Below are 57,029 nucleotides of genomic sequence, written 5' to 3' on the forward strand. Positions count from 1 at the left end.
CTCCAGACAGACGTTTACGGAAGCCGCCCCTCGGGGCGGCTTCTTTTTTGCCCAGCCCAAATCACCGCAACCAGTCCCCCAATACAGCTCGGGAAAAAACCCAAACACTTGACCGAAACAGGGGGAAGCGACTAGGGATCAGGCCATGGCAGGCCATTCCAAATTCAAGAATATTCAGTTCCGAAAGGGAGCTCAGGATAAGAAGCGCTCGAAAGTGTTTTCCAAACTCGCGCGGGAAATAACAACGGCGGCAAAACTGGGGATGCCGGATCCGGCAATGAATCCGCGGCTGCGGACGGCCATCCAGGCCGCTCGGGCCCAGAATATGCCCAACGACAACATCGACCGCGCGATTAAGAAAAGCCAAGAAGCCGAGGGCGACAATTACGAGGAAGTTCGCTACGAGGGATTTGGCGTGGGAGGCGTAGGCGTGATCGTCGAGGCCCTGACAGATAACCGCAATCGCACCGCTAGCGAGGTGCGGTCTATTTTCTCCAAGCACGGCGGCAATCTTGGCGAGACTGGCTCGGTGTCATTCAATTTCGACCGACTTGGCGCCATTCAGTATGATCTGGACAAAGGTTCGGCCGATGACATGTTGGAAGCGGCCATCGAAGCTGGCGGTGACGATGTGGAGACGACAGACGAAGGCCACACGGTGTACTGTACGCCGGATGAGTTGCATCAGATCAGAAAGGTGCTGGAAGAACGATTTGGTCAGGCAAGCGCTATGCAGATTCTCTGGCGGCCCAAGCTCGAAGTGCCGATCGATGAGGATGCGGGTGGCAAGCTCCTGCGCATGATCGATGCTTTGGAGGACTCCGATGACGTGCAGCAGGTCTACGCGAATTTTGATCTGTCTGAAGATGTTCTACAGAGACTCACGGCAGCCTAGGCTGCGAAAGGCATAAACAATGGAGATGCGCGGATCGCGCGACGGCGCCGGTGAACGCCCTATAAGGGCGCAGGCAGCCTTGCCCGGCAAAGGCGGGCTCGTTCGTATTGGACGTGCGTTCTGGAATACTGTCGGCGGATTTCGCGAGGGGCTGGCGACAGAAGCGGCGATCAAGCAAGAGGCCGCGCTGGCCGTGATTGCTCTACCCGTCTCCATCTTGATCGCGGACGATCTTTGGATTTGGGCAGCGCTCATGGGCAGCATCGTCTTGCTGCTGGCCGCAGAATTTCTGAACACCGCGATTGAGCGGCTCTGCAATCACGTTCACCCCGAACGTCACGAAGCCATCAAAGTCACCAAAGACTTGGCCTCGGCGGGGGTGTTTTGCGTCATCGCAATTACCGCGATGGTTTGGATCTTGGCGGTTGTGGACCGGTTTTTTCTATGAAGCAGCAAGCCTCTAATCAGTTGAACCGGTGATCGGGAAGTGATGGCAGCGAACACGAAGACTTGGCAGGTTCGCGACACGGAAAGTGTCATTGTCGGCAACGAGGCCCTGCTGAACCAGAGCCATCATCTCGTTGCCATGACGCGGGTCCGCAATGAGGCATTGATTCTCCCGGACACATTGGACTACCTGGCCGACCATGTGGATGCGATCGTTGCTTATGACGATGCCAGCACGGACGAAACGGTCGAACTGCTGCGCGGGCACCCGAAAGTCGCGCTGATTGTCGCCAACCAAGCTTGGGAGCGGGACATAGACGCACGCAAGCGTGCCGAGGGGCGCCATCGCGGCCTGTTGCTCGATCTGGCCCGTGAGCAGCTACCTCATGACTGGATGTTTTGCTTCGATCCGGATGAGCGTGTGACCGGCGATCTGCGCGGCTATTTGCATGGCGTTGATGCGGGTTGTGATGCGCTTCGGGTGAAGCTCTTCGACGCCTATCTTACGGCTGACGACCAAGCGGCTTACACGTCCGATCAGTCGCTCTTGGGCTTTCGCCGGTTCTACGGGCCCGAGCAGCGCGACATTCTTATGCTGTGGCGCAACCATCCCGGCATTGGCTTCGCCGAAGGCGATGGCCGCACGCCGAGGGGCATGCAGTCCGTGATGACAGATCTTTACTGCCAGCATTATGGCAAGTCGCTGTCGGTGGCGCACTGGGAAGAGACCTGCGACTACTATGTGCAACACTTCCCCTACGAGACCTATGGCGTCAAATGGGAAGCCCGGAAGGGTAAGGCCATCCACACGCAGTCTGATTTTGGCAATCCGCTCCACGAGTGGGGTGACGCGCTGTTCAGCAATGCCGTGCCAATGCCCACTACCAAATAAGCCAAAACGAAAAAGGCGAGAGCCCAACTAGGCTCCCGCCTCTCTTTTTTCCTGGCCCTTGGGGGGAGCGAGCCAGGCATCTGGGGCGTGGAGTGAGCGCCCCTTAAGTGTCGTCGCCCTCGTTCCCTGCGTCTTCCAGCGTATCCGGGGCAGTTTCAAAGGGAGCCGGCGGTGCTGCATGGCCACGCTTGCCGTGCTTCCACCCGTGATGGCGCGCCATGCGGGCACGGAAGCGGTCCTCGATCTGCGAGACCTTTTCGAGCTGCTCGGCGCTGAGGGTTGTTCGCAACTTGGCGACCGCGGTCTTAAGCTTTTCAGCTTCGTTTGCGCGCTCCATGGCGCGGTTCGCGATCCCTTCAGCGAGCGAGAATGGCTGATTTCCTGTGCCCGGCGCTGTCATTGCGGGATTGCCACGACCCATGGATGGCCGCTTCATGGTCGCCTGCAAGGCGTCGGTGAAATCGCGCCAATCGTCGAGCTGCTCGGCTCGTATGCCAATCTCAGTCTCGATCGCGCTCAGTCGCGCCGCCAAGCGTTCGGGCCCCATGTGACCTCGCCTATGCTTGCCGTATTTACCACGCTGGCACGACTTCCCCTTCGCCCCGTGGCTCGAGGAGCCGGAGTGAGCCAGAGCGCTCTCGCTGCTGGCCACGACCGTGACGGCTGCGAGACCCGCGAGGCTCAAGGCGCCGGCGACGGCGACGACCGCGAGTGTCTTGGTCAACTTCATTTGAGGGGTATCCTTGTCTGTTGCTGCTGATAGGACATTTAGCGTTCCTACATTGCGGGCCTAGGTCCACGCCGTATCAGAACGTTTCCGCGCCAAGGAAATTTGTGTCGAAACATTGCTGAGCCGGAACTCGCTACACTTTCGTTACAACATGCCCCTCGTTGTGGCGGCCGCGAAGGGCTAGAAGACTGGTCCATGACACCGGCCGCTCAAATACTCGTCGTCGATGACGACCCCGAGATTCGAAAACTGCTCGCGCGCTACGTGGAGAGCCAGGGCTTTCGCGTGCTTCTAGCTGCCAGTTGCCGCGAGCTGCATGAGCAATTGGCGACCCACCAGGTAGACCTCGTCGTACTGGACGTGATGCTCCCGGATGGGTCCGGGCTGGACGCGTGCCGCGATCTCAGGGCGGCCCGATCGAATGTGCCGATCATTCTACTGACGGCCCTCAAAGAAGATGTGGATCGCATCATCGGCCTTGAGATTGGCGCGGACGATTATCTGGGCAAGCCCTTCAATCCGCGCGAGTTGATTGCGCGCGTTCGAGCGGTCCTCAGGCGTCGCGGGGATGCGCCTCCTGACGTCTCGCCGGCAAAAATCTATCACTTTAACGGCTACACTGCCGATCCGCAGACGCGGCACGTCGCGGGACCGCAGGGTGATGTCGAACTCACAGGCGCTGAGTTCGATCTCCTCAATACGTTTTTGGAACGGCCTGGACGTGTCTTGTCGCGCGACCAGTTGCTGGACCTCACGAGAGGCCGCGAGGGAGATGGATTTGACAGGTCCATCGACGTGCTCATTAGCCGGCTGCGGCGCAAACTCGGCAATCAAGGCTCCCAACTTATCAAGACAGTCCGAAACGGTGGCTACCATCTTGCCGTCAAAGTGGATGCCGAGGACGGGCCGGCATGAACACGCTCCGCGTAAAGATCGCCGTCCTCTTGGTTCTCGCGATCGTCTCCGTCATGGCGCTCATGACGTTCGTGCTGTTCCTGCTGCTTGGGCCTCCCGTGCGTCCCAGCCATGGCTATGGGGTGGCGGCCAAGCAGGTCGCGTTGGTCGCAGACTTGGCTGCACAGTCGCCCGGAGCCGTGCGCATCTTCAAAGAACCGCGCGGGCATCCCTTCCGAAGGACGACCGAAGCGCTGCGAGAGCAGTTGGAGAAAAACGGCCGCGACATCGACGTCGTTGTCACGCATACACATCGATGGAGGCCCGGCTGGTTAGCCGTGTGGGTTCCTATCCAGGACCAAGGCTGGATCCGATTGCCCATCTCGCGGCTGAAGCCCAAAGGCGTTCCTTGGTGGGGAATCTTGCGCTGGCTGTTCCTGATTACAATCGGGGCCACGGTGGTTGCCGTCTTCGCCTCGAATCGAATGGTGCGTCCGCTCGTATTCTTGGAGAATGCTATTGCGTCTGTTGGACCCGATGGCGTGATACCCGAATTGCCGGAGAAGGGCCCTGCCGAGGTGCGGGCAACCGCACGAGCACTCAACTCGCTATCTGCACGGCTGAAACGCTCGATGGAAAGCCGAATGCGCCTGGTTGCTGCCGCGGGGCACGACATGCGCACGCCGATCACCCGCATGCGGCTCCGTGCGGAGTTTGTTCCGGACGACGAGGAGCGAGAAAAATGGCTGAACGATATCGATGAGCTGGAACGGATCGCCGATAGCGCCATTTTGCTTGTGCGTGAGGAGACTGGCGCCGAGGCCCCTGAGCGGTTGCGGCTCGACAAACTCGTCGAGAGTATCTGCAAGGAACTGAGGGAACAGGACCTTGACGTGACCTTGGTGAATGCAAATCCTGTCACCGTGTTGGCAGGACGGCTCAAATTAAACCGCGCCCTGCGCAACCTTATAATCAATGCGGCCACACATGGTGTTCGCGCGCGGGTCAGCGTCGGCGGGGATGCAACAACGGCCCGCGTGACCATTGAGGACGACGGCCCTGGCATCCCAGAAGAGATATTGGGTCAGGTCTTCGAACCCTTCTTCCGGTCCGATCCCGCGCGCCGCCAGAATATTCCTGGTGCCGGGCTCGGGCTCACAATTGCGCATGAGATTGTGACTCGGGCGGGTGGCAGCATTCAGATCGCCAACCGGCCAGGCGGTGGTCTGCTCCAAACGGTCAGCTTGCCAGAAGTGCCCGCGTCTGAAGCACCCGAGTCCGAGGCGCCTCAAACAGAAAGCGCGTGAGCGGCGCGGGTCTGTTGTGGTGCCTGAGAGCACGGCTGCTTGAACAAGCGCAGAAAATCAAGTTCCGTAAAGCACGGGCAATTGGCTGCGCGCTGGCACGATGCACGTGAGTGCCGTGGTCGGACGAAGTATCAATGCGCCGCTCTTGCTCTCGGAAGCTGAGTTCGCGGGCGTGCGGTCCCTGGGCATATGGGCCAGCAAGAGTTGGCGGAACGCCGGCGCTGTTCGAATGATAAGCGTGGCTAGCCTTGTCTCAATTTGGGCTGCGGTCACACGCGTCTGCATGGCGAGTGGCGCAAATATTATCAGTACACGGATATAACTGCGGCGAAGGCTCCGTCGAATCCAAGCAAGTTCGTTAGAGCCAGTGACAGGTTCTAAGAGTCTTGGTTCCAATAACGCACATGTAGACCGTGTTTGCGTTCGGATCCTTGACCACTCAGAAGCGCCCCGTTCGCGGATCGGGGCGGTGCGCCGCCGCAATTCACTCGTGACTTCGGCAGTGGCCGCGGATGCATGCCGGCGAAAAACGTAGCCGGCCTCCTCCGAAGCTCGGACTGACCAGCAGAAACTATCTCTCGCGGTCCGAGTGGCGCTATGCGCAAGGCGGGGAATGTGGTCTTGGGACCAACGCCAGGCGTCGACAGTTGATATCGCAGCGTGTTGCGTATGTGTACGCAGTCTTGGGGCCGCCCATGCCACCATGGCGAGAGTGAGCCGCTTCGCGGATCGGGAGGCTCGACGGCTTGTGACGTAGGACGTCCGGGCGGCGAGTTGCGCCTTGTTCCGAGTCCGCCGATAGGCAAGCTCGAGACGTTGCAGTATTTCCCGCCGGCGCAGGCGTTCCGCCCTCAGCCGCTCGTCGCGATGATAGGTCTCCAGCCAGCTATGGTGCGCGCTGAGGTCATCCAGCGAGGCGGCGATGAGGCGCCTGGAGCTGCCAATGTCCTGTTTGGCGATTTCGACAGGGTCGAACGCCTCACTCGTCGCGCCGGCCATGGCTTTGCTTCCCCTTTGGCGCTCTTGCAAGGCTCGGCCGCCGGCCACGCGCACGGCAAGCCGCCTATGCCAGGAGTCTCAACGCCAGCAGGCGCCGTCTGTTCCCTGCTCAAGGCGATTCGAACGCTTGGACGGCCTACCATTCTTGCTCGCTGTGCTACGATTCGTGCATGAGGGGTGCGATTCGCATTATTGGCATCGACCCGGGCTTGCGGCGCACCGGGTGGGGCGTGATCGAGACGGACGGGGTGAAGCTTGGCTTCATCGCCTGCGGCTCGGTGTCGTCCGGTAATGCTGAAAGCCTCGGCGTCAGGCTTCGACAGATTTTCGATGGTCTGATGGGCGTTTTGGCAGAGCTGGAACCTGCGGAGGCTGCGATCGAACAGACCTTCGTAAACCGGGACGCCGCCGCGACCCTAAAGCTTGGTCAGGCTAGGGGCATCGCGATGCTGGTCCCGGCCATGGCAGGGCTCAGCATCGCTGAATATGCGCCGAATGCCGTCAAGAAAACTGTTATTGGCGTGGGGCACGGTGACAAGGATCAGATCCGCGCCATGGTGAGATGTCTGCTTCCCAAAGCCACCCCCGATAGCTCCGACGCGGCTGATGCGCTCGCCATCGCCATCACTCATGCGCATTCGCGCAAGAGCTCAAAACTCGACCAGGCGGTGGCACGGGCGGACCGTCGGGCTCAGAGGACGGCATCATGATCGGCAAGTTGACTGGCCTCGTCGACACGGTTGCGGAGTCGACAGTAATCATCGACGTAAGTGGCGTCGGCTATGAGGTGACCATGGGGTCCCGTCAACTTGGGGCGCTGCCCCCGGTCGGCGAGCCGGTGTCACTCGCTATCGACACGCATATGCGCGAGGACAGCATTAGGCTTTACGGGTTCGCTTCAGAGCATGAGCGCGCCTGGTTTCGTGCTTTGCAGACCGTGCAGGGTGTGGGCGCCAAAGTCGCGCTTGCCGTTTTGGGGTCTCTCTCCGTGGCGGACCTCGCCAACGCCGTAGCGCTGCAGGACAAAGCACATGTGGCGCGGGCCCAAGGTGTTGGCCCGAAGGTCGCCGGGCGGATCGTCGCCGAGCTTAAGGACAAGATGCCAGCGCTTGCACCTGCATTGTCCGTGTCTGGCGCCGCGCCATCTGCTGTCGCAGAGCTTCCTGAGGGACTAGCCGCGCGCGACGCTGTCTCCGCGCTCACTAACCTTGGCTACGCCCATGGCGAAGCTGCTGCGGCTGTAAGTGCGGCAATGCGAGCAGCGGGAGACGAAGCTGGCGCAGCCGACTTGATCCGGCTGGGCTTGAAGGAGCTGTCGCAATGACAGAGCGCGTTCTAGCCTCGGCCAAGCGGGACGACGATCAGCCGGAAGCTGCGCTCCGGCCGCAAGTTTTGTCTGAGTTCATCGGTCAGGCCAAGATTCGCGCGAATCTGAAGGTCTTTATCGATGCAGCGCGCACGCGCGGAGAAGCGCTGGATCATGTGCTTTTTGCCGGACCGCCCGGGCTAGGTAAGACCACGCTTGCGCAAATCGTTGCGCGCGAACTTGGCGTCAATTTCCGGGCAACGTCAGGTCCCGTGATTGCCAAGGCTGGCGACCTTGCAGCACTGCTCACCAATCTGGAAGAGCGGGACGTGCTCTTTATTGACGAAATTCACCGGCTGAGTCCGGCCGTTGAGGAGATCCTCTACCCGGCCATGGAGGACTTTCAGCTCGATCTTATTATCGGCGAAGGGCCTGCCGCGCGGTCCGTGCGGATCGACCTTGCCAAGTTCACGCTGGTTGCCGCGACCACGCGCACAGGTCTACTGACGACACCGTTGCGTGAGCGGTTCGGCATACCCATTCGGCTCCTGTTCTACCATGTGAGCGAGTTGCAAGAGATCGTCGGCCGGGGCGCGCGCCTCTTGGGCCTTCCTTTGACGGACGATGGGGCCCTTGAGGTTGCAAAGCGATCGCGGGGGACGCCCCGCGTGGCGGCGCGGCTGTTGCGCCGTGTGCGAGACTTTGCGGCCGTGCAGGGCGATGGCGCCGTGGATGCTGCGCTTGCCGACAGTGCATTGTCTCAGCTGGAAGTGGACGGGCGTGGGTTGGATGCGCTTGACCATCGCTATTTGCGGCTGATTGCCGTGAACTATGGGGGCGGGCCCGTGGGGATCGAGACGATTGCTGCTGGCCTGTCAGAGCCGCGCGACGCCATTGAAGAGATCATCGAGCCCTATCTCTTGCAGCAGGGTTTCATCGCGCGTACGCCACGCGGCCGCGTGTTGACCGGACAGGCGTTCGAGCATCTTGGCATTACAGCGCCACCCGAGGCCGCCCAAGGCACGCTCTTCGTCGGCGGAACCGGGAGCGAAGACAATTGAGCGGGGAAGTGTCGCGAGACTGGCCGGACCTTGCCGGTCGGATCGAGGGCGATACGCATGTATTGCCCGTTCGCGTCTACTTCGAAGACACCGATTTCACAGGACTTGTGTATCACGCGAACTTCCTGAAATTCTGCGAGCGCGGCAGGTCCGATTTCATCCGCGGTCTTGGCATCGATCACCGCAGTCTTGAGAATCCTGGGCAGGGCGAGCCGGCAGTTTTTGTCGTCCGCCGCATCGAGGTGGATTATCTGCGGCCTGCCCGTATAGATGAGGTGCTGGAGGTCGTGACGCGTTGTGAGGACATCGGTCGCGCGACCCTGGTTCTTGCTCAGGATGTGTGCCGAGACGGCGTGGTGCTGGCGCGCCTCAAGGCCTCCATCGTGCTTGTGTCCAAGGCCGGCAAACCGCAGCGGCTGGGACCGCTCGTTAGCGAGGCGCTTGAACGTTTCCTTAAGACGCGCGGTTGAACTTATGGGCCTAGGGATTCGCACATCCTCCGGGCTTGGTGCGTTCGACCGGCCGTTGTTGCACCCGTTTTCCGTCCGTTGAGATGGGCTCATCAGCGCGCCGCATGAGAGGTTTGCTATGAATCCGGACGACAGCCAGCTTGGCGTTGGCGATACAGCCAATGTTGCCCCGTCAGTGCCAGAGCTGATCCTCAATGCGCCTCTTGGCGTTCAGCTGGCCATTATCGTGCTCTTGGTCGCCCTCATGTGGAGCGTGGTGGTCATCGCTCGGAAACTGATCCAGCTCTACAAGGCGCGCAAGGAGGCGGACAAATTCGAGAAGGTGTTTTGGTCTGGCCAGGCGCTCGACGAACTCTATCAACCGCTCGCCCAGCGCCGAAACAATGGCATGGCGGCCCTGTTTGTGTCGGCAATGCGCGAGTGGAAACGCTCCTCTCAGGGGGATAATGGGCAGCCCTCGTCACGGCCCATGACAGGTGCGCAAGGCCGTATCGAGTTGGTGACGAAGGTCGCCCTCACCCGGGATCTCGACGCTTTGGCCAGCGGGCTAAGTTTCTTACGTGTTGTTGCGGCTACGGCGCCTCTCGTTGGCCTTTTCGGCCTCTCTTGGGGGCTCATGTCCGCTTTTCAAGTGGTGGCGGGTACCAGCGTTGCCAATTTGGCTGCCGTGGCTCCTGGGGTTGCCCAGGGCCTTTTGTCAGCCGCCTTGGGCTGGCTCGTCGCGATCCCTGCCAAGGCCTTTACCGTGAAGTTCGAGGCGGAGCGCGCGCGCTATGCAGCGCGCCTCAGAGGTTTCTCGGACGAATTCTCCGCCATACTCTCACGGCAGATCGATAGGGCGGCGTAGTCGCGATCATCAGGGTTCCCGCCGGCATGCTAGCCCGCTCGGTCTTGCTTCCTGATTGGCCTGAAGGTGCGTTCGGTTCCGACGTATTCTAGCGGTTCGAAGGCCTTGTGTTGCGCTTCTGCAACACTCGGTCACCTTTAATTAACCCGATCACTTCAACGTGGTTAACCATGCCTTGATCGCTGTTTCATCGAGGGATAGCGTTTTGAGGAAGGATAACGAGAGTCGGCGTGGCATTTTCGCATCATGGACTGGCAAAACGGCGTTAGGGCCCCAGTCCGAACTTGATCTGATAGCGCTGCACCGGTACACGCAAAGACGGCACTTGCCGTATTAACTAAAGGAGAGAAGACCATGCAGGGTTTGAAGGGCGTTGTCGCCGCAGTCATGCTGGTAGCCGCTGCCGTTTCGCTCGGCGGTTGCTTCGGCCACCACCAAGAAACCGTCGTTGTTGAGCCGCTCAAGCTCGGCTAACGACCGCTTTTTCAGATCCTGAGCGCTTGAAGCGTTTGGATTTGCGGAAGCTCTAAGGTTTCCATCACGGAATTTGGGATGTCTGTGGCGCTAGAGATTTCGGCGCTTCGGCATCCTTTTCCTTTTTTGGACCCTGCTTTGGACCGTGTTCCACAGGCTATGGCGGTCCCGTATCCCGGCTTTGCGCCCGGTCGTCGGCGCTCGTCGGACCATGCTCTCTGATGCGATGAGAGAACGGCTTACACCGCGTTAACGGGTTGGTCTCTAGGCTGTTCCCAAAAGCCAAGCGACTTTTGGGAGTTCCCATCATGCATGTGTGCGGTGGCTTCGGCCGCGCAGGCGCCCTTGTCGGCGCGATTTGCCTCTCCGTTGGTCTCACGGCCTGCTTCGGCCCGTCGACTCAGCCGCAGGAGTATTCGCTTGGCGCCGCCGATTCTGACGGCTCACCTGAGAAGGTTGCCGATGCGCCGGAGAGTGTCGCGGGCGAAGCGGCACCAACCAGTTCGGCCCAGTTTGCTGCAGCCGCAGGCGACGTTGTTTATTTTGATCACGATAGCGCTGAATTATCGCCGGTCGCGAAGGCAACCCTGCGCCGGCAGGTGCGTTGGCTTCGCGAGCACCCCGACTACGGCATTCTGATCGAGGGTCATGCGGACGAGTGGGGAGGCTCTCAGCACAATCTCATGCTTGGCGCCCAGCGCGCCGTCGCCGTGAAGACCTATCTTGAAGGAAACGGGATTCGCACCGCGTCGATCCCGACCATCTCCTACGGACGAGAGCGCCTAGTCGCCAGTTGCCAAGCGTACTCTTGCCGTAAACAAAACCGCCGCGCCCGAACGGTCGTATCGCCGCCGCGCTAAGCTCCTCTCGTTTCGAGGCACACTTGCTCTACAGCGACCCTTGCGGCATTGCTTGCTCGCATGACCGCGAACCCAATCACCAAGGTCGAGACAAACCGTTTGATGGCGCCGGTCGCCCGTTTTGGCCGCATGGCGCTTGCGGTATCTGGTGGACCAGACAGTCTCGCGCTGCTTCACCTCGGTGGAGACTTTGCCCGCCGGCATGGATTGGCCGCGCCCGTGGTCCTAACGGTGGATCACGATCTCCGACCAGGGTCGAGAGCCGAAGCCGAAACCGTGGCGCGCCTCGCCGAGGAATTGGAGCTGACCCATGCCATCCTAACTTGGCGGCATGGACCCATTCGCAACGGGCTCCAGGCCATCGCGCGTGAGGCCAGATACGACCTCATGGCGGCCTATTGTAGCTCCCACAACATTCCTGCGCTTGCGACGGCCCATCATCTGGACGATCAGGCAGAGACGTTCCTCATGCGGCTCAAGCGCGGCAGTGGGCTTGATGGCCTGGCAGCCATCCCGGAAGAGGGAAACTGGTCAGGGCTGACGCTCCTGAGGCCGTTGCTCGATGTTCCGAAGGCACGGCTCATTGCGACCACAACGGCTGCGGGGCTGTCGCCAGTGTCCGACCCCAGCAATATCGATCCGCGCTTCGAGCGGGTCCGCTTGCGCGGCGCGATGGCCATGCTCGCTGAATTGGGCCTAACCCCAGAGGCTATCGCTCTTTCGGCGCGCCGTTTACGGCGAGCCCGGTCAGCTCTGGAGGCTACAGTCGATGCGTTTCTGAACGCGCATAGCGAGCGCAGCCCGGCTGGTTATGCATCCGTTTCAATGCCGGCGCTCCTCAGCGTGCCGGAGGATGTTGGCCTCAGAGCGCTTGCGCGTTTGGTGGCGGCGGTTGGCGGCTCCAACCGGCCGGTGCGACTTGCCAAGCTCGAAGCGCTATTCGAGGGGCTTCGAGCGCGTGACGTCAGGGCGCAGACATTAGGGCGCTGCCAAATCGTCCCAGTTGATGATCGGCTTGCGGTCTTTCGCGAGCATCGCACGTCCAGCCTGCCAAAGGTGAAGCTGCAGCCTGGCCATCGTCTGCTCTGGGACAATCGGTTTTGCATCGACTTGGGTGACCGCGAGCCCGAGACCGTAACGGTCGAGGCACTGGGTAAGGCGAGAGCCGGAACGCTGGCGCATGGCGAAGGCGGGCTGCAACGCGTGCCGCGGCTCGCGGCCTGCACCATGCCTGCCTGCCGCTTTGGGGATGGGCGCGTTCTCCTCCCTGATCTAGGTCTCGGTGGCGTTGCGCCAGAACCGCGCCGGGATGGCGGTTTCGACTGCCGGGCGACGTTCCTGTGGGGGGTCCGATCGGTATGATCGGCAATATAAAGAGGAGGCGGCGCCTCAACTTGGCTATTTTTTTCGCTTTTCTGCAAAAAACGCATCAGAAAATGCCGCAGGGCTGACGTTAGCTTTACTTGGCAAAAGTGTTGCCCCTTCTTATGTTAATGGGGCTCTACTATGCTCATTGCGCCGTTTGGGTAATTACCCAGCCCGCGTGCCGCGAGATTTAATCTATCAGGTCAGTGTATGAATTCGAACTTTCGTAACTTCATCGTCTGGGTTTTCATCGGCCTTTTGCTGGTCGCCCTGTTTAACCTCTTCCAAAGCGACAACGTCCAAGTTCGCGGCAACGAGATCAGCTTTTCACAGCTTCTTTCCGAAGTCGAAAACGGTCGCGTTCAAGATGTGACCATCGCCGGAAATAAGATCACCGGTCACTTCTCCGATGGTCGAAATTTCCAAACCTATGCGCCCAACGACCCAGGGCTCGTTCAGAACCTGCACGAGAAGGGTGTGAAGATTTCGGCTAAACCATCCGACGAAGATGTGCCGTCATTGTTCGGCGTACTGATTTCTTGGTTCCCGATGTTGCTGCTCATCGCGGTGTGGATCTTCTTTATGCGGCAGATGCAGTCCGGTGGCGGACGCGCAATGGGCTTCGGCAAGTCGAAGGCGAAACTGCTCACCGAGCGCCACGGGCGCGTGACGTTCGACGACGTGGCCGGCGTTAACGAGGCGAAAGAAGACCTGCAGGAGATTGTGGAATTCCTGCGCGATCCGCAGAAGTTCCAAAAACTCGGCGGCCGTATCCCACACGGTGCTCTTCTGGTGGGTCCTCCCGGTACCGGCAAAACGCTTCTTGCGCGCGCTATCGCAGGCGAAGCGAACGTTCCCTTCTTCACGATCTCTGGCTCGGACTTTGTCGAAATGTTCGTCGGCGTGGGCGCAAGCCGTGTCCGTGACATGTTCGATCAGGCGAAGAAGAATGCGCCGTGCATCATTTTCATCGATGAAATCGACGCCGTGGGCCGTCATCGTGGCGCGGGCCTCGGGGGTGGCAATGACGAGCGCGAGCAGACCTTGAACCAATTGCTGGTCGAGATGGATGGTTTTGAGGCGAACGAGGGCATCATCCTGGTCGCTGCGACTAACCGACCGGATGTGCTCGATCCAGCGTTGCTGCGTCCGGGCCGTTTCGACCGCCAGGTCGTCGTGCCCCGGCCCGATATGATTGGCCGCGAGAAGATCCTCAAGGTCCATGTGCGCAAGGTGCCGTTGGCACCAGACGTAGATTTGCGCGTCATCGCGCGTGGAACGCCGGGCTTCTCGGGCGCCGACCTTGCCAACCTCGTGAATGAGGCGGCCCTTTTGGCCGCGCGCCGCTCGAAGCGCCTCGTAACACAGCATGAATTCGAGGACGCGAAGGATAAGGTCATGATGGGCGCAGAGCGCCGGTCCATGGCCATGACCGAAGAAGAAAAGACGCTCACGGCGTATCACGAGGGCGGTCACGCGCTCGTGGCACTTCATCAGCCTGCGTCGGATCCGGTGCACAAGGCGACGATCATCCCGCGCGGGCGCGCGCTGGGCATGGTGATGCGCCTGCCGGAGCGCGACATGCTCTCGCATACACGTGCTAAGTTGAAAGCCGATGTCGCGGTGGCCATGGGTGGCCGCGTTGCGGAAGAGGTTGTCTTCGGCTACGACAAAGTCACATCCGGGGCGTCTTCGGATATCAAGATGGCGACGCAGCTTGCGCGCGCCATGGTCACTCAGTTCGGTATGTCCGATAAGCTGGGACCGCTGGCCTACGGCGACAATGAAGAAGAGGTGTTCCTCGGTCATTCGATCGCGCGGCAACAGCACTTGTCCGACGAAACCCAGTCCATGGTCGATGAGGAAATCCATCGCATTGTGGATGAGGGCTTTGAGACGGCGCGGAAGGTCATCTCGGAAAATCTCGACGACCTGCATACGATTGCCCGCGGGCTCTTGGAGTATGAGACGCTGTCGGGTCAGGAGATCAAGGACCTGCTGAATGGTAAGCCGCCGGTTCGGGACTTCCCAGCGGAAGATACCGATCAGGGTGGACCGCAGTCTGCTGTGCCGGTCTCGGGGCGGAGCAAGAAGCCTCCTGCACCGGACACGGGCGGCATGGAGCCCCAACCGACCTAGGGGTCTTAGTCGACTTCGAATACTTTAGCCATGCCCGGTCATCGCGCCGGGCATGTTGCTTTTGCGCCGCGGCTGGTTGTGCCGAGGCCCGACCAATGTGATAGGCCTCAACCATGTCAGATGGAAAAATCTATCTCAGGCCGCTCGGCTTTCTTTATGGGCCTCAAGCTGATGCTGCCATCGAAGATGGGCTCGCGATGCCACTTGCAGGGGGGCCAATCGCCTTTACCGCTGTCGAGCTGATCGAAGGAACACCTGGTAATTCCAAGGCCTATATCTTTTCGGCTTCGGCGTTGAGCGAGGCAGGGGATCCCGACTTACGGAGCCGCCTTGATTGTGTGACGCGCCCGCGATCACCGTTCGCCGGCCTCGATCTGTCACGGCCTGTGCTGATGGGCATTGTAAACGTGACACCGGATTCGTTCTCCGATGGCGGTCTATACGATGAGACTGAGGGTGCGGTGGCGCATGCCGCATCGCTGACAAACGACGGCGCTGCAATCGTCGACATTGGTGGCGAGTCCACGCGACCAGGGTCCGATACGGTTGCGGTGCAGGACGAGCTGGGTCGTGTCCTGCCTGTATTGGGGGGGCTGAAGGGCACCAAAGCGGTTATCTCAATCGATACGCGAAAAGCCGAGATCGCCCGAGCGGCGGCGGAGGCAGGCGCTAAGATTTTCAATGACGTCTCGGCGTTTACCCACGATGAGCGGTCTCTGCAAACGGCCGTCGAAGCTGGACTAGACGTCGTGTTGATGCATGCGAAAGGCGAGCCCAAGACCATGCAGGACAATCCGTCCTATGACGACGTGGTGCTCGAGGTGTTCGATTACCTTGAGGGGCGCATTGAGACTTGTGTCGCAGCAGGCATGCAAACGGCCCGCATTGCTGCGGACCCAGGCCTCGGTTTCGGGAAGACGCTAGAGCACAATCTCGCACTCTTCGCGAATGTTGGCCTGTTTCATGGACTTGGCGTCCCCTTACTTATCGGGGCATCCCGTAAGCAGTTTATTCGCGGGTTTGGGCAGGCCACCGATCCGAAATCGCGGGAGCCGGGCAGCCACGCCGCCGCGATTGCCTCGGCCGCGCAGGGAGCGCAGCTTTTCCGAGTGCATGATGTGGCGGGGACTAACCAGGCTCTGGGGGTCTGGCGTGCTGCGACCTTCGGCTCTGAAAAATAGAGAAAATCAAGCTTTTCCTGACAAGCCAGATGTAACGTTTGCTTACATTTTTTGAACCAATTCATCTGCTACCCAGCGCATAATCTACGTCCGCCTCACCAGGGGCTGGAAAACCTGTTATGGCGGGCGAACAACGAGTTGCTTATATTGGCCAGGCGGCGGAACGCATGTCTGGCAGTATTGACGGGGGAATAACCGGGATGGCCAGAAGTTACTTTGGCACGGATGGTATCCGTGGCAGCGCCAACTCGCATCCGATGACGTCCGAGGTGGCGCTCAAGGTCGGCATGGCTGCCGGAAAGCTGTTCACAAACGGCTCCTACCGCCATCGCGTGGTGATTGGCAAAGACACGCGCCTGTCAGGTTACATGATCGAGTCCGCGCTCGTATCCGGTTTCACAGCAGCCGGAATGGATGTATTCCAGCTCGGCCCCATGCCGACGCCTGCTGTCGCCATGTTGACGCGATCGCTACGCGCCGATCTAGGCGTGATGATTTCCGCGTCCCACAATCCCTACCTCGACAACGGCATCAAGCTCTTCGGGCCTGAAGGATACAAACTGTCCGACGATCAGGAGAGTCAGATCGAGGACCTCATCCGAGGACCCTCGGAGGGCCTCTTGGCAACGGCCGATCGGATCGGCCGCGCGACCCGCATTGAAAGCGCCCGGGAGCGCTACATCGAGTTTGCCAAGCGGACACTGCCACGGAATTTGCGCTTCGATGGAATTCGCGCGGTCATCGACTGCGCAAATGGGGCTGCCTACAAAGTTGCTCCCGAAGCGCTTTGGGAGCTCGGAACCGAAGTCATCAAAATAGGTGTCGAGCCCAACGGCCTCAACATCAATAAGGACTGCGGGTCGACCTCGGCGCAAAACCTCATCCGCAAGGTCAAAGAGGTGCGAGCAGATATCGGGATCGCGTTGGACGGCGACGCGGATCGAGTTGTGATTGTCGACGAAAAAGGTCGCATCATCGATGGCGATCAACTCATGGCGGTCATCGGCGAGTTTTGGTTGCGGCGCGGCCGGCTCGCCGGCGGCGGTATCGTTGCGACAGTTATGTCCAATCTCGGACTTGAGCGGTATATCGAAGACCTCGGACTTGGCATGGCGCGAACGCCTGTCGGCGACCGCTACGTCACCGAGCATATGCGCCAGCACGGATACAATGTGGGCGGCGAGCAGTCGGGGCATATTGTTTTGTCTGATTTCTCGACGACGGGTGATGGCCTTGTCACGGCGCTGCAGATCTTGGCCGTGGTCGTCCAAAGCGGCCGTCCAGTCAGCGAGGTGTGCAATCGCTTCGAGCCGTTGCCGCAGGTCCTTGAGAATGTGCGGTACAAAGACAATCAGCCGCTGGATAATCTCGGCGTGCAGCGCGCGATCAACAACGGGAAGTCTAAACTTGGGAATGCCGGGCGCCTTGTCATTCGCCCGTCCGGTACAGAACCCGTCATTCGCGTCATGGCCGAAGGCGATGACGAGGGTCTCGTGAAGAATGTGGTTTCGGATATCGTTCACGCCCTTTCAGACGCAGCGGCTGCGTGAAGCACACAGTGCGAGAAGAATGACTTCTTGACGCCCAGTGTTTGCCGCTGTGCGGCTTGCGTGCGTGAAGGAGCTGGTTTGCTTCCTGATTGAACGTTCCTGGCAATTGGTCGGCTTGACGCGGCGACGGCACGCGCGCTAGTGCACGCTTTGCCTCAGCGCCGCAACCGCGCGAGCGCCCTGGCTGCGATGACCTTGTGGAGCCCGTCCGTGACGCCCCTCGACAAACCAACAATCCGCCCTGAGAACCCCCGTTTCTCATCCGGCCCATGTACCAAGCACAAAGGTTGGTCGCTCGACGCGCTTAACGGGGCACTGTTGGGGCGGAATCACCGACAAAAGGATACGAAGGCCAGGATCGCGGACGCACTTGCGCATACGCATTCGCTTCTCAAGTTGCCCGACGGCTATCGAGTGGCACTTGTCCCCGCGTCAGACACGGGCGCCGTGGAAATGGCTTTGTGGAATCTGCTCGGACCACGCGGCGTCGATGTGCTCGCTTGGGAGGCATTCAGCTCGGACTGGGTCACGGACATTGTCGACGAGCTGAAGCTTCGCAATGTTCGTGTCTTGAAGGCGCCATTCGGGGAGCTTCCCGATCTCGCACAAGTGGACTCTGCGCGCGACGTTGTCTTTGCCTGGAATGGCACCACGTCCGGCGTCCGCGTCCCTAATGCGGATTGGATTTCGGCTGACAGGGAAGGGCTGACGATTTGCGATGGTACATCGGCTGTGTTCGCACAAGACATGGACTGGCTGAAGCTCGATGTGATCACCTATTCCTGGCAGAAAGTGCTTGGCGGCGAAGCGCAGCACGGCATGCTGATCCTGTCCCCGCGCGCCGTTGAGCGACTGGAGACTTACACGCCGCCCTGGCCCCTGCCAAAACTGTTTCGCCTGACGAAGAACGGTGCGCTGATGTCGTCTGTCTTCGAGGGCGCTACGATCAATACGCCGTCTCTGCTGTGTACCGAGGACTATTTGGTCTCCTTGGCATTTATCGAGACCATCGGAGGTCTGGATGGCGCGATTGCGCGCGCCAACGCAAACGCAAAGACTATCGCCGATTGGGTCGGGGGGACTCCATGGGTGGACTTTTTGGCGGTCGATCCTGCAACCCGCTCCAATACATCCGTTTGTCTCAAGGTAGTGGAGCCAGACATCGTCGCACTCTCAGCCGATGCGCAATCCGCGTTCGCCAAGCGCATGGCCCAACGGTTGGAGCAGGAGGGTGTCGCCTTCGATATCGCCTCCTATCGTTCCGCGCCGCCGGGGCTGCGCATCTGGACCGGAGCCACGGTTGAGCGTTCGGACATCGAAGCGCTACTGCCCTGGCTCGACTGGGCATTTCGGTGCGAGAAGGAGGCTCTTGTCGGGTGCATATGAGTCAGTTTCCAAGGGTCGCATCGGCCCGCCAGCCAGGCTATAACGGCCCACGGCCCTGCGCTTGCGGGGCCGTTTCTTTGTACTATCCAGGATTCAGGAGATTTTGTCGTGGCCAACGTTGTGGTCGTCGGCTCCCAATGGGGTGACGAGGGCAAAGGCAAGATTGTGGACTGGCTCTCTGAGCGTGCCGACGTGGTAGTGCGCTTTCAGGGCGGACATAACGCTGGCCACACGCTCGTGGTTGATGGAAAGACCTACAAGCTGTCCCTGTTGCCCTCCGGCGTCGTGCGCCAGAGCAAGCTCTCCGTTATTGGGAATGGCGTCGTCGTCGACCCGTGGGCCCTTGCCGAGGAGATTGCACGCATCGAGGAACTTGGGGTGCAGATCTCCCGAAACAATCTTCGGATCGCCGAGAACGCCACGCTCATCCTGCCGCTACACCGCGAGCTCGACGCGCTGCGCGAGGCGGCCGCCGGTGACGGAAAAATTGGCACAACGAAACGAGGCATCGGCCCCGCCTACGAAGATAAGGTCGGGCGACGGGCTATTAGGGTCATGGATCTGGCCGATCTATCGGTCTTGAAGCCAAAGATCGAACGTATTCTCGCTCACCACAATCCGCTGAGGCGCGGCCTCGGTGAGCCGGAAATCTCGGCGGATACACTTTGCGATCAGATCACACAGGTTGCCGATAAGATCCTGCCTTACATGGATTCGGTTTGGTCACTGCTCGATAAGGCTAAGCGCGACCGCAGTCGAATTCTGTTCGAGGGTGCTCAAGGAGCGCTTCTCGATATCGATCATGGCACCTATCCTTTCGTGACGTCCTCGAACACAGTGGCCGCGCAGGCGGCGACGGGTTCGGGGATCGGGCCGAATGCCATCGATTTCGTTCTCGGCATCACCAAGGCTTACACGACCCGCGTCGGCGAGGGGCCTTTTCCGACCGAGCTCTTCGACGAGACGGGACAGCTGATCGCAGAGCGCGGCGCGGAGTTCGGTACCGTAACGGGCCGGGCTCGGCGATGCGGTTGGTTCGATGCCTGCCTCGTGCGCCAGACCTGCAAAGTCGCTGGTATTAATGGGATCGCACTCACGAAACTCGACGTCCTGGACGATATACCCGGCGGCAAACTGAAGATCTGCGTGGGCTACAAGCTCGACGGAGTCGATCTCGACTATTTGCCGGCCGCGCAAGGAGCGCAGGCGCGGGTCAATCCCGTCTACGAAGAAATGGAGGGATGGACCGAATCGACCCGGGGCGCGCGCTCTTGGGCCGAGTTACCGGCGCAATGCATCAAGTATGTGCGCCGGCTAGAGGAGCTAACCGGCGTGCCCGTAGCGCTTCTGTCCACAAGTCCGGAACGCGACGACACAATACTCGTCCGCGACCCATTCGCGGGGTAGGGGCAGTCCAGAGTTTGAGACTTGTTGTAGTTTGGTTCTAGGATAGGATGACAACCGTTACACGCGAGGGTTGTCATGGCAGAAAAGCTGAAATGCGATCTCGTGATGCGCGGCGGGATCACGAGCGGCATCGTCTATCCACGAGCCATTGCTGAGTTAGCTAAGAACTACGATTTCTGCTCTATCGGTGGCACGTCCGCTGGCGCGATCGCCGCGGCCGGGACGGCGGCAGCGGCTCTTGGGCGCCGGAACGGCGTTGAACCCGATCCGTTCGAAAGCCGCATCAAGGATCTGCCGCGCGAATTGGGCACCAAGTACCGGGGCAAGACACAGCTGGAACGGTTGTTCCAGCCTGAGCACGGAACCCGGCGTCTTTTCAGTGTGCTGATGGCGGGACTTGGGCGCGAGAGCCTTTTCCTGAAGGTTCCAAGAATTCTCGTCGCGTTATGGCGGAACTATTGGCCGCTGACGTTGCTGGGCGCTTTGATTGGGTTGGGGCCTGTGATTGCCTTCGTCGCCACATCCGGCCTAAGTGGATTTTGGTTCTACCTTCTCTTGGCCTTAGGCCTATTAGCGGCTGCGGTTGTTGTGACCGTGGCAGCTTCTGGCGGTGTCGTGTCGGATGTGTTGAAGCGCTTGCCGGAGAACGGTTACGGCATGTGCTCTGGCTCTGATGGTCCCGGTGCCTATTCCGAGAGCAATGAAAACGGCCCTCCGCTTACGGATTGGCTGCATACGCTGTTTCAAGATTTGGTAGGTGCAGGGCGTGACGCGGCGCCCGTAACGTTCGGCGACCTTTGGGGCAATGGCGGCAATCCAGAAGCAAAGCGCGACATCGAGCTCGTGCTAATGAGCACGAATATTACGCGGGGAATCTCGCAGCGATTTCCGTTCCTGGAGGGAAGTTGGGGAAGGCTATTGTTCAAGAAAGAAGAGTTTGCCGAACTGTTTCCGCCTTCTGTCGTCAAACATCTCTGCGAGAAAGGTGAACTTCGAAAACGGACTGCTAGCGATGAGGACTGGGCCGATTATGAGTCCGAGGTCGAGACGAGAGGCTTTGTGCCTCTACCTGCGCCAGCGGACCTGCCAATACTTCTTGGCGCGCGTTTGAGCTTAAGCTTTCCGTTTCTTCTAAGCGCCGTGCCTCTCTATGCGGCCAACGGGCTGGCGAAGCCTGCGCGTGGGAAAATACCTTTGGAACGCTGCTGGTTTTCGGATGGCGGGCTGACCAGCAACTTCCCCCTTCACTTCTTCGACTCCCCCCTTCCGCGACATCCCACGTTCGGTATCAATCTGATGCCAGCGTCGGTTAGGCTCGCTGATACGGGCGGTGCGTCGGATAAAATCCCTGATTCTAGCGCCGCGAGCGACGATCCCTGGTCATACATTTACATGCCGAGCACAAACGCATCGGGCATCAGCGATGCGGCGCCTTTCAACATATTTGATCGTAAGGGCCCGAGTGTTGGTGGTTTTTTCAGCGCGATGTTCGATACTGCGCGTAACTGGGCAGACACCGAACTAATGGCAATGCCGGGATACCGCGATCGCATCGTGCATGTGATGCTAAGAAGTGACGAGGGAGGCTTGAACCTGAACATGCCCGATACGCTTATCCGCGATGTCGGTGAGCGGGGCGAAAAGGCCGGTGAGCTGCTCGCTGCACGATTCGCCGAGGAGCCGGGACTTGATCCCCAAAGGGGCGGAGAAATCACACTCACATGGGATAACCACCGCTGGGTTCGGTATCGGTCGCTCATGGCCGGCCTTGAGCTTGTGCTGAAGGGTGTCCGCAGCTCTTGGAACACGGGCTATGGAACGCTCCTCGACCGGCCCATGGGTGAGACGCCAAGCTATCAGTTCCAGAATATGCGGCAGCGTGACTTTGCGCGGCAGTCCACCGCAACCGTCTTAGCTGTCGCCAACGACTGGGAGACTGTTCCGAGCTTCGACCGCTACGATGGTAAGACGGACGGACGGTCGCCGCGGCCAAAACCTACCTTGCGCATGATGCCGCTAGGCAGTGGCGATCCCCGGGCGGAGCGGCCAGACGGATCGGAAACTCCACGCGGGACAAACAAAGGGACGGTCTAGACCGTGCTCTCTGGGCGCAGACACTTGCAGCTATGCAAGGAGCCTTGGTGCTGCCAAGCTAAAGTCTCAAAGCAATTGCCGTAAGGGCAATGCGGTTGCGGGGTCCTCCACTCTTGCGCATTAGTTTTCGGGCGACACTCCTCACGCTTATGCTGGCCGTGCTGTTGACGGCGGTGACGCTGCTCGCTGTCGCGGCCTATCTGTATGCCCGTTTCGCAGTGCAGGACCTCGGTGCGCAAGTTATCACCCAGGCATCCGAACGAGTGGTGCAGCACGTTCAGCATGCGCTTGACGTTGCGGAGGACGAGGTCGACACCGTTGGGCGTCTCATCGCGGAGGGGTGGATCGATCCGGACGATGAGGAGCGTTTGAGCACCTATTTCGCTGCTGCTCTAGAGGCGCGCCCGAGCCTGTCTTACATGTCTTTCAGCATGCCGAGCGGAAAGTACTTTCACGCCTTTCGCGATCGGAACGGCACGCTCACCGTCTTATGGCTGACGCCGGAGGAGGATGGTAGCCGCCATCTACGCGAGTTCACCGTCGTGTCTGGCAAGCCTTGGCAACCGCTGCGAGACATTCCAAATTCGAAAAGAACGCCACCCTTTGAGCGCCCCTACTACAAGGAGATCGTCAAGGCTGGGAAACCGATTTGGACGGAGTCTTATGTGTTTCTCGGCTCAGGCGAGTCCCTTGACGTTCCAGGCGTAAGCCGAGGTGAGCCGGTGGTAGGGCCAGATGGCAAGTTCGTCGGAGTCCTAACGGCAGATTTCGACCTTTACGCCCTGAGCCGGTTCCTGCGCGGCGTGACATTGGGCCCCGATAGCGTCTCCTTCATGTTGGAGATCACCAGGGATGGGGACAGGCGCGTGATCGCCCATCCGTCTGCGGCCGACCCCGATGAATCTAGCCGAATCGACCTTGCGCACCCCGCCACCGACGGCGAGGGCATGGTCACCATCCGAGCTGAAGATATAGCGGATGCGCGGGTTGCCAGGTTCCTTGAGCCGCTTGGCGCGAATCTCTCAGGCACGCCCTCTACGCTGCAAGAAGTTCAATTCGAGGCGGACGGTCAGATTTATGTCGGCGGCTATCGGCATCTGGGCCGGGAGGGCGGCCCCAACTGGATCATCGGCATGCTGTTACATGAAGACGGCGTCTTCGGTGACGTTCAGCGCATGGCCCAGCTCATGGTCTATCTTGGGTTTGGCGGGGTGCTGCTGGCGGCGGTCCTATCGGCCCTTCTTTCGAAGCGCATTGCCAGCAATCTCGGCGCGATTTCGGAGGAAACGCGCAGCATCGGGCAGTTTCGCTTGGATCCGAAGCCGCCTGTGCCCAGTCGCATCCGTGAGATCAGCACACTTGCGACAGCCGTTGAGGAGATGAAGACCGGCCTTCGGTCCTTTCAGAAATATGTGCCTGCAGATTTGGTACGCCTGCTGCTGGAATCGGGCGAAGAAGCAAAGCTCGGGGCCGAGCGAACCGAGGTCACAGTGTACTTCTCTGACCTTGTGGGCTTCACCTCGATATCTGAAACGCTTCCGCCCGACACGCTGGTCAAGCTCCTCGCGAGCTATCTCGACGAAATGACGGGTGAGATCCATCGGCATGGCGGCACGGTCGACAAATTCATTGGCGACGGCATTATGGCGCTTTGGGGCGCGCCGCGCTCACTCGATCGAGATGCGCTGGGTGCGTGTCGTGCAGCCCTTGCCAACCGCGCGAGGCTCGCAGATCTGCGGGTGACCTGGGCTCAGGAAGGGCTGCCTCTCCTGCTGACTCGCACGGGGATTCACACAGGCTCTGCGATGGTCGGCAATTTCGGTAGTCCTAGCCGGCTCGACTACACGGCGATTGGCGACACGGTAAACGTTGCGAGTAGGCTGGAAGGACTCAATCAGCTTTACGGCACCGATATTCTCATCAGCGACGTGACCCAGCGCGCGGTGGACGACGCAATCCTTACACGGCCTATCGACAAGGTCGCAGTCAAAGGTCGACAAGAAGGTCTGATGATCTATGCCTTGTTAGGGGAACGCGAAGCCTCCTCTGAGGAAGACATCGCCTTGGCACGCGCGAGCGCGGAGGCAATGGAGCTTTACTTCAGCCGGAAGTGGGAGGCCGCGGGGGCTGCTTTCACTGCCATTCTGAAACAAAGCCCAGACGATAAGCCTGCTCTTGTCATGCGCGACCGATGCAAGGCGTTCCGGAACTCGCCACCGCCGGCGGACTGGGACGGCGTGTCTCATGCGCCGAAATGAGATGTTGGAGGGCTGTGCTGCCGCGTTGAGCCGGCTTGCGTAAGAGGCCGCACGTTAGTATCGATCCTCCGAGCGGAGTAATCGGGCGAGCTGGATCACGGAGTCCGTCTTCCGCCACCTGTTCCGCCAATCTCAAAGCCTCATAGGGAACGACATGGCCGACAAGACCTACCCTTGGAAGATTGCCTGGATCACGGGTGCTTCGGGCGCGATTTGCGGCGAGATCGCGCAGCGTCTTGCAAAAGCCGGCGTCAAGGTCGCCGCAACAGCGCGGCCAAGCGAGAAGCTCGATGAGTTGGCGGCCTCCAGCCCCAGCATTACGGCCTTTCCGGCCGATGTTCTCGACGTTGAGGCCCTAAAGGCATGCGCGGCAAAAGTAGAAGCCGAGCTTGGGCCGATCGATCTCGCACTACTCGGCGCCGGAATGTATGTGCCGTTCGACATTCGCAACATCGATACGGAGGGTTTTCGTCAAACGATGGCTCTCAACGTGGATGGTGTCTTGAACGGCATTGCAGCTGAGCTGCCTGCGATGCTTGAGCGAGGCGAGGGTCATCTTGCTATTATGGGATCGCTCTTCGGCTACGCAGGTTGGCCAGGCAACGGCAGTTATGGGGCCAGTAAGGCGGCCGTCATCAATCTGGCCGAGAGCTTGAAGCTGGAACTGCGTGGGACAGGAATCGACATCACCCTTATCAATCCCGGCTTTGTCGATACGCCACTCAATGCCTCGTACGATCCAAAGAAGAAGCTCTTCGTAATGTCGAAAGAGCGGTGCGCCCGGAAGATTCTCGAAAAGCTTCCGAAGCGGCCTTATGAGATCGCGTTCCCGCCACAGGTCGAGATCTTCCTCAAGACTGTTCGCAACCTGCCGCGCGCCGCGTCCTTCCCTGTCGTGCGCTGGTTCATCAAAGCGACAGGGGCATAAGGCTCAAGCCGACTTGGCGGGTGGCGGTGCCATGAATTCCGGCCCCACCGGGTCAGTGATCGTCTCGGCCAGAATTTCGTCGATCTCACGCATGGTCGCGTTATCGATGTGCCAGTCCATGATGTCGCCGACTGGCGCCAATTGTTCCGGGCGCCGTGCGCCCCAAAGTGCGATAGTGTTTCCCCGATCCAGAACCCAACGTTCGGCCAATGCCAACAGCGATTTGCCGTACTTCTCCTCGGCGAGTGTCTGCAGCTTCGCGACGGCGGCGAGATACTGCCCCCGACGATCCGGCTTGAACTTCGGATCGTCATTGCGCAGATCATCGACCTTGAAGGTCGTCTCGGCGGTGATCTTGCCGGTTAGCAGCCCGCGGCAGAGCGAGCCGTAGCAGAGTGCCACTAGCTCGTGCGTTTTCGTGTAGGGGAGAATGTCAGTCTCCGCCTCGCGTTCAAACAGATTGTAGGGTGGCTGTAAGGCCGCGATCTTTGCGCCTTTCGCGAAGCGCTCGATCTGCGGGACAGTGCAATTGCTTAGCCCGATCGCGCGGATTTTTCCCTCGTTGCGGAATGTCTCCAAAGTGGCCGCTGTCTCCTCGAAATCCACCGACTCGTCCGGCCAATGAATTTGGTAGAGGTCGATCACATCTGTGCGCAGCCGGCGCAAAGATGCTTCCAGTTGTTGCTGCAGACTTACGGGCGATGAGTCGCGCCGGAGCTTGGTGTCATTCGTGCTGTCCCAAACCATGCCGACCTTTGTGGCGATCAAGACAAGATCCCGCCGTCCCTCAAGCGCCTTGCCGACGCGCTCCTCGGAATGCCCGAAGCCGTAGGCAGGCGCCGTGTCGAGAATATTGATGCCAAGATCCAGCGCGTGGTGGATCGTACCGATGGCATCGGCCTCACTGGTGCCGCCCCACTTCCAACCGCCGATCGCCCACGTGCCGAGCGCGATGCGCGACGCGGCAAACGGCAAACCGTCGATAGGTGTGTGTTCCATTCGGCGACGCTAACACAACCGCTAGGCGTGGTGCGTGGGGAATCGTTCTACGAGAGAAGGTCGCGGAAGTACTGGTCCAGGAAGCGCTCTTTTGGGTCGCGCTCCGCCCGTGCCGCAGCGAATTTCTGCAGCCGCGCACCGAAGGCCCGACGCACCATCTCGCGGGTCAGAAACGGTGTTTGGTTGAACAGGGGCGTCCCGCCATGTTCGCTGCAGAAGTCGTTGTAAGCGTGAAGAAATTCTTCCCACTCCGGCCCTCCCGTCGAGGCCGGATCGATACTCATGCCGGGGCCCTCCCACGTATAGGAGAACAAGGCCTCACAATCCCGGCCGATGACATAACCGACCGAGGGTAGGTTGCAGCGAAACCCTGTGCCCTTGTCGTAAGCGTCACAGAAGTCGCAGTACCGCTCCAGGATGTCGAAGAAGTCCGTCTCGCGGAACGACCACATGCTGAAAAGATAGAGAACCTTCGGATTCCGCGGGTAGCTGATGATCTGGGCGTGGGGCCAGCTGTGTTTGTAGCGCATCAGCTGGACCATCAGCTGTCGCTGGAGATAAAAGAACGCGTCGTGGGCCTTAACACGCCATTTCTTGTTCTTGATGTTCGTGTCGATCCAGGCAGCAACGGCAGGCCCGTATTGCTTCCAGAACTTGTTGCGATATTGCCAGCGCAGTCGCGACGTTGGTTTGCGGTCAGGATGCTGTTTGCGTAGCTCGACGACGACCCGTCTGGCATACGGGTAAATGTAATACATGATTGCGTAGCCGCGGGCTTTGTACACCGGCAGGAACTTGCGAAACTCCTCGATGCTGAGCCCGAAGTGACGCACCTCAAGGGCCTGAGTGGGGCGCACTTTGATGGTGACTTCGAAGATCAGGCCAAACAGGCCGTAGCTCGTTCGGAATAGCTGCATTTCCTGAGGATCATTTGCCTCAGTAATCTCTTTGATCTCTCCGTCCGCCGTGACGTAGCGAAGTCCCACCACGTACGAGCTCACCTGCCCATGTTCTCCAGGAAAGGCACTGTCCTTCGTAGCGGCACAGGCGAAGGCGGCTAGCGTCGTGTTGCCAATTTCGGTGGTGATGTAGGGCTGCAGGCCTCTGGCCTTCAGGGCCTTAGCCAGGTCGCCATGGGTCACGCCAGCCTCGACCGTGACGGTATCGCCGGTGAAGTGCAGGATGCGATTCATGGCCGTCATATCGACCATGGTGCCCCCTTCGTCGTCACCGTTCATACGCGCGGTCGAATGCATCGACCCCGCCGGACGAACCGGAGAGGGAAAGCGTACCGGATCGGTGACAATCTCGACGAGATCCTCAACGCTCTCCGGTCTGGCCTTCACGCGGGGGCGGTAGGTCCAGGTACCATCCCAGTTTTTGATGGTGACGTCCTGCTGACTTTCCATGAAAAAACCTCAACTCGCGGCGCGGAGTATTGCAGCCGGTGGCCATACCGGTAACTTCCATCGAATTCGGGCACAAGCGAAATGCCATCTTGTCGCTACAGATCGTTCTGGGAGAGACGGCGACTTGAGCCAAATCAAGGATGCGAGACCAAATTACTATGGGTTGATGCCCAGGGTCTGGAGTGCTTTGGTCTGCCGCAATTTGGAGCTAGTCTTAGACGCAAGCTGATCTTGGGTGTTTGTGTCGCACCTGGGCTGTTGGAGGTGTCGTGAAGCGATACTGCATAATTGGCGCTGGCGCTTGCGGGTTGCCCGTGGTGAAGCGGTTCGCAGAGAGCGGGATCGACTTTGACTGCTTTGAGGCGGAGAGCGACGTCGGGGGCATTTGGAACCTCGACAGCCCGCACGCCGTCTATAGCTCGACTCATCTGAACTCCTCGAAGAAGCTGACCCGTTATTTGGATTTCGACTTCGCCGAGGATTGGCCAGTCTATGCCAGCGCTGAGCAAGTGCAGGACTATTTGCGGGCCTATGCGGAAGAGTTTGGGCTCTACGATCGCATCACATTCAACACGCGCGTCGAGAACGTCGAGCGGAGAGACGAGTGCTGGCTGGTCACGGTCCAGGGAGAGAGCAAACCCAGGCGCTATGACGGCGTGATCATGGCTACGGGCCACCACTGGCATCCGTCCATACCGGAGTATCCCGGAACCTTCGAGGGCGAGATCCTACATTCTCATGACGTGAAATCGAAGGCGCAGCTCAAGGACAAGCGGATCTTGGTTGTGGGCGCGGGCAATTCGGCCGTCGATATCCTTGATGACGCTGCGCATGACGGGAAGGCGGCGTTCCATTCAATGCGCCGCACCTATTACTTCTTCCCCAAGCTCTTGTTCGGAAAGCCAACCGACGCCGTTATCGATCGCGTAAGCCAAGCTCCGCTTCCGCGAAAATTTATGTATGGGCTCTACAAGCTCGGCATGCTGATCTTGATTGGCTCACACGAGCGATATGGCCTGCCGAAGCCCGATCACGACCTGTTCGAGGCGCATCCCACCGCATCCAATACCTATCTGGATCATCTGACCCATGGGCGTGTTGTGGCCAAGCCTGGCGTCACTCACATGGAAGGCAAGCGCGTCTACTTCACCGACGAGACCTCTGCTGACTTCGACATGGTGATTTGGGCCACTGGTTTCCGTGTCCATTTTCCGTTTATGGACGATTCTTACGTCCTCGATGAAGAAGGCTGGTCGAAGCTCTTCATCCATACATTCCATAGGGACTGGGACGACTTCTTCGCCGTCGGCCTCTTCGATCCGGCCGAAGGAGGCGTCTGGCAGGTCGCCGACCACCAGGCGCGTCTGATTGCAGCGTTTATCACGTCCCAGGAGAAGGACCCGCAACGGGCCGATTGGTTTCGCAACCTAAAACGGAGCGCGACCCCCGATATCGGCCACGGCATCAAGCGACAAGATACGCCATGGCACCGGTTTGAAATTCATCATTTGCGGTTTAGGCGCTACATGAAGCGCTTGCTCCGAAAGTTCGGTGAGAGTGCGCAGCCAGTCGGGGAGATGCGTACGATGGGCGAAAGCGCCGACGTGGCGTCGCCGCCCCAAGGGGAGACGCTTAAGCTTGCGTCGTAGTCCGACGTTAAGTGCTGTGGACCCCAATCGCTGGAAGCAGATCTAGCACGGCGAACGCAAACAAGGGCCCGGAGCAGAAGCCCCCGAGCCCGTGTTTTTGACTTAGGACTGAATTAGCCGACTAAGACGCGGTCACCGTGGCGGCGGTCTTCTCGACGGCCTTTTCAACCGGCTTGTATGCGTCGCGAGCGACAGTCGCATACATCTCGCCGACCTTGGTCATCTCGGCCATCCATTTGTCGTAAGCCACCTTGGCATACTGAGACTGGATCTCAACGGCATGCTCGAGCGTCTTCGCGCCAACGAGCTTCTCAAACGTTACGTTGGCATCAGCGAAAGCTTGCTTCGCATAGTCGCTAAGGCTGGTTCCGATTTCCTGGATACCTTGATTCACTTGGCCGTAGGACTTCAGCACAGCTTCGTAGTTGTCCTTACCCAGCTTCTGGATGTCTTTGGCCGCCTTATCGAAGGCTGCTTTGTCGAACTCGATCATTTCGGTTGTCCTTTCTTGAGGAGAGTGTTTCTAAGGCACACCGGTATATATTGCACTGCACAATAGAGTTCAAGGATATTGTGCAGTGCACAATACTAAGGTCGAATCCTGGTCGATTCAGGCGAGGACAGAGCCGGGTTGGCGCTCTGAAAGCACCATACCGTTGGCAACTCGCCAAACGACGGCTACGAGTGCTTGAGTAGGGAAGGCCACAACCTTAAACCCAGTAGATGGCTTTGAGACGCGCGCAGCTACTGGACACGGCCCGGCGCTGGACCCTCCCCAATCTCAAACATTTCCAGGAGACGCGGCAGCCCATTGTCTGGCTTCTTGCGCCGGTGATCGGATTGGCCACGGGCGTAGCCGCGATCCTCTTTCGACTCGCTATCGGCGTTTTTCAGTGGCCGTGGCTCCATACGATGTCTGAGCACGTGGCTGAGGCTGCAAAGCACCAGCCTTGGTGGGTCGTGATGCTAGCCCCCGCCGTTGGCGGATTGTTTGTTGGGCTGATACTGCGATATGCGCTGTCAGCCAGACGGACCGTGGCAGTGCCTGACGTTATAGAAGCGCGCGTCAATGGGGGCCGTGGCCTCCAATTGGGCCAAGGCCTGATCAGCGCCACAGCCAGTGCGTTGTCTCTCGGATCCGGGGCCAGCGCTGGCCGGGAGGGCCCGATCGTCCATCTCGGCGCCAGCATTGCCATGACGTTCTCGCGGCATCTCAATCTGCCCAATTCCGCCCGCCGAACGCTTCTTGCGTCAGGTGCGGCGGGTGCGGTCGCCGCGTCGTTCAACGCGCCGATCGCGGGCGTATTGTTCGCGCAAGAGGTGATCCTCGGCCATTTCTCGATCCGGACATTTGTACCTTTGGTGCTCTCATCCGTGGTCGCCACGATCCTCTCTCAGGCCTGGTTCGGAGATGTCGCCGCGTTCGTCGTTCCGGAGTACAGCATCGCGTCATATCTCGAAGTACCGGCCTTTGTGTTGCTGGGGATCGTCGCCGCCTTGGTTGCGGTGCTTTTTCAACTGGCGATCCTCAGCACCGACTGGACGGCTCGCAACATCAATATGCCGCTCGTTATGCGGCCCGTGGTTGGGGGCTTGATGGTGGGTATCATGGCTATTTGGTACCCCGAGGTCTTAGGGGTTGGCTACGACACCACAGATGCGGCCCTGAAGGATCAACTGTCCATTGAGACGATGCTGATACTGATCGTTCTCAAGACGGCCGCCACGGCGATAACGCTTAGCTCACGCTTTGGCGGCGGCGTTTTTTCACCTGCGCTCTATCTCGGCGCCATGACTGGCGGGGCGTTCGGTCTCATTGCGGCGGCCACGTTCCCGCAGGTCGGCTCTAGCGAGGGGCTCTACGCCATTCTTGGCATGGGTGCCGTTGCGGCTGCTGTGCTGGGCGCACCGATCTCGACAACGGTCATGGTGTTCGAACTCACTGGTGGCTTCGAGTTGAGCCTTGCGCTTCTCCTCACTGTCGCCGTGGCCAACGGTATCAACCAAGCGATTCTTGGGCGTTCGTTGTTCCAGGCCCAGCTCGAGTCGCGGGGCATCATTTTGCACGAAGGCCCGCACCGCACGATTATGAAAGACTTGCGCGTGTCCGACATCATGTGGCCCTTGAAGGAGGACGAGCCGACGGAGCTTCCAGACAGCGATCGTGAGAGGGCTCTGCCAGCTGACGAGACGCTTGAAACGGCGTTGCGGGTTTTCGACACGCTCGGCGCAGACCTGTTGCCCGTTGTGGACCCCTATGATCGTGGCCGTATCGTCGGAAAAATCTCGCAGACCCATGCCCTGCGCGCGCTAAACAAGGAGCTCATCGCAACGAGCGTCGAGGAACATCGTTAGCGGAGAGGGGCTAACTCCCAGCGGTGGTCACAGAGCCTCAATCCTGAGACTCTTCTGTTATCTTGTACGAGGGGATCATGTCCAAAGCTCAGTCCGCTGTCTCTGTCGCAGCCGCCGCAAAGTCGACACATCCATCAGCGTCCACCGACATGTGCCCAGGCCTCGTCTGGGCCATTCGCTTCAGCGCGGACGGGACAACAGAAGAGCTTACCGAGAGCACGCTGCCGTCCAGCGCGCGGGGTCATACCGCTGAGGAGGGCTGGCTTTGGGTGCACTTGAATCTCACCGACGCACGCGCTGCACTTTTCATGCGCGCTCACCTGAAAGATCTTCCGAAGGCTGCCGTGGATCTCTTGTCTTCCGTGGGCGATCATCAGCAATTGCATGCCGACGATGCTTGCATCTACGGTGTCTTTGCGGACTTGGTCTATCGGCTTGAGGGACTTACCGACGAGCTTGGGCTCCTGCATTTCGTTGCCACGGAAAAGCTACTGGCCACAGGGCGTCGGGAGGGCCTGCATTCTACGGAGGCAGTTCGAAAGGCCGTGCAGGCGGGTCAGAATCCGAGAAATCATGTGGGCTTGCTGGAGTCGATCTTTATTCAGGTCACTTCCGGCGTTGAGGATAAATCGGTTGCTCTGAGCGATGAACTGGACCAGATCGAAGAGCGATTGATCGTCGATGTCTCTGCGGATATCCCAAAGCGTTTGGCGGAATGCCGGCGGCTTGCAGTGCGGTTACACCGGCTGCTGGCGACGCAGCGTTCCGTGATCGCACGGTTCGAACAGAACACGTGGCAGATAACGGGCAACGCGCACGACCTAAAAACCAGTCATATTGCTCAGCGTCTGGACGGGTTGGACCATGAAATGGTTGCCCTAAGAGATCGCGCGCACCTGCTCCAAGAAGAAGTCTCGCTAAGGATGACCGACCAGACCAACCGCAATCTTCAGCTGCTGACAATCGTCACAACCGTATTTCTGCCTGCCGGCGTCATCTCCTCGATTTTTGGCATGAATGCAGGCGGCTTGCCGCTCGTGAACGACAAGTCCGGGTTCATCGTGACGATGTTTTTGCTGGTTGGTGCTTCGGGCCTCGTCTTTTGGCTGTTGAAGCGCTTCGGCATGTTGCGTCGCTAGGCGCCTGCTTTGCGTGCCTTCTTTGCCGCGCGGCGGATCTGGCTCGCTACAGTCTTTGGGAAGAGCGCGTTCAAGACGAACAGAACCCTGTAAAAGCCCGGCTTGACGACAAAGCGTCTTCGTTGCGCGAGACCTTCATATACGGCGTTTGCTGCCTGATCTGCTGTCAGAACCGGCAGCAACCGGGAATCGGCTTCTGGGATTCGCTCACGGCTACCTGGATTGTTTTCGAAATAGGGCGTTTCCGTCGTGCCCAAGACCACAAGAGTTGTGACAATGCCCGTTGGCTTGAGTTCCGATTGCAGACCCTCGGCGAAGCCGGCCAGCGCGTGTCTTGAGGCGATGTAGGCACTCGCATTCGGCCAGGCGAGGTAAGAAGCCGGTGACGTTACGAACGCGATCCCGCCAGAGCCTCTCTCAATCATGGATGGGACGAAGGCGCGCGTCAGGGCAAAGGCAGCGAGATAGGGAACGGCGATCATGGCCGACGCTTCTTCAGTGTTCGTCTCCAATAGGGGAAGCCATCTGCCGGCGCCGGCATTGTTAACGAGAAGGTCGGGCGTGCCGACTTCCTCAGTGATGCGCGCCGCAACGCTCAACGTTGCGGAGATGTCTTGCAGATCGATTTGATACGTGGTCGCGGTTCCGCCGGCCTTCCGTACGTCTTGGGCTGTTCGTTCCAGCCGTTCCTCGTTTCGTGCGAGCAGCACGACGTGGTCGCCCTCGCGGCCGAAGCGCTTGGCAATGGCGGCGCCTATGCCGCTAGAGGACCCTGTCACGAGGACGGACTTTCTACCCCTGCTCATTCTGCACTCCGACGAGTTTCACGCCATTAGCGCGCGCCACCCGATCTCATGTGAAACCTACTCATGTCCTATAGGCGGGGCGCTGAATAGGCCATAGACTGTGGCATAAGGGTAACAGCGATTGCAGAACGCCTTTGCCCAGACTTCAAGCTACTGGTCATGGCAAATTTTGGCTCGTAAAACTCTCCAACCCGACACGTTCTAAGGAGGCTTCGATGGGGTCGTATTGGCGCGCCTTTGCACTGGCATTCGTGGCGGCAGGGCTTCTTGTGACTCACAGCACGACGGCGCAAGCAGGTTGCGTTGGATTGTCTGGAACCGCTGATGGGGTCAACAAACAGACGGCTGTCGCCAGGTCTCAGAAATCGCTCGAAGAGGCGATAGCCAAATATAAGGCATCCAACGGTATTGGCAGGGCGTCCGTCACGCCGATGCGCGCCAAGCCCCAGCCCTATTGGCGCCAGTCGGTAGATTCGCATCTCTACCAAAAGCCCGACATTATTACCTCACGCGGCCATACGATTTGCTGGCGTGGCGTGGTTTCACCCAACGTGTGCACGACCGGCGCCAAGGTCTGCTGGTAGCCAAGTCAGAGCGCTGAAAAGTGCAACCTAAGGGGTGCCTTGGGTATTATTGCCCGCGCCTGGTCGTCTGCTGGGTGCGATCGTCCCCACTCCCCTCTTCCGAAGCAAGCGCTGTCGGCGTAAGGTGTTGCCCGTCCGGGGGGAGCCCCATGCGGGGCTGAGAGTCCGCTTGCCGCGGAGACCCTTAGAACCTGATCCGGCTTGTACCGGCGAAGGGACAGGAGATTGCGCTTTTGCAGACGTCAATCTTTCTCGCGCAGCTCATGGGACCGGTCATATTGGCGGCCGCCATCAGCCTGTTTGTCAACGGCGGGCAACAAGTCGCCATGGCGCGGGAATTCCTGGAAAGCCCTTCGCTGATCTACATCTCGGGCATTTTGGTCATGACGGCGGGGCTCGCTATCGTGCTCTATCACAATGTATGGGCGTTCGATTGGCGGTTGATGATCACAGTGCTGGGCTGGCTCGCCGTGATCGGCGGAACGATGCGCATCGTTTTCTTCCGCACCGTCGAGAAGTTCGGCGAGGCTATGCTGGATAAACCTGTCGCAATCACCGTGGCCGGCGTGGTCTGGTTTGTGGCCGGCGTCATACTCTGCTTCTTTGGATACTCTAGCTGAGATAGATAGACATGAACCGTCCTGATTCGCTTAACAACCACACAGCAAACTCTCCGCAAGTAACAACGGGCCCGCTGATCGGCAGCCGGAAGGTGCATGCCTCACCACCAAGCCGCGAAGATCTTGCCGTGCCCTTGCGTGAGATCGAATTGAGTAACGGCGAGGCTTTTCGCGTCTATGATTCGTCAGGTCCGTATACTGATGATGGCGCCAGGATCGACGTGAAGCGCGGACTTCATCCCATGCGGAGTTCCTGGGTCACGGGGCGGGGCGGGGTCGAGCCGTACGAAGGCCGCGCCATCAAGCCGGAAGACAATGGCGGTGTAGGCGAAAGACACTTGGCCGACGCGTTTGAGGTGACAAGGCAGCCATTGTGCGGTTTGCCGGGCGCGCCCGTGACGCAGTTGGAGCTGGCCCGAGCGGGCATCGTTACGGACGAGATGGTCTATGTCGCACACCGCGAGAATATCGGCCGCCAACAGGCCGCCAAGGAAGCAGCAGCGCGATTGGAGGATGGGGAGAGCTTTGGCGCCGCCGTTCCGCCATTCGTTACGCCGGAGTTCGTACGGGACGAAGTGGCGCGGGGCCGGGCGATTATCCCCGCCAACATCAACCATCCCGAGTCGGAACCGATGATTATCGGCCGAAACTTCCTCACCAAAATCAACGCCAATATCGGCAACTCTGCAGTGACAAGCTCCGTGGAGGAAGAAGTCGAGAAGATGGTGTGGGCCATTCGTTGGGGCGCGGACACGGTGATGGACCTGTCCACCGGCCGGAACATCCACACGACGCGCGAGTGGATTATCCGCAATTCGCCTGTGCCGATCGGCACCGTGCCGATTTATCAGGCGCTGGAAAAGGTGGATGGCGACCCCGTGAAGCTCGATTGGGAGGTCTATAAAGACACGTTGATCGAACAATGCGAACAGGGGGTGGATTACTTCACCATCCACGCGGGTGTGCGCCTTGGCTACATCCATCTAACAGCGGATCGTGTCACGGGCATTGTCTCCCGTGGCGGTTCTATCATGGCCAAGTGGTGCCTTTCCCGTCACAAAGAGAGCTTCCTGTATGAGCGCTTCGACGAGATCTGCGAGATCATGCGGAAATACGACGTATCCTTTAGTCTCGGCGATGGGCTTCGTCCTGGAGCAATTGCCGATGCTAACGACCGCGCGCAATTTGCCGAGCTCGAGACGCTCGGTGAACTGACGAAAGTCGCTTGGGATCGCGGCTGCCAGGTGATGATCGAAGGGCCCGGCCATGTCCCGATGCATAAAATCAAGGTAAATGTGGAGAAGCAGCTCAAGGAATGCGGCGAGGCGCCATTCTACACGCTCGGCCCGCTAGTGACAGACATCGCACCGGCTTACGACCACATAACATCGGCGATTGGGGCTGGTATGATTGGCTGGTTCGGAACGTCCATGCTCTGCTACGTGACGCCCAAAGAGCATCTTGGGCTCCCGGATCGTGACGACGTCAAGGCGGGCGTGATGGCCTATAAGATCGCCGCGCATGCGGCCGACCTTGCGAAGGGCCACCCGGCGGCGCAGGCCCGTGACGACGAAATCTCAAAGGCCCGGTTTGAGTTTCGCTGGGAGGATCAGTTCAATCTGTCGCTCGATCCTGATACGGCGCGCGACTATCACGACCAAACTCTTCCGAAAGAGGCGCACAAGCTCGCTCATTTCTGCTCCATGTGCGGACCGAAATTCTGCTCCATGGAGATAACCCAGCAAGTTCGCGAATACGCCGCAAAGCTGAACGAGAAGGGCGTCCTCTCTAGCAGCGATGCGGTCGAGCAAGCACGCAAGCAAGGCATGGACGAAATGAGCGCTAAGTTTCGCGAAATGGGCGAAGAGGTCTATATAGAGAAAGAGTAGGGGGATCATCTGTGTACTGCGCAAGTCGACGTAGTGCCTAAGATCATTCTCATAACCGGCGCGACGGACGGGATCGGGCTAGAGACCGCCAAGATGCTGAGCGGGCTGGGACATACGGTGCTGTTGCACGGGCGCAGCGCCGACAAGCTCGCAGATGTTGAGGAGATGCTCCGCGCTCAGCCCGGCGCAGGTCATGTCGAAACCTATGTCGCTGACTTTTCCTCCATGGCGGACGTGAAGGCCCTCGCAAGCGACGTGGTCGCGGCGCACCCCACTGTCGATATTTTGATCAACAACGCCGGCATTTACGGCACGCCGAATACGCGAACCGCCGACGGACTCGACACGCGGTTTGCCGTTAACACCATCGCGCCCTATGTCCTGACGCGCTTGCTGCTACCCCAAATGGCGAAGTCCGGGCGGGTCATTAATCTTTCCTCGGCGGCCCAAGCTCCTGTCGATTTGCGGGCGCTGTCCGGCAAGATGCCGCTTTCCGACGGCGCGGCCTATGCCCAAAGCAAACTAGCGCTGATGATGTGGTCGCGCGTTCTTGCAGAGTCGCTTCAGGGTGAGGGCCCTGCGGTCATCGCGATCAATCCGGGCTCGTTGCTTGCGACTAAGATGGTGATGGACGCTTACGGCAGCGCGCGCGCCGGTGTGGATGTCGGCGCCCAGATTGTGACACAGGCAGCGCTCTCAGACGCGTTCCAAAACGCATCTGGCCGATACTTTGACAATGACGAAGGCCGATTCGCCGCGCCTCATCCCGATGCGCTCCATCCGACAAAGGCGAAGCAGGTCGTAGCCGCTATTGAAGAGGTGTTGGCGCGCATCACTCCAAGTAGCGGTCGGGGCTAGCCCAGCGACTTGTTCGCGCCCGTACTCCTGATTTAGACTTTGCACTTCCGGTTGCGCGCGGCACGCCTCAATCAAGTCAGCTTGTTTGCAATCTAGCTCAAGGAAACTCTAGGCCGCGATGCACCCATACCGAGTGAGGGGATGCTCATGAGCGATTTCAAACTGACCTATTTCGACTTTCATGGGGGCCGGGGTGAACCCGTGCGGCTCGCGCTCTCGATGGGAGCCGTTCCCTTCGAGGACGATAGGATTGCGATTGCCGACTGGCCGGAACGCAAAGACACCACGCCATTCGGTGCTGTGCCGGTTCTGCAGGCCGAGGGCAAAACCTTGGCGCAGTCCAATGCGATCAGTCGGTATGTCGCCAAGCTTACAGGTCTATACCCTTCGGACTTCTGGCAGGCCGCGCTATGCGACGAGGCGATGGACGCGGTCGAGGATCTCCTTCAACAAATCGGCGCAACCCTGTTCCTTCCCGACGAGGAAAAGAAGGAGCGGCGCGAAGCACTCGTCGAAGGTATGTTCCCTCTCTTTCTCAAGCAGTTGGGCAAAAACCTGTCGGATAACGGCGGGCGATACTTTGCCGACGATCGCCTGACCATCGCAGACCTCAAGGTGGCGATGCTGGTACGGCAATTGACCTCTGGCATGTTGGACTATGTCCCGACCAATCTCGTCGAGGAGGTTGCACCTGAGCTCATGGAGCATTTTCAACGCGTCATGAATGATCCGTCGATTAGAGGCTACTACGCGAAGCGCGGCGTGGAGCTTTGATGCTGGGTCGCTTAGGGAACTAGCGCAGCGTACCGTGCGGAAGCGCGGACATCATGGGGCAACCCAATGTCTTTCGGAACGCCGCGATGAGATCCTGGCGGTTGTTGGCGGTGATGTATTCGCCGCCGGTCTCTTCGGCCAAGCATTTCGTGTCGAGGAAGCTCTGCGCGCCCGTCCAGCGGAAGCTCCTGAGCTGATAGCCAACGACGTGCACCGTGAGGTGTTCGCTTTGCTCCTTGAGAAGCTTGCCCAGTTCGCACGGATCACCGCCACAGGTCTCTTCACCGTCTGTTAGAAGCACGATCGTCCCGGGGGCCGACACATGCTCGAATATTCGCGCCGCTGCGACCACCGCATTCACGAGCGGGGTCTTGCCAGCGGGATTGATCGCGTTCACCACGCCTAAGATTCTCTGGCTGGCCTGCGGCTCGGGCGGGAAGTTTAGCCGCACATTGCATTGCTGGTAGGGACCGGGGCCGTAGGTAATGAGACCCACCCGGCGAAAGCGTGTGACGTCCGGAAGGACCGCTGACAGCGCCGCGCGGACCTCGCCGATTCGTGTCTTATCGCTAAACAGACCCTGGACCGTGTTGCCGGCCATGGACCCCGATGCATCGAAAACAATCATGGCATCTTCGGTGCAGTAGGGACGGGCTTCGCCGTCATACGGCACCTCTTGTGCCATCGCCCTTTGGTTATTGGCGACACCAACGATTGCGAGAGCTGTGAGCGCCGCAAGGACCAAGTGGCGTAGTAATCTGGACCGCATTATTGCTCCGCAGCATGATCTTATTTTTGGCAGTATAGCAAAGGATCAGACGGGTGGCAGGCCCTCCGGCTCGATCACGGAATCCTGATGCAGCGGCTTGTGATTGCTCATACCCGAGGGCGAACACTTTGTTGTCAGTCAAGACGAAATGAAAATCCGTACTTTCGATTGAAGAGGTCCGAATGCTCACTCCGAACCCACGGTTGGTTTTCCCCCTCATTGGTGCCAAGCGCTGAGACGGGCACTCGGAATGCGGTACAGTCATCGGAGATACCGGCCGATGTATTGCGGCTAGGGTGTCTTTGGCAATTCGATACGCTGTGCCGTGAATTTCACGGAAATCGTCGAGGATGCTTTTGAGAGCGCGTTGGCTTCCTGTGCGTCTGAGCCCATAGAGAGAAACGCCAGCTTGCCGTCAAGCACCATAGTCCCCGTTGTCGGCTTATAGGTTCCCGTCGCGTCAATACGCCCAATCTGTCCTGGATATCCTTCTGCGTTCGAGTATGTGAAGTCGAGCGTTGAGACAGTCAGCCGAATAGTCCCATCGTCATCGACGCCGTCGCAACGCCAGGCGCCCACGCTGTCGCCAAAAGACCGGAGGTCCATCGTAGCCGCCTTCTGATCGGAGTCGACGCGAAGCGCGTGTCCGCCATTCGTGAGCACAAGGAGGCTGCGGCTCGTGACGGCTCGGCCGTTGTTATCCAGATCATTCTTGGTGAGGAATGTACCAACGGCCTTGCTGCACTCGCCTTCAATTTCAGCCCTCGCGGGCAGGGAACCCAACAGGGCGGCGGATGCGAGTACGACGGCTGTGGTTTTGGCAATAGAGACAGCATTCATGATCACATTCCCCAAATTGGCTTCCGTGTGCGGAATGGTATCGCAGAGCCGCGCGACGCCCAAGTGACTAGGTGAGACAAGTGACTAGGCGAGACAAGTGACTAGGCGAGAATCGGGGCAAGTGGACCTTGCAGAACCGCAAGATCCGAGTAGAGAACAGAATGGCAATCATCTGACAAAAAATGTATCGCGCTTGTAATAGATCCCTGCGATGGTTGCCTCATAAATCGAGAGGCTCAACAAAGAGTCTGCAAGGAGGATCGATGTATAAATTCGCTTTTGCGAAGGCCTCGGCCTGTTTGGTGGCCGGGGTCTTGTTTTTTGCCGGCCCTGTTATGGCCCAAGACAGCAAGAAGCCAAATATCCTGATTATCTGGGGCGACGATATTGGTCAGTTCAATATCAGTGCCATCAATCTCGGCGTGATGGGCTACAAGACCCCGAATATCGATTCGATCGCCAAAGATGGCGCGTTGTTCACGGATTGGTATGGCCAGCAAAGCTGCACCGCAGGCCGCTCCGCCTTCATCACCGGGCAGTCTCCGATAAGGACCGGCCTGACGAAAGTCGGACTGCCGGGGGCAAAACTTGGCCTACAGAAAGAAGATCCGACCATTGCCGAATTGCTGAAGCCTCACGGGTACGTCACGGGTCAGTTCGGAAAGAACCATCTTGGCGATCTCGACGAGCATCTGCCGACAGCCCATGGCTTCGACGAGTTCTTCGGCAATCTCTACCACCTCAACGCGGAGGAAGAACCGGAGAACGTAGACTATCCCAAGGATCCGGAGTTCAAGAAAAAGTTCGGGCCGCGCGGCGTGATTCACTCCTGGGCCAATGAAGACGGTACGCAGAAGGTCGAGGACACAGGGCCTTTGACCCGGAAGCGTATGGAGACCATTGACGACGAAGTGACGGTCGCCGCACTCGGTTTCATGGAGAAGGCAGTCAAAGACGATAAGCCCTTCTTCCTATGGTGGAACTCGACGCGGATGCATGTGTTCACTCATCTCAAGAAGGAATCCGAAGGCAAGACGGGCCTCGGGATCTACGCGGACGGTATGGTCGAACACGATGGTCACGTTGGCCAGCTCCTCAACAAGCTCGAAGAGCTCGGCATCGCTGACAATACGATTGTGGTCTACTCCACCGACAACGGTGCTGAGACGTTTACCTGGCCTGATGGCGGGACGACCATGTTTCGGGGCGAAAAGAACACCAGCTGGGAGGGCGGCTTCCGTGTTGCCAACTTCATCCGCTGGCCCGGCGTGATCGAGCCCGGCACGATCTCGAACGAGATTTTCGCACATGAGGACATGATGCCAACGCTGCTTGCAGCTGTTGGCGACCCGGACGTGAAGGAGAAGCTGCTTACGGGCATGGACGTTGGAGGCACGACGTACAAGGTCCATCTCGATGGCTACAACATCCTGCCCTATCTTAAGGGCGACGAGACCCAGAGCCCGCGGAAAGAGTTCATGTATTGGACCGACGACGGCGACCTCGCCGCACTGCGCTACAACAATTGGAAAGTGCTGTTTATGGAGCAGCGGGCGCATGGCTTCGATGTGTGGCAGGACCCGTTTGTCGTGCTCCGCTTCCCAAAACTTGAGAACTTGCGGATGGATCCTTTCGAGCGTGCGGAGCACGAAGCGATTGGGTACGGCCAGTGGCGCGCTGAGCGCATGTTTGCACTGGTTCCCGCCCAGGCTTTCGTGGCGAACTGGATCTCGAGCTTCAAGGAGTTCCCACCGCGCCAGAAGGCTGCAAGCTTTAGTGTCGACCAGGCACTCCAGACACTGGAGAACCCGAAGACGCCATAGCTGCAGCGTTTCGTCTCCGAGACAAGAACCGGCGGGAGAATGCTCCCGCCGGTTTTATTTTGACGTCGGGCGTCAGTTGGTGCGGAATTGGAGAAACCGATTCGGAGAAGCAAACGCAGGTGCGAGGGCCGACGATCGTTCGGCACTGGGTACATAACGACAGATGACGAAGTCTAGATACAAGCCCGGCGGGTTCGATCTCGCCGTCAGAAGGGCGCGTGCCGGCAAGGGACTGTTTGCGAAAGAAGACATCCCGAAGGGTGCCTGTGTCGTCGAGTATTTCGGCCGCACGCTTACCCGAGAGGAAGAATACACGAGCCGTAGCCGGTACCTGTTCGAAGTCACAAAAAAGAAGACGATTGACGGCTGGTACAAGGGCAATGTTGCGCGCTACATCAACCATTCCTGTAAGCCGAACTGCGAAGTCGAGATCTATAAGAAGCGCGTCTGGATTTTTGCTTTGCGCAGAATCAAGGCGGGGGAGGAGCTGGGTTACGACTACGGCAAGTCCTATTTCAACGCGTTTCTGAAGCCCATGGGCTGCCGCTGCACGAAGTGCATGTCGGAGAAGAAATGGGCAAAGGTACAGGCCAAGGAGCTGAAACAGAAAAAGCTCAAGAAAAAAAAGAAAAAGGCTTGAGATCCCGGAGGATGGCGTGCGCAGCGTTATGTCCCGGTGCTCCCGTAACACCGCCGCCGGGATGTGCACCCGATCCGCAGTGATAGAGTCCCTTGATGGGGCCGCGGTAAGCCGCATACCCAAGTGCGGGCCGGGCGGAAAAGAGTTGGTTGAGCGATAGCTGCCCGTGGAAAATGTCTCCACCCGTTAGCCCAAACGTCCGGTCGAGGTCCAGCGGGCTCAAGATCTGATGGGCTATGACGCTCTTGGCGAAGCCGGGGGCGTATCGGTCGACCGTGGCGATCATCAGGTTCGCAACTTCGTCACGCGCTTCATCCCACGAACGGCCATCGGGCAGTGCTGGTGCCACATGCTGGCAGAAGAGGCTCGCTACATGCGCCCCCGGCGGCGCCAATGTCGGATCGATCGTTGACGGGATGAGCATCTCTATGACTGGCTCGCTGCTCCAGCCCCGGTCTCGGGCATCTCGGTAGGCCCGGTCCATGTAATCAAGACTGGGCGCGATGATGATCCCGGCACCGTGGTGATCGCCAGGATCGACACCTGGAAGGCATTTGAAGTTTGGCAGTCCTGACAGCGCGACATTCATGCGGAACGTGCCGGAGCCGTACTTGAAGTGCTCCATGCGCTCAGAGAAGGCCGGGGACAGAGTGTCCTTGGCGACGAGCTCGGTGTAGAGGCGCTTGAGCGTCATGTTCGCCGCAATGACGCGCGCCCGCACAACCCTTCCATCCTTCAGCTCGACGCCGGCTGCACGGTCGTGCTCGATCAGCACGTCGGAAATCTCCGCGCCTGTTTCAATGTCTGCGCCATGGGATTGCGCAGCTTCGGCGATTGCATCGGAGATAGCACCCATCCCGCCGACAGCATGTCCCCATACCCCCTTCTTTCCGTTCACCTCGCCGAAGGCGTGATGCAGCAACACATAGGCCGTGCCCGGGTCAAAGGGGCTTGCATAGGTCCCAACGATGGAGTCGAAGCCCAGCAGGGCCTTAATGGGCTCGCTCTCAAACCACCGATCCAGAAATTCTGCAGCAGAGAGAGTGAGAATATCCAGGAGCTCTTGCTGTCCGTCGAGCCCAAGGCGGTTCAGTTGCTTACCCATTGATGCCGCGTTGACGAGTTCACGCAAGGTCGTGAGATTCAGTCCGGTCGCGACGTTGGGTGGCGGTTTGAGAACCAGCACACGGAGCGCATCGGCAATTCGATCAAGATGGGTACAAAAGTCTTCGTAGCTTTCGGCATCTTGCCTAAAGAACTTGGCGATCTCTTTTTTTGTGCGTCCATGGCCGGTCAGCAAGTACGCGCCGTCCGATACCGGGAGAAAGTTCATCGCTGGGCGCTCAATGATTTTGAGCCCATGCCCGTGAAGGTCGAGATCGGCGATGACTTTGGGGTTCAGCAGGCTAACTGTGTAAGCGCAAACCGAGTTGCGAAACCCAGGGTGAAATTCCTCGGTGACCGCGGCTCCGCCGACCCGCTCGCGTCGCTCCAAGACCTTCACACGGAGTCCCGCGCGCGCGAGGTACGCTGCGCAAACAAGCCCGTTGTGCCCAGCTCCGGCGATCACCGCATCGTAGGTCTCCGGCGTACTGTCCGCTGCATCTGCCATTCGGGCGATTTGATCCTCCTGCGGAAATACGAGACAGGTCCGTTCCGAGCGCGCTATTTAGCTTGATGCACTATGGGCGCCCGGCATGACCTTCGCAGGTCGGGGCCGCAGAGGGAACAGATGTCAGATCCGAAAGCACAGCAGGCCAACAGGACACCGCGTCGTCCCTCGCTCGTCGCTATGGTCGGGCCGGGTCTTTTGTTGGCGGCGACCGGCGTAGGCGCGGGCGATCTCGCGACAGGTAGCTTCGTCGGCAGCTTACTCGGGACGGCGGTACTGTGGGCGGTGGTCGTAGGCGCTTTGATGAAGTTCTTCGTGACCGAGGGACTGGCGCGCTGGCAGATCGCCACGGGCGAAACACTGCTCGAAGGGGTCACCGCGCGGGCCGGGCGCTGGACGCTTTGGTTGTTCCTTCCGTATCTTTTGTTGTGGTCCTTCTTCGTAGGCTCCGCGTTGATGAGTGCGACGGGCGCGACACTTCATGCGATCTTGCCTGTGTTTTCGGATGCGAGTACCGGCAAGATCGTCTTCGGCGCGGCTGCCAGCCTGGTCGGGCTCGGGCTGGTTTGGGTCGGCGGATACCGTCTGTTCGATCACGTCATGCGCGTCTGCATCGGCGTGATGTTCGCGACCGTTGTCCTGATGGCTGTTCTGTTGTGGCCCGGGATAGGCGCCGTCCTCGAAGGGCTATTCGTGCCGCGCATTCCCGAAGCCGGCGGTCAGGGCGTAACGTGGACGCTTGCCCTTATTGGGGGCATTGGTGGAACGCTGACAGTACTTTGCTACGGATACTGGCTCCGAGAAGAGGGGCGAGACTCGCCGCAAGACTTGCGTCTGTGCCGCGTGGATCTGACGACAGGTTATGTGATGACCGCGATCTTCGGCATCGCAATGGTTATCATTGGATCTAATGTCACGATTGAAGGGAGCGGCGCCCAGTTGTTGATCACGCTGTCGGATCGTCTGGAAATTGCGATGGGACGGGGGGGCAAATGGCTCTTTCTCATAGGCACATTCGGTGCGGTCTTTTCAAGCCTGCTCGGTGTTTGGCAATGCGTGCCCTATTTGTTTGCCGACAGCTGGGCGCTACTGAATGGCCGCCGCTCGGACAGCATAAAGATCGATACAGCGTCTATACCCTATCGCGCTTTTCTCTTGGCTATAGCCACCATACCGATGGTCGGACTGTTCTGGAGCTTCCGCGACGTGCAGATGCTCTATGCGGTGATCGGCGCATGGCTGTTTCCAGCTCTTGCGCTCATATTGCTGGTCTTCAATGGACGCAGCGAATGGGTCGGCGAGCAGTTCTCAAACCGGCCTTTGACGATCGTTGCGCTGCTCGTCGTGCTGGCTTTTTTCAGTTACCTCGGGCTGCGCCCCTACCTTGTTTGAGTTCAACCAGAAGAAAAGGGGCGGCGCCGAGTAAGGTATGCGCCGCCCCCGTCGCCAGGGAGTGGGGGGTCCCCTGGGGTCTATGCAGAGTCGACCAGAACGACTTCCGAGTCCTCGATGGCCGTGACGGTCACCACGGTTTCATTGGTCAACGCGACCCCATCGCGGCTATTCGCGACAACGCCGTTAACCTCGAGCTTGCCGACGGCAGGTACGAGATAGGCATGGCGTTGCGTGCCCATGCGGTATTCGATCGTTTCGCCGGCCTTGATTGTCGCGCCGAGCACGCGCGCCTCGGCCCGGATCGGCAAGGCGTCAACATCGCCTTCGAAGCCAGAGGCAAGAGGAACGAACTCACCCGCGCGCTGTGTGCGAGGGAACTGCTTCGTTCCCCAGGACGGCACGCCGCCTCTCGCGTCCGATTCGATCCAGATCTGAAACAAGGTCGTCGTTTCGTCTTCCAAGTTGTACTCGGAGTGAAGAATGCCGCGGCCCGCGCTCATCACCTGAACGTCGCCGGCTTCCGTGCGCCCGCTGTTCCCGAGATTGTCCTCGTGGGTGATCGCACCGTTTCGTACATAGGTGACAATCTCCATTTCCCGGTGGGGATGAGGCGGGAACCCCGTATTCGGCGCAATCTCATCGTCATTCCAAACGCGCAAGGCGCCATGGCTCATGCGGCTTGGGTCGAAGTAATGCGCGAACGAGAAGTGATGGTTGGCCTTAAGCCAGCCGTGATCCGCACGCCCGAGCGTTTCGAAGGGTCTGACCTCAATCATCCGAACCTCCTTTCAGTATGGTCTCATTGTTGTCCCTTATGCGTTGAAGCCGCCGTCCACCGTGATTGTCGATCCGGTGATGTAGCTCGCGCTTGGGCTTGCCAGGAATGTGACTGCTGCGGCGACCTCTTCGGCGGTCCCAAAGCGGCCGAGAGCGGTCAAGGATTTCTGCGTGTCGGAAAACTCCCCGTTTTCCGACGGGTTCATATCTGTGTCGATGGGGCCCGGCTGCACCGCATTGACGGTGATGCCCTTTGGACCGAGATCGCGAGCCCAGCCGCGCGTGAGGCCAAGGAGGGCCGCCTTGGTCCCGCTGTAGTCCGCCGCGCCGGCAAAGGGCGTGCTCTCGCCCACCACCGAGCCAATCGAAATAATTCGGCCGCCATCGGTCATCAGCGGGGCAACCGCTCGAACAGCCGCAGCAACACCCCGGACATTGATGTCGAACATGCGATCAAACTCGGTAAGGTTGTTGGCCCTGTCGTGAACCTCGCCTAAGACCAAGACGCCCGCATTGTTCACGAGGATGTCGACACGGCCGAAATGAGAGCCCACCGCGGCGATAAGGTTCCCGACTTCAGCTGTCTTGCCCTGATCGGCCTGAAATGCCTTTGCCCGAACGCCGAGGGCCTTCAGCTCAGCGACAACCGAGCCCGCGCGGTCCTTAGCGGACGCATAACTTATTGCAACATCGGCGCCGTCTTTAGCTAAGGCGCGAGCAATCGCGGCTCCGATACCGCGCGAGCCTCCGGTGACGAGAGCAACTTTCCCTTCAAGCATTTTCGACATGGTTCAACACTCCAGTAGAATAATGTAGTGATCGCTACATAAGAACCTGGACCCGCGCCGTCAAGGGAATTATATAACAAGCACTAAATAATCTTCGGGTGCTAGGGATCGGTACCCTGAAAGGAGATAAAGTCGTGGCTGCGGGCCGTCCGAGAAGCTTTTGCAAAAACCAGGCGCTTGACCGAGCGCTCGATGTTTTCTGGCGCAAGGGTTTTGAGGGCGCGAGTATCTGCGACCTTACGGATGCAATGGGGATCAATCCGCCGAGCCTTTATGCCGCCTTCGGCAACAAGGAAAAGCTGTTCTGTCAGTCGATCGATCGGTACGAAGAGCGTCACTCGGCTCGGCGTGCGGCTGTTCTTGCTGCTCCGACAGCACGGGAGGGGATTGAGGCGCTGCTCAGGGAATCCGCTCGGAGCCTAACGGACAAATCAAAACCTGCAGGGTGCTTTTACGTTCAGGCGATAGCCGGGGGCGGCGACCATGGTACGTGCGTCCAGGAGATGCTGAAGGCAAAGCGCGAAGAGGGTGAGCGGGATGTCCGTAAGCGCTTGGAGCAAGCTAAGGCCGAAGGCGAACTATCCAGCGACGCTGACCCGTCGGCGCTTGCACGCTACATTTCGACAGTAGCGCAAGGAATGTCGGTCCAGGCGGCAAGTGGGGCAACGCGAAAAGACCTCGATCGCATTGTGGACGTCGCGCTTAGTGCGTGGCCAGCTTGATTGTCTAAGATGATGCTTCCGGGGGCGCTGGCCGTTGAAGATGAAAAGCGAGTTCTAGACGCGGGATCATATAATGCGTCTCATTTGGGCAAGTATCGGGGTTGCGGCTAGTCTGTCGTGCTGTCCACTCCAGGCTCAAACAGCCGGTGAGCCTGCGGCCAGCGTCGCCCATGGCGTCAGGGCGGCGGCGAAGGTCATAGCGGGGCCACAGCCCTTCGTAGAAATCGTCTGTCCTCATATGCAACAGCAGGCCAAGCTACGGGGCCTGCCGCCGATGCCCTTCGTTCGGCTCATCTGGCGCGAAAGCCACTTCAATCCCAAAGCCGTGAGCCCAAAGGGAGCGCAGGGTATTGCCCAGTTTATGCCGGCTACCGCGGCGCGGCGCGGTCTCGACGATCCCTTTGAACCGATTTCGGCGATCAAGCACTCCGCGAGCTTGCTGTCCGATCTGAACGAAGAGTTTGGCAATTTCGGATTGGCGGCTGCGGCCTACAATGCAGGCGAGGAGCGCGTGCATGGGTGGCTAGCAGGGAGGCGGACACTGCCACGCGAGACCCGTAATTATGTGCGGTTCATCACCGGGCGTATCGCGGAAGACTGGAAAGAAGACGGCGCCAAGTTACCCGAAGCCCTCAGTATCGAGGGCGAAGTCGTCCAAGAGTCATGCAAGAAGCTGGCGCCGCTCGTGGTTCGCGCCGTGCCGAGTACGGCCCCGTTGACGGCTAGTGCACGTTGGCGTCCATGGGGTGCCCAAGTTTACACCGCCTTCTCGAAGTCGAAGGCGCTCGCGAAATTTGCGCGGCTGAAGCAGGCGCATGAGGGCGTCTTGGGCGAGACGGACCCCTATGTGTTTCCCAAGCGAAACCGTAGCCGAGGCAGGCGTCCGCTGTACATTGTGCAAGTGGGTGCAAGCAGCCGTAGCGAGGCCCAAGACGTCTGTGCCGCCCTCAGGCGGGACGGCGGCGCTTGCATCGTTAGGAAGAACTAGCGGCGATGGGTGGAGCTCGCGGCTGCCCTTCGGCGAGCAGTGCGACATCATATGCCGCTGGGGCATAAGGCCCTTCCGCCACGGACATCGTGCCCGAACGCGTCGTCACAAAGTAGGCAAACGCTCCAAGAACGCCGCCACACGATCCACCGCAGCCATGGCGGCAATTCATGGTGCAGCACGGGCATTCGGCATTATTTTGAGTTTGCTTGTGCTCTTCGGGTCCGAAAGCGCCCGCTGGGATCGGGCTCGACGATCGCGTCGTGCAGATCAGTCCGGCCGTATCCAGGTCCATGGCTAGCGCAGCCGCATGGGCGGTCGTCGAGATCGGGAGTACCAGGGACTGGAGCAGCAAGCCCCAAATCATGAAGAGCCCGATTAAATCTCGTTCCTTTCGGAGCCAGCGCATTGGATTCCCTACGTTTCCGCCCAGTCTCGTCAATAGAGACCTCGCTAAGGGAGTATGGCGTCGCATCGAGTGTGACGTGTTGATTTAGCGCAAGTTTTGAGCATTCGTCCACTCCTCAGGGCGGCGGCATAGCCTTAGGCGCTTGCCATGAAAGTCCTGTTCGTGAATCTGCTTCATCCGTGCCCGCAGCATGACCGATAACTGCAGAAATTGGCCTTGCACTATGGACTTTGCGTCGCCACATCCGTCGCTAGTGGGACATTTGTGGTCATAAATTCTTTGAAGTGCTCGTGCACTGATGGTTCAGAAAGTCCAGACACCCGAACCCCCAAGATAGGAGGAAGGATGACACGTCTGATCGTTTCCGGAGTCGTTGCGGCGTTCTGCGCGGCGGCCGTGTTCGCACCAGCAACAGCGAGTGCTCAGCCCTCAGGGTTTACGATCCCTTCGGCCAATAAGGGCACAGTGCAAGAGGTTGGTTGGCGCCGTCGCAACCGCACAACAGTGGTCGATGCGCCTACAACGTCGGTTCGCTCGAACGATACGAACACTAGTGTGCGGGCGCCCTTTACAGATGTGCGCACGAGCCCTCGCGGAACGTATGTCCGCGCACCCTTCGTCAACTTGTTCGTGCCGAAGTAACCTTCCGCGGTTATCGCAATCAGTTTTGAGAACGCGGCAGATTTACCTGCCGCGTTTTCTTTATGTGTGAACGGTTGCAACTCCTCTGCGACTCGACCGTTGCGCCGACGTCGTTGTGACGGTCAAAGCAGCATAGCTGCACTAGAGCAGCGCCGATGCCGTCAGGCTTGCGCCCGCACAGATCGCCAGTGTGGTGAGAATGCCAAGCCTCGCGCCGAAGATCAGGAGGGCGGCCAGCACCGTTAGAAGTGCGGCGTCCCATTGAAAGCTAGAAAGTTCGGGTATCCACACGCGCAGCGGACCCAAGTCCGTTGCCGTTACCGTGCCGAAAATAACGTGAAGGGCGAACCAAAGGCTCAGGTTCAAGATGACGCCTACGACTGCGGCTGTGACGCCACGCAACGCACCTGCAAGCTTTGGGTTGGTGCGGAGTTGCTCCACATAGGGAGCGCCGGTGAAGATCCACAGAAAGCACGGAGCAAACGTGGCCCACAACGTCACCGCAGCGCCGAGGAGCCCATAAGCCAATGCAGGCTCGCCCCCTTGGCGATACGCGCCCAGAAAGCCGACAAACTCAGTGACGAGAATCAAGGGCCCCGGTGTCGTCTCGGCGAGGCCAAGACCATCGAGCATTTCACCCGCGCTCAGCCAGCCGTACGTTTCGACCGCTTGCTGCGCCATGTAGGCCAGAACCGCATACGCCCCACCAAAGGTAACAATCGCCAGTTTTGAAAAGAAGACCGATAGGTCCGTAAAAACTTGCGGGAAGAGCAGACTCACAATGATCAGAGGCACGATCCATACGGCGAGGCAGATACTGGCAGTGCGAACAGTCTGCATCAGCGTCACCGGTTCGGTTTTCAGTATGCTTGTGTCCTCGGGCAAAGAACGTTGGGGCGTGATACGCGCCAGTAAGTAGCCGGCCAGCGCCGCCAACCCAACGATGATCGGGAAGGGCAGTGCAAAGAAGAAAATCGCGACGAACGCGAGTGCAGCGATCGCCCAAGCTTGTGCACCATGCAGGGCGCGTTTTGCAACCTTCAGCAGTGCGTCGATGACGATGACGAGGACGGCGGCTTTGATTCCGAGAAAGGCGGCTTCCACGACCGGCGCTTGGCCGTACCAGGCGTAGGCGATAGTCAGCGCGAGGACAACGGCGGCGCCAGGTAAGACGAAGAGGAGCCCGGCGACGAGGCCGCCAAGTGTGCCATGGAGCCGCCAGCCGACATAGGTCGCAAGCTGCATCGCTTCTGGACCCGGCAGCAACATGCAGAAGTTCAGGGCGTGAAGGAATCGCTCGTGACTAATCCAGCTACGCTGTTCAACGAGCTCGCGGTGCATCAGCGCGATCTGGCCTGCTGGCCCGCCGAAGGATATCAGGCCGATCTTCGTCCATACGGGTAGGGCTTCGCCCAATGTCGGTGTGGCTGCCTGCTCTACAGTCGAGTCTGATGAGTTCCTAAGGCCGTGATCCATCTGGCGATCCTTTGGCTTCTCGTAGCAGGCGATGGGGTGACTCACCAAAGGCGGAATTGGCCAGACCTACGCTGGCGTGATAGGCAGATTCGAAAAGGTACTTGCCCGATCGCGTTTCGCGCTGCGTGTGGGCTAGCTGTTTTTCCTACCGCGCGTCGCGCTGTTTGCGGGTTGAGGGTACTCGACAGATATGACAGAGGCACAGCTTATACAGGTGACGGTGTTTTTGGCCGCCGCCGCTATTGCCGCGCCTTTGGGACGGTTTCTCGGTTTCGGCGCTGTTCTTGGATACCTCGCCGCCGGTGTCGTTATAGGACCGTATGTCCTCGGTCCGCTCTACGCACTGGATCATGTGGAGAAGGTCCTCGAATTTGGCGAGTTCGGCGTCGTCTTGCTGTTGTTCGTGATTGGCCTCGAGCTGCGTCCGATCCGTCTTTGGTCCATGCGCTCGGCGATTTTTGGCCTTGGCGCGGCTCAACTCGTTCTGACCGCGTTCGTGTTGGCTGGGATCGGCCTTGCGTTAGGGCTCGCAACGGGGCAGGCGCTCTTCATCGGCCTTGCTCTGTCATTATCTTCGACGGCTTTCGCCCTGCAGGTTTTGGAAGAGAAGGGCGAACTCACAGCACGCCATGGCCGGCTGGCTTTCTCGATCCTTCTTTTCCAGGATCTCGCAGCCATCCCGCTGATCGCGTTGGTGCCTCTCTTCGCTCTTGGTAGTGGCGAGGAGCCGTCCATGGATCTCGGGAGCGCCGGGATCGCGATCCTCACCATTGCCGGTGTGATTGTCGTTGGCCGTTTTCTTTTGAGCCGGCTTTATCGTCTCGTTGCCGCTGTGGGCGTTCGCGAAGCTATGACCGCGTCGGCGCTGCTGACCGTTGTTGGTGTGGCCCTGTTGATGGAGGAGGTGGGGCTATCGGCGGCGCTGGGATCCTTTATCGCCGGCGCGCTCCTCGCCGATTCCGAATACCGGCATCAGATTGAGGCGGACATCGCTCCGTTCGAGGGCCTTCTGCTCGCCGTGTTCTTCATGGCCGTGGGCATGTCGATTGACTTGTCGGTTCTCGTGTCACGTCCCGGAACGCTACTTCTTATTGTGGCAGTTCTGATCGCCGTAAAGTTCATGGTTCTCTTTGGCCTCGGTCGCTGGTGGGGTTTGAAGAGCGCACCATCGCGCCGGCTCGGCATCGTTCTGAGCCAAGGCGGCGAATTCGCATTCGTGCTCTTCGCCGTCGGCATCGTCGAGGGGGTCATCGATCGCGAGACAGCGGGACTGCTTACGTTAGCGGTTACCCTCTCCATGGCGGCAACGCCGCTACTGCTACTCGCGGACGAATGGTTTGAGCGTGCGAAGAAAAGCGCGGCGCCAGAATATGAGATGCCTCCCGAAGACGAAAAGCACGTCATCATCGCCGGATTTGGTCGTTTCGGCCAAATCGTCGCCCGAGTGCTCCGTGCACGGCATATTCCATTCACGGCACTCGATAAGTCGATTGCCCAGGTTGACTTCGTCAAGCGTTTCGGCGCCAAGATCTACTACGGCGACGCGGGCCGCATCGACATCCTCCGCGCCGCAGGTGCGAACAAGGCCAGCGCCTTCGTGCTAGCAATCGACGATGTGGAGGACTCGCTCCGCGTTGCGGAAATCGTAAGGGAGAACTTCCCCGATCTTCCGATTTATGCGCGGGCGCGCGATCGCATCCATGTGCACAAACTTATGGACTTAGGCGTAACGATCATCGAGCGCGAGACCTATCGGTCCGCGTTGAGCTTGACCGCTGATCTTCTGCGGGGCCTCGGTCTTACACCCAAAGAAGCCCGCCGGCTGATCGATACGTTTAAGGTTCATGACGAGGCGCGGCTTTTCAACGAGTACGAGGATTATACCGACCAAGAGAAGATGCGCGCGAACGCTCTGACGGCCGCCGCCGAGTTGGAAGACTTGTTCGCCAAAGACATAGAGTCGTTGGAGGACGGCGGGTCTAGCGATGAGCGGTCAGATGATCGAGGATCATCTGGTTGAGCTTACTCTGATGGGTAAACGGGCTCATATGTCCGGCGCCCTTTAGGACCTGTAGCTCGACATTGGGCAGCGTTTTGCTCAAGAGCTGAGTCACGGCGCGGGTTGGTGGGGGCGTTTTGGATCCCATGATCAGCAAAGTTGGGGCGGTGATTTCCGCATAATCCATTGCGGTGCTCTTGGCGTCGAGTGCAATTGAGAATTCAAGCGCCACTTTGGGGATCGTGGCGGCGATTGCAGTCTTGAAGCGGTCGGGCGCGAGCCACCACCGCCATCGGCCGAGCCAGTAGCTCATAAATGCTCCGGCAGCTTTTTTGTCTTCACCTTTGGCGACCGGGTCGAGAACGGCAACGCCCAGTTTTTCAACATCTTGCCACTCGGGCAGATCCTCGAGGCGCAGGAGATGAAACGAGACCGGCTCGATGAGCGTGAGACTCTTGACCTTATCTTTGAGTGAGCGAGCAGCCTCAAGAGCCAGAGCCGCACCGTAGGAATGGGCGACCAAATGCAGCGGTGCTTCCCCGTTCTCTGCGACAGCGAGCAACGCTTCGACATCGGCGTCGATCGAGAAGGGTTTTTCGGCGGGCCAAGGGCCGGACTGCCCGTAACCAATAAGGTCCGGCGCGAGGACATGCCAATCCTCTACAAGCTTGTCGATCAGCGGCGCCCATTCCCGATGAGAAGCGGCCGAGCAATGTCCGAGCACGACGGTCGGGCCTTCACCCTCATCGAGATAGGCAATTTCGACATCGCCGGACTTCAGAGTCTCCACACGCCGCCCCCAATCTGCTGCGTCGATCATTAGCGGGCGGGGTGATTCGCGTCCAGCGCTGCAGTTGACTGCGGTGGGGACTAGTCGGCCGGTTCGAGCTCCGGTTGTGCAGCGGCAGCGGCCGCCTTTTGCACGGCTTTCTGGACTTTTTCAAACGCGCGAACCTCGATTTGACGAATTCGCTCACGGCTGACGCCGAACTCCGTCGAGAGCTGTTCCAGGGTTAGGGGATCTTCCGAGAGGCGGCGAGCCTCGAACACACGGCGTTCCCGGTCGTTCAAACCTTCCAGCGCCTCGTGCAACATGCCTCGACGTTGCTCTTGCTCTTCGGACTCGGCTAAAGCGGTCTCCTGATCGATGGCCGTATCGTCTACAAGCCAATCCATCCATTCGCCGCTCTCCGCATCGTTGCGGACTGGAGCGTTGAGCGAGGAGTCACCGCCGAGGCGGCGATTCATAGAGACAACATCGTCCTCACTCACGCCGAGGCGCGTCGCAATCTGCTTCACTTGATCGGGACGCAGATCGCCCTCCTCAAGCGCCTTAAGCTGCCCTTTGATCTTGCGCAGATTGAAGAAGAGCTTCTTTTGGGCCGCGGTCGTGCCCATCTTCACCAGGCTCCACGAGCGCAGGATGTACTCCTGAATGGCCGCGCGGATCCACCACATGGCGTAAGTCGCCAGGCGAAAGCCCTTGTCGGGATCGAAGCGCTTCACTGCCTGCATCAGGCCGACATTGCCCTCGGAGATGACTTCGCCAATCGGCAAACCGTAACCTCGGTAGCCCATGGCGATGCGGGCGACCAGACGCAAGTGCGAGGTCACCAGCTCATGGGCCGCATCGCGGTCGTCATGCTCGCGCCAACTCTTGGCGAGCATGTACTCCTGCTGAGGCTCCAGCATTGGAAACTGTCTGATTTCTTCAAGGTAGCGCGTCAGTCCGCCATGCGCGCTGACGCTCGGTAAACTCTTGGAGGCCATGGCTGTCTTCCCGGAACCCGTGCCCTGCAAGGACGAGCGGCTCCTCGCATCTTTTCCCTAATCGACGCCCCCCAGCTTGTCCGTCTATATGACGTTTCGTGCTCTTGCGAAAGGGGGACCCACCACTACAGATGTCTGAATTGTCGCACAATTTCGGCGAGATCGTTAGGTAGTTCACTGTTAAATTCAAGTAAGGTGCCGCGCGTTGGATGAACGAAGGCGAGGTGCGCAGCGTGCAGCGCTTGCCGATGGAGGGACGAGATCGCGCGAGCCAAATTCTCGGGGACCGTCTTTAGTTTCGACTTGAAGCCCTGTCCGTAGAGCGGATCGGCGATGAGCGGATGGCCATAATGGGCCAGGTGGACCCGCACTTGATGGGTCCGTCCGGTTTCGAGCGCACACTCGATGAGCGATGCGACGGCATCCTTGCCTGTGCCGCCGTAACTCTCCACAAGCCGCCATTGTGTGGCGGCGAAACGCCCTTTGCCTTCCGGAACGACAGCCATCTTGGTGCGGCTCGTGGGGTGGCGGCCGATTGGTGCCTCGATCCGACCATGGGGGAGGGTGGGCGAGCCCCAAACGAGGGCGAGATAGCCGCGCGCCATTTCGCCGGTTCGCCCGTGATCGGCAAACTGTTCGGCGAGCGCACGATGGGTCCGATCGTTTTTCGCGACAACCATTAGGCCGCTCGTATCTTTATCGAGCCGGTGCACAATGCCTGGCCGGGCCACGCCGCCAATCCCGGACAAACTATCCCCGCAATGGGCAAGGAGAGCGTTGACAAGCGTGCCGTCCAGCTGGCCAGCGCCTGGGTGCACGACGAGACCCGCGGGCTTATTGATGACAATGAGGTCCTCGTCCTCGAACACGATATCGAGGGGGATCGCTTGTGGCTTCAGTTCCGGGACCGTAGCAGGCGGCATAGCGATTTCGAACCGCTCGCCTTGTTTGACCCGGTATTTCACGTCATCTATGGTCGCGCGCCGTGAGGAGCCGTCTGTGATCTGTACATGACCTTCGCGGATCACCGCCTGGATGCGGGTACGGCTTACATCGGGCAGCGCTTCGCTCAGAAATCGGTCGAGCCGCTGACCGGCCTGGGATGGATCCACCTCGGCGGTCAGGTAGGCGGTCTCCGTATCCGTGGTGTCAAAGTCCATCGGGGCATTAAGGTCAGTCACGGTCTACGCCTCACTCAGTGTCCTCCGCGGCAACTATCGGAGTCTGTCATAGGATGACAAAGCCGGTCGACCCAGAGAATTTGGCGCCCGAAGACACGCCGATTGAAGGCACCGTCTTCACGCCGCGCCAAGTGGGCATGCTCAAGGTAGCCGTCGTGGTCCTGGGGATCCTGCTCCTCGCTGGGTTTGCCGCCGTGATCGGGGGCATGATCTACCAAGCGTCGAAAATGGGGCAGAAGGCGCCGGACGCCGGTTCCGCCCCCGCCATTCCCGAGACTGTCACGATGACGCCGGCTGATCCGGCCAAGCCGCACGCTTTCGATATCCCTGAGGGGTGGAATGTTGTTTCCATGGCGCTCGATGGGGACCGGCTGGCGCTCCATATCCGATCGCCGGAAGACGCCGAGATCGTGGTGGTGAATATCAGGTCGGGCACGGTCGTCTCGCGCGTCAAGATCGAGCAGGGGCCCGCTCAATAGGCCTTGATCCACAGAAGCTCGAGACCTATAGGTTTTGCGCGCTCGGGCCCCGTTCGTCTAGTGGCCTAGGACGCCGGCCTCTCACGCCGGAAACAGGGGTTCGAGTCCCCTACGGGGCGCCATGCAGATCTTTGCGCCGAAAAGTCT

The 57,029-nt window shown here is 59.4% G+C and carries 51 protein-coding genes, 1 tRNA gene and 1 riboswitch; of the genes, 37 read left to right on the forward strand and 15 right to left on the reverse strand.

What is annotated here, in order from left to right; translation table 11 throughout:
• The first annotated feature begins 145 nt into the window (after window positions 1-145).
• The 3 genes from AC33YF_RS00745 to AC33YF_RS00755 are packed head-to-tail and all read left to right on the forward strand — an operon-like array spanning window position 146 to window position 2,234.
• Window positions 146-895, forward strand: coding sequence for a YebC/PmpR family DNA-binding transcriptional regulator (locus AC33YF_RS00745; protein WP_491775277.1), 750 nt, complete (start codon window positions 146-148; stop codon window positions 893-895).
• Window positions 896-914: 19 nt separating this feature from the next.
• On the forward strand, window positions 915-1,343 hold the full coding sequence (locus AC33YF_RS00750) for a diacylglycerol kinase (RefSeq protein ID WP_491775278.1): 429 nt from the start codon (window positions 915-917) through the stop codon (window positions 1,341-1,343).
• 42 nt (window positions 1,344-1,385) lie between these two features.
• A complete protein-coding gene (locus tag AC33YF_RS00755) occupies window positions 1,386-2,234 on the forward strand; it encodes a glycosyltransferase family protein (protein ID WP_491775279.1) in 849 nt (282 codons plus the stop codon).
• Window positions 2,235-2,337: 103 nt separating this feature from the next.
• Here the strand turns inward: AC33YF_RS00755 and AC33YF_RS00760 are convergent, their stop codons facing one another.
• Window positions 2,338-2,964 carry a hypothetical protein gene (locus AC33YF_RS00760; RefSeq protein ID WP_491775280.1) on the reverse strand — a complete coding sequence of 209 codons (627 nt, stop codon included), beginning with the start codon at window positions 2,962-2,964 and terminating at the stop codon, window positions 2,338-2,340.
• Between the two features lie 195 nt (window positions 2,965-3,159).
• On the opposite strand from AC33YF_RS00760, the gene AC33YF_RS00765 reads away from it, so the two are divergent.
• From AC33YF_RS00765 to AC33YF_RS00845, 17 genes are all read left to right on the forward strand, one after another.
• Window positions 3,160-3,879, forward strand: a complete 720-nt coding sequence (locus AC33YF_RS00765; RefSeq protein WP_491775281.1) for a response regulator — start codon at window positions 3,160-3,162, stop codon at window positions 3,877-3,879.
• A complete protein-coding gene (locus tag AC33YF_RS00770; protein WP_491775282.1) occupies window positions 3,876-5,165 on the forward strand; it encodes an ATP-binding protein in 1,290 nt (429 codons plus the stop codon). Before AC33YF_RS00765 ends, AC33YF_RS00770 begins: the two co-directional genes overlap by 4 nt.
• A 1,169-nt stretch (window positions 5,166-6,334) precedes the next feature.
• On the forward strand, window positions 6,335-6,874 hold the full coding sequence (gene ruvC / locus AC33YF_RS00775) for a crossover junction endodeoxyribonuclease RuvC (protein ID WP_491775283.1): 540 nt from the start codon (window positions 6,335-6,337) through the stop codon (window positions 6,872-6,874).
• Window positions 6,871-7,488 carry a Holliday junction branch migration protein RuvA gene (ruvA, locus tag AC33YF_RS00780; RefSeq protein ID WP_491775284.1) on the forward strand — a complete coding sequence of 206 codons (618 nt, stop codon included), beginning with the start codon at window positions 6,871-6,873 and terminating at the stop codon, window positions 7,486-7,488. The genes ruvC and ruvA overlap by 4 nt, the downstream gene beginning before the upstream one ends.
• Window positions 7,485-8,531, forward strand: a complete 1,047-nt coding sequence (gene ruvB, locus AC33YF_RS00785) for a Holliday junction branch migration DNA helicase RuvB (RefSeq protein ID WP_491775285.1) — start codon at window positions 7,485-7,487, stop codon at window positions 8,529-8,531. The genes ruvA and ruvB overlap by 4 nt, the downstream gene beginning before the upstream one ends.
• A gap of 8 nt (window positions 8,532-8,539) precedes the next feature.
• Window positions 8,540-9,001: a YbgC/FadM family acyl-CoA thioesterase gene (locus AC33YF_RS00790; RefSeq protein WP_491775286.1), complete on the forward strand. Its 462-nt coding sequence runs from the start codon at window positions 8,540-8,542 to the stop codon at window positions 8,999-9,001.
• Window positions 9,002-9,119: 118 nt separating this feature from the next.
• Window positions 9,120-9,848, forward strand: coding sequence for a MotA/TolQ/ExbB proton channel family protein (locus tag AC33YF_RS00795; RefSeq protein WP_491775287.1), 729 nt, complete (start codon window positions 9,120-9,122; stop codon window positions 9,846-9,848).
• Window positions 9,849-10,630: 782 nt separating this feature from the next.
• Window positions 10,631-11,182: an OmpA family protein gene (locus AC33YF_RS00800; RefSeq protein ID WP_491775288.1), complete on the forward strand. Its 552-nt coding sequence runs from the start codon at window positions 10,631-10,633 to the stop codon at window positions 11,180-11,182.
• A gap of 60 nt (window positions 11,183-11,242) precedes the next feature.
• Window positions 11,243-12,544, forward strand: coding sequence for a tRNA lysidine(34) synthetase TilS (gene tilS, locus AC33YF_RS00805; RefSeq protein WP_491775289.1), 1,302 nt, complete (start codon window positions 11,243-11,245; stop codon window positions 12,542-12,544).
• Window positions 12,545-12,757: 213 nt separating this feature from the next.
• Entirely contained in the window at window positions 12,758-14,686 is a 1,929-nt protein-coding gene (gene ftsH, locus AC33YF_RS00810) for an ATP-dependent zinc metalloprotease FtsH (protein ID WP_491775290.1), read from the forward strand.
• 113 nt (window positions 14,687-14,799) lie between these two features.
• Window positions 14,800-15,867 carry a dihydropteroate synthase gene (gene folP, locus AC33YF_RS00815; protein ID WP_491775291.1) on the forward strand — a complete coding sequence of 356 codons (1,068 nt, stop codon included), beginning with the start codon at window positions 14,800-14,802 and terminating at the stop codon, window positions 15,865-15,867.
• A gap of 200 nt (window positions 15,868-16,067) precedes the next feature.
• Complete coding sequence (gene glmM, locus AC33YF_RS00820) at window positions 16,068-17,417, forward strand: phosphoglucosamine mutase (protein WP_491775292.1); 1,350 nt, start codon at window positions 16,068-16,070, stop codon at window positions 17,415-17,417.
• Between the two features lie 210 nt (window positions 17,418-17,627).
• Window positions 17,628-18,803 (forward strand): phosphoserine transaminase, encoded by a 1,176-nt coding sequence (locus AC33YF_RS00825; protein ID WP_491775293.1) that lies wholly within the window; start codon window positions 17,628-17,630, stop codon window positions 18,801-18,803.
• Window positions 18,804-18,911: 108 nt separating this feature from the next.
• Window positions 18,912-20,210 carry an adenylosuccinate synthase gene (locus AC33YF_RS00830; protein ID WP_491775294.1) on the forward strand — a complete coding sequence of 433 codons (1,299 nt, stop codon included), beginning with the start codon at window positions 18,912-18,914 and terminating at the stop codon, window positions 20,208-20,210.
• 75 nt (window positions 20,211-20,285) lie between these two features.
• A complete protein-coding gene (locus AC33YF_RS00835) occupies window positions 20,286-22,304 on the forward strand; it encodes a patatin-like phospholipase family protein (protein WP_491775295.1) in 2,019 nt (672 codons plus the stop codon).
• Between the two features lie 89 nt (window positions 22,305-22,393).
• Window positions 22,394-24,562 carry an adenylate/guanylate cyclase domain-containing protein gene (locus AC33YF_RS00840; RefSeq protein WP_491775296.1) on the forward strand — a complete coding sequence of 723 codons (2,169 nt, stop codon included), beginning with the start codon at window positions 22,394-22,396 and terminating at the stop codon, window positions 24,560-24,562.
• A gap of 154 nt (window positions 24,563-24,716) precedes the next feature.
• Window positions 24,717-25,490: an SDR family NAD(P)-dependent oxidoreductase gene (locus AC33YF_RS00845; protein ID WP_491775297.1), complete on the forward strand. Its 774-nt coding sequence runs from the start codon at window positions 24,717-24,719 to the stop codon at window positions 25,488-25,490.
• A gap of 3 nt (window positions 25,491-25,493) precedes the next feature.
• Here the strand turns inward: AC33YF_RS00845 and AC33YF_RS00850 are convergent, their stop codons facing one another.
• Both AC33YF_RS00850 and AC33YF_RS00855 read right to left on the reverse strand, forming a co-directional pair.
• Window positions 25,494-26,489, reverse strand: coding sequence for an aldo/keto reductase (locus AC33YF_RS00850; protein ID WP_491775298.1), 996 nt, complete (start codon window positions 26,487-26,489; stop codon window positions 25,494-25,496).
• A 47-nt stretch (window positions 26,490-26,536) separates the two neighbouring features.
• The gene (locus AC33YF_RS00855; protein ID WP_491775299.1) at window positions 26,537-27,898 is read right to left on the reverse strand and encodes an FAD-binding protein; all 1,362 of its coding nucleotides are present in this window, start codon (window positions 27,896-27,898) and stop codon (window positions 26,537-26,539) included.
• 269 nt (window positions 27,899-28,167) lie between these two features.
• Here AC33YF_RS00855 and AC33YF_RS00860 point away from each other — a divergent pair, with 269 nt between their 5' ends.
• Window positions 28,168-29,547: a flavin-containing monooxygenase gene (locus AC33YF_RS00860; RefSeq protein WP_491775300.1), complete on the forward strand. Its 1,380-nt coding sequence runs from the start codon at window positions 28,168-28,170 to the stop codon at window positions 29,545-29,547.
• Window positions 29,548-29,668: 121 nt separating this feature from the next.
• Here AC33YF_RS00860 and AC33YF_RS00865 read toward each other — a convergent pair whose 3' ends face one another.
• Window positions 29,669-30,040: a phasin family protein gene (locus tag AC33YF_RS00865; protein ID WP_491775301.1), complete on the reverse strand. Its 372-nt coding sequence runs from the start codon at window positions 30,038-30,040 to the stop codon at window positions 29,669-29,671.
• A gap of 230 nt (window positions 30,041-30,270) precedes the next feature.
• On the opposite strand from AC33YF_RS00865, the gene AC33YF_RS00870 reads away from it, so the two are divergent.
• Window positions 30,271-31,902: a chloride channel protein gene (locus tag AC33YF_RS00870; RefSeq protein WP_491775302.1), complete on the forward strand. Its 1,632-nt coding sequence runs from the start codon at window positions 30,271-30,273 to the stop codon at window positions 31,900-31,902.
• A 77-nt stretch (window positions 31,903-31,979) separates the two neighbouring features.
• Window positions 31,980-33,041 (forward strand): CorA family divalent cation transporter, encoded by a 1,062-nt coding sequence (locus tag AC33YF_RS00875; protein WP_491775303.1) that lies wholly within the window; start codon window positions 31,980-31,982, stop codon window positions 33,039-33,041.
• Here the strand turns inward: AC33YF_RS00875 and AC33YF_RS00880 are convergent.
• Window positions 33,038-33,847 carry an SDR family NAD(P)-dependent oxidoreductase gene (locus AC33YF_RS00880; protein ID WP_491775304.1) on the reverse strand — a complete coding sequence of 270 codons (810 nt, stop codon included), beginning with the start codon at window positions 33,845-33,847 and terminating at the stop codon, window positions 33,038-33,040. The genes AC33YF_RS00875 and AC33YF_RS00880 overlap by 4 nt on opposite strands.
• Before the next feature lie 215 nt (window positions 33,848-34,062).
• Here AC33YF_RS00880 and AC33YF_RS00885 point away from each other — a divergent pair, with 215 nt between their 5' ends.
• The 5 genes from AC33YF_RS00885 (at window position 34,063) to AC33YF_RS00905 (ending at window position 38,572) form a co-directional block, all read left to right on the forward strand.
• Window positions 34,063-34,431 carry a hypothetical protein gene (locus tag AC33YF_RS00885; RefSeq protein WP_491775305.1) on the forward strand — a complete coding sequence of 123 codons (369 nt, stop codon included), beginning with the start codon at window positions 34,063-34,065 and terminating at the stop codon, window positions 34,429-34,431.
• 128 nt (window positions 34,432-34,559) lie between these two features.
• Window positions 34,560-34,667, forward strand: a riboswitch (TPP riboswitch).
• On the forward strand, window positions 34,665-35,051 hold the full coding sequence (locus tag AC33YF_RS00890; RefSeq protein ID WP_491775306.1) for a hypothetical protein: 387 nt from the start codon (window positions 34,665-34,667) through the stop codon (window positions 35,049-35,051). (Overlaps the previous riboswitch by 3 nt.)
• An 11-nt stretch (window positions 35,052-35,062) precedes the next feature.
• On the forward strand, window positions 35,063-36,940 hold the full coding sequence (thiC, locus tag AC33YF_RS00895) for a phosphomethylpyrimidine synthase ThiC (protein WP_491775307.1): 1,878 nt from the start codon (window positions 35,063-35,065) through the stop codon (window positions 36,938-36,940).
• A 33-nt stretch (window positions 36,941-36,973) separates the two neighbouring features.
• On the forward strand, window positions 36,974-37,798 hold the full coding sequence (locus tag AC33YF_RS00900; protein ID WP_491775308.1) for an SDR family NAD(P)-dependent oxidoreductase: 825 nt from the start codon (window positions 36,974-36,976) through the stop codon (window positions 37,796-37,798).
• A gap of 147 nt (window positions 37,799-37,945) precedes the next feature.
• Window positions 37,946-38,572, forward strand: coding sequence for a glutathione S-transferase family protein (locus AC33YF_RS00905; RefSeq protein WP_491775309.1), 627 nt, complete (start codon window positions 37,946-37,948; stop codon window positions 38,570-38,572).
• Window positions 38,573-38,591: 19 nt separating this feature from the next.
• Here AC33YF_RS00905 and AC33YF_RS00910 read toward each other — a convergent pair whose 3' ends face one another.
• A complete protein-coding gene (locus AC33YF_RS00910; RefSeq protein ID WP_491775310.1) occupies window positions 38,592-39,341 on the reverse strand; it encodes a vWA domain-containing protein in 750 nt (249 codons plus the stop codon).
• A gap of 291 nt (window positions 39,342-39,632) precedes the next feature.
• Window positions 39,633-40,181, reverse strand: coding sequence for a hypothetical protein (locus AC33YF_RS00915; protein WP_491775311.1), 549 nt, complete (start codon window positions 40,179-40,181; stop codon window positions 39,633-39,635).
• A gap of 263 nt (window positions 40,182-40,444) precedes the next feature.
• Here AC33YF_RS00915 and AC33YF_RS00920 point away from each other — a divergent pair, with 263 nt between their 5' ends.
• Window positions 40,445-42,004 (forward strand): arylsulfatase, encoded by a 1,560-nt coding sequence (locus tag AC33YF_RS00920; protein WP_491775312.1) that lies wholly within the window; start codon window positions 40,445-40,447, stop codon window positions 42,002-42,004.
• Between the two features lie 163 nt (window positions 42,005-42,167).
• Entirely contained in the window at window positions 42,168-42,644 is a 477-nt protein-coding gene (locus AC33YF_RS00925) for an SET domain-containing protein (protein ID WP_491775313.1), read from the forward strand.
• On the opposite strand, the gene AC33YF_RS00930 is transcribed toward AC33YF_RS00925, so the two are convergent.
• On the reverse strand, window positions 42,619-44,256 hold the full coding sequence (locus AC33YF_RS00930) for a phytoene desaturase family protein (RefSeq protein WP_491775314.1): 1,638 nt from the start codon (window positions 44,254-44,256) through the stop codon (window positions 42,619-42,621). The two genes, AC33YF_RS00925 and AC33YF_RS00930, sit on opposite strands and share 26 nt — an antisense overlap.
• Before the next feature lie 120 nt (window positions 44,257-44,376).
• Here AC33YF_RS00930 and AC33YF_RS00935 point away from each other — a divergent pair, with 120 nt between their 5' ends.
• Window positions 44,377-45,648 carry an Nramp family divalent metal transporter gene (locus AC33YF_RS00935; RefSeq protein WP_491775315.1) on the forward strand — a complete coding sequence of 424 codons (1,272 nt, stop codon included), beginning with the start codon at window positions 44,377-44,379 and terminating at the stop codon, window positions 45,646-45,648.
• Window positions 45,649-45,728: 80 nt separating this feature from the next.
• Here AC33YF_RS00935 and AC33YF_RS00940 read toward each other — a convergent pair whose 3' ends face one another.
• Complete coding sequence (locus tag AC33YF_RS00940) at window positions 45,729-46,427, reverse strand: pirin family protein (RefSeq protein ID WP_491775316.1); 699 nt, start codon at window positions 46,425-46,427, stop codon at window positions 45,729-45,731.
• Between the two features lie 36 nt (window positions 46,428-46,463).
• Window positions 46,464-47,216: a 3-oxoacyl-ACP reductase family protein gene (locus AC33YF_RS00945; RefSeq protein WP_491775317.1), complete on the reverse strand. Its 753-nt coding sequence runs from the start codon at window positions 47,214-47,216 to the stop codon at window positions 46,464-46,466.
• A gap of 134 nt (window positions 47,217-47,350) precedes the next feature.
• Between AC33YF_RS00945 and AC33YF_RS00950 the strand changes: the two genes are divergently transcribed.
• Entirely contained in the window at window positions 47,351-47,938 is a 588-nt protein-coding gene (locus AC33YF_RS00950; protein WP_491775318.1) for a TetR/AcrR family transcriptional regulator, read from the forward strand.
• A gap of 73 nt (window positions 47,939-48,011) precedes the next feature.
• Complete coding sequence (locus AC33YF_RS00955) at window positions 48,012-48,926, forward strand: transglycosylase SLT domain-containing protein (protein ID WP_491775319.1); 915 nt, start codon at window positions 48,012-48,014, stop codon at window positions 48,924-48,926.
• Here AC33YF_RS00955 and AC33YF_RS00960 read toward each other — a convergent pair.
• The gene (locus AC33YF_RS00960; protein ID WP_491775320.1) at window positions 48,913-49,335 is read right to left on the reverse strand and encodes a hypothetical protein; all 423 of its coding nucleotides are present in this window, start codon (window positions 49,333-49,335) and stop codon (window positions 48,913-48,915) included. The genes AC33YF_RS00955 and AC33YF_RS00960 overlap by 14 nt on opposite strands.
• Before the next feature lie 345 nt (window positions 49,336-49,680).
• Between AC33YF_RS00960 and AC33YF_RS00965 the strand changes: the two genes are divergently transcribed.
• A complete protein-coding gene (locus AC33YF_RS00965; RefSeq protein WP_491775321.1) occupies window positions 49,681-49,977 on the forward strand; it encodes a hypothetical protein in 297 nt (98 codons plus the stop codon).
• Between the two features lie 141 nt (window positions 49,978-50,118).
• On the opposite strand, the gene chrA is transcribed toward AC33YF_RS00965, so the two are convergent.
• Complete coding sequence (gene chrA, locus AC33YF_RS00970) at window positions 50,119-51,453, reverse strand: chromate efflux transporter (protein WP_491775322.1); 1,335 nt, start codon at window positions 51,451-51,453, stop codon at window positions 50,119-50,121.
• A gap of 190 nt (window positions 51,454-51,643) precedes the next feature.
• Here chrA and AC33YF_RS00975 point away from each other — a divergent pair, with 190 nt between their 5' ends.
• Window positions 51,644-53,473 (forward strand): monovalent cation:proton antiporter-2 (CPA2) family protein, encoded by a 1,830-nt coding sequence (locus tag AC33YF_RS00975; RefSeq protein ID WP_491775323.1) that lies wholly within the window; start codon window positions 51,644-51,646, stop codon window positions 53,471-53,473.
• Here the strand turns inward: AC33YF_RS00975 and AC33YF_RS00980 are convergent.
• From AC33YF_RS00980 to AC33YF_RS00990, 3 genes are all read right to left on the reverse strand, one after another.
• Window positions 53,433-54,272: an alpha/beta fold hydrolase gene (locus AC33YF_RS00980; RefSeq protein WP_491775324.1), complete on the reverse strand. Its 840-nt coding sequence runs from the start codon at window positions 54,270-54,272 to the stop codon at window positions 53,433-53,435. The genes AC33YF_RS00975 and AC33YF_RS00980 overlap by 41 nt on opposite strands.
• A gap of 50 nt (window positions 54,273-54,322) precedes the next feature.
• Complete coding sequence (rpoH, locus tag AC33YF_RS00985; protein ID WP_491775325.1) at window positions 54,323-55,222, reverse strand: RNA polymerase sigma factor RpoH; 900 nt, start codon at window positions 55,220-55,222, stop codon at window positions 54,323-54,325.
• A gap of 125 nt (window positions 55,223-55,347) precedes the next feature.
• Window positions 55,348-56,403 (reverse strand): RluA family pseudouridine synthase, encoded by a 1,056-nt coding sequence (locus AC33YF_RS00990; protein WP_491775326.1) that lies wholly within the window; start codon window positions 56,401-56,403, stop codon window positions 55,348-55,350.
• A gap of 53 nt (window positions 56,404-56,456) precedes the next feature.
• Between AC33YF_RS00990 and AC33YF_RS00995 the strand changes: the two genes are divergently transcribed.
• Window positions 56,457-56,882: a hypothetical protein gene (locus tag AC33YF_RS00995; protein WP_491775327.1), complete on the forward strand. Its 426-nt coding sequence runs from the start codon at window positions 56,457-56,459 to the stop codon at window positions 56,880-56,882.
• 46 nt (window positions 56,883-56,928) lie between these two features.
• Window positions 56,929-57,004, forward strand: a tRNA-Glu gene (locus tag AC33YF_RS01000).
• Window positions 57,005-57,029 lie beyond the last annotated feature (25 nt).

The sequence above is a fragment of the Methyloceanibacter sp. genome, from assembly GCF_058506495.1.

Bases quoted from the DNA above. Each gene is read 5' to 3' on its own strand.
- AC33YF_RS00745 (WP_491775277.1), top strand. From the start codon at position 146: ATGGCAGGCCATTCCAAATTCAAGAATATTCAGTTCCGAAAGGGAGCT.
- AC33YF_RS00750 (WP_491775278.1), top strand. From the start codon at position 915: ATGGAGATGCGCGGATCGCGCGACGGCGCCGGTGAACGCCCTATAAGG.
- AC33YF_RS00755 (WP_491775279.1), top strand. From the start codon at position 1,386: ATGGCAGCGAACACGAAGACTTGGCAGGTTCGCGACACGGAAAGTGTC.
- AC33YF_RS00760 (WP_491775280.1), bottom strand. From the start codon at position 2,964: ATGAAGTTGACCAAGACACTCGCGGTCGTCGCCGTCGCCGGCGCCTTG.
- AC33YF_RS00765 (WP_491775281.1), top strand. From the start codon at position 3,160: ATGACACCGGCCGCTCAAATACTCGTCGTCGATGACGACCCCGAGATT.
- AC33YF_RS00770 (WP_491775282.1), top strand. From the start codon at position 3,876: ATGAACACGCTCCGCGTAAAGATCGCCGTCCTCTTGGTTCTCGCGATC.
- ruvC (WP_491775283.1), top strand. From the start codon at position 6,335: ATGAGGGGTGCGATTCGCATTATTGGCATCGACCCGGGCTTGCGGCGC.
- ruvA (WP_491775284.1), top strand. From the start codon at position 6,871: ATGATCGGCAAGTTGACTGGCCTCGTCGACACGGTTGCGGAGTCGACA.
- ruvB (WP_491775285.1), top strand. From the start codon at position 7,485: ATGACAGAGCGCGTTCTAGCCTCGGCCAAGCGGGACGACGATCAGCCG.
- AC33YF_RS00795 (WP_491775287.1), top strand. From the start codon at position 9,120: ATGAATCCGGACGACAGCCAGCTTGGCGTTGGCGATACAGCCAATGTT.
- AC33YF_RS00800 (WP_491775288.1), top strand. From the start codon at position 10,631: ATGCATGTGTGCGGTGGCTTCGGCCGCGCAGGCGCCCTTGTCGGCGCG.
- tilS (WP_491775289.1), top strand. From the start codon at position 11,243: ATGACCGCGAACCCAATCACCAAGGTCGAGACAAACCGTTTGATGGCG.
- ftsH (WP_491775290.1), top strand. From the start codon at position 12,758: ATGAATTCGAACTTTCGTAACTTCATCGTCTGGGTTTTCATCGGCCTT.
- folP (WP_491775291.1), top strand. From the start codon at position 14,800: ATGTCAGATGGAAAAATCTATCTCAGGCCGCTCGGCTTTCTTTATGGG.
- glmM (WP_491775292.1), top strand. From the start codon at position 16,068: ATGGCCAGAAGTTACTTTGGCACGGATGGTATCCGTGGCAGCGCCAAC.
- AC33YF_RS00835 (WP_491775295.1), top strand. From the start codon at position 20,286: ATGGCAGAAAAGCTGAAATGCGATCTCGTGATGCGCGGCGGGATCACG.
- AC33YF_RS00840 (WP_491775296.1), top strand. From the start codon at position 22,394: ATGCGGTTGCGGGGTCCTCCACTCTTGCGCATTAGTTTTCGGGCGACA.
- AC33YF_RS00845 (WP_491775297.1), top strand. From the start codon at position 24,717: ATGGCCGACAAGACCTACCCTTGGAAGATTGCCTGGATCACGGGTGCT.
- AC33YF_RS00850 (WP_491775298.1), bottom strand. From the start codon at position 26,489: ATGGAACACACACCTATCGACGGTTTGCCGTTTGCCGCGTCGCGCATC.
- AC33YF_RS00855 (WP_491775299.1), bottom strand. From the start codon at position 27,898: ATGGAAAGTCAGCAGGACGTCACCATCAAAAACTGGGATGGTACCTGG.
- AC33YF_RS00865 (WP_491775301.1), bottom strand. From the start codon at position 30,040: ATGATCGAGTTCGACAAAGCAGCCTTCGATAAGGCGGCCAAAGACATC.
- AC33YF_RS00870 (WP_491775302.1), top strand. From the start codon at position 30,271: ATGGCTTTGAGACGCGCGCAGCTACTGGACACGGCCCGGCGCTGGACC.
- AC33YF_RS00875 (WP_491775303.1), top strand. From the start codon at position 31,980: ATGTCCAAAGCTCAGTCCGCTGTCTCTGTCGCAGCCGCCGCAAAGTCG.
- AC33YF_RS00880 (WP_491775304.1), bottom strand. From the start codon at position 33,847: ATGAGCAGGGGTAGAAAGTCCGTCCTCGTGACAGGGTCCTCTAGCGGC.
- AC33YF_RS00885 (WP_491775305.1), top strand. From the start codon at position 34,063: ATGGGGTCGTATTGGCGCGCCTTTGCACTGGCATTCGTGGCGGCAGGG.
- thiC (WP_491775307.1), top strand. From the start codon at position 35,063: ATGAACCGTCCTGATTCGCTTAACAACCACACAGCAAACTCTCCGCAA.
- AC33YF_RS00905 (WP_491775309.1), top strand. From the start codon at position 37,946: ATGAGCGATTTCAAACTGACCTATTTCGACTTTCATGGGGGCCGGGGT.
- AC33YF_RS00910 (WP_491775310.1), bottom strand. From the start codon at position 39,341: ATGCGGTCCAGATTACTACGCCACTTGGTCCTTGCGGCGCTCACAGCT.
- AC33YF_RS00915 (WP_491775311.1), bottom strand. From the start codon at position 40,181: ATGAATGCTGTCTCTATTGCCAAAACCACAGCCGTCGTACTCGCATCC.
- AC33YF_RS00920 (WP_491775312.1), top strand. From the start codon at position 40,445: ATGTATAAATTCGCTTTTGCGAAGGCCTCGGCCTGTTTGGTGGCCGGG.
- AC33YF_RS00925 (WP_491775313.1), top strand. From the start codon at position 42,168: ATGACGAAGTCTAGATACAAGCCCGGCGGGTTCGATCTCGCCGTCAGA.
- AC33YF_RS00930 (WP_491775314.1), bottom strand. From the start codon at position 44,256: ATGGCAGATGCAGCGGACAGTACGCCGGAGACCTACGATGCGGTGATC.
- AC33YF_RS00935 (WP_491775315.1), top strand. From the start codon at position 44,377: ATGTCAGATCCGAAAGCACAGCAGGCCAACAGGACACCGCGTCGTCCC.
- AC33YF_RS00940 (WP_491775316.1), bottom strand. From the start codon at position 46,427: ATGATTGAGGTCAGACCCTTCGAAACGCTCGGGCGTGCGGATCACGGC.
- AC33YF_RS00945 (WP_491775317.1), bottom strand. From the start codon at position 47,216: ATGTCGAAAATGCTTGAAGGGAAAGTTGCTCTCGTCACCGGAGGCTCG.
- AC33YF_RS00955 (WP_491775319.1), top strand. From the start codon at position 48,012: ATGCGTCTCATTTGGGCAAGTATCGGGGTTGCGGCTAGTCTGTCGTGC.
- AC33YF_RS00960 (WP_491775320.1), bottom strand. From the start codon at position 49,335: ATGCGCTGGCTCCGAAAGGAACGAGATTTAATCGGGCTCTTCATGATT.
- AC33YF_RS00965 (WP_491775321.1), top strand. From the start codon at position 49,681: ATGACACGTCTGATCGTTTCCGGAGTCGTTGCGGCGTTCTGCGCGGCG.
- chrA (WP_491775322.1), bottom strand. From the start codon at position 51,453: ATGGATCACGGCCTTAGGAACTCATCAGACTCGACTGTAGAGCAGGCA.
- AC33YF_RS00975 (WP_491775323.1), top strand. From the start codon at position 51,644: ATGACAGAGGCACAGCTTATACAGGTGACGGTGTTTTTGGCCGCCGCC.
- AC33YF_RS00980 (WP_491775324.1), bottom strand. From the start codon at position 54,272: ATGATCGACGCAGCAGATTGGGGGCGGCGTGTGGAGACTCTGAAGTCC.
- rpoH (WP_491775325.1), bottom strand. From the start codon at position 55,222: ATGGCCTCCAAGAGTTTACCGAGCGTCAGCGCGCATGGCGGACTGACG.
- AC33YF_RS00995 (WP_491775327.1), top strand. From the start codon at position 56,457: ATGACAAAGCCGGTCGACCCAGAGAATTTGGCGCCCGAAGACACGCCG.